Source organism: Vibrio sp. 10N.222.47.A9 (assembly GCF_963872585.1).
GTDB lineage: Bacteria > Pseudomonadota > Gammaproteobacteria > Enterobacterales > Vibrionaceae > Vibrio > Vibrio splendidus.
The window spans coordinates 57,672-115,342 of the sequence record NZ_CAWNBB010000054.1; the positions used below are offsets into that span (position 1 = coordinate 57,672).

Annotated in this window: 48 protein-coding genes (2 of these 48 cut by a window edge); 29 read left to right on the forward strand and 19 right to left on the reverse strand. The window is 44.1% G+C overall.

Annotated elements, in window-relative coordinates:
• Positions 1 to 1,128 carry the 3' portion of a maltodextrin glucosidase gene (gene malZ, locus AACT19_RS17530; protein WP_076647747.1) on the forward strand. 741 nt of this gene lie to the left of the window's left edge, so the window shows 1,128 of its 1,869 coding nt (coding positions 742–1,869); the start codon falls outside the window, past its left edge; the stop codon is at positions 1,126 to 1,128.
• A 189-nt stretch (positions 1,129 to 1,317) separates the two neighbouring features.
• A complete protein-coding gene (locus AACT19_RS17535) occupies positions 1,318 to 2,784 on the forward strand; it encodes a GGDEF domain-containing protein (RefSeq protein WP_076647750.1) in 1,467 nt (488 codons plus the stop codon).
• A gap of 41 nt (positions 2,785 to 2,825) precedes the next feature.
• On the opposite strand, the gene dusC is transcribed toward AACT19_RS17535, so the two are convergent.
• The gene (dusC, locus tag AACT19_RS17540; RefSeq protein ID WP_017084026.1) at positions 2,826 to 3,782 is read right to left on the reverse strand and encodes a tRNA dihydrouridine(16) synthase DusC; all 957 of its coding nucleotides are present in this window, start codon (positions 3,780 to 3,782) and stop codon (positions 2,826 to 2,828) included.
• A gap of 71 nt (positions 3,783 to 3,853) precedes the next feature.
• Positions 3,854 to 4,408 (reverse strand): prepilin-type N-terminal cleavage/methylation domain-containing protein, encoded by a 555-nt coding sequence (locus tag AACT19_RS17545; RefSeq protein WP_076647753.1) that lies wholly within the window; start codon positions 4,406 to 4,408, stop codon positions 3,854 to 3,856.
• Between the two features lie 211 nt (positions 4,409 to 4,619).
• On the opposite strand from AACT19_RS17545, the gene AACT19_RS17550 reads away from it, so the two are divergent.
• On the forward strand, positions 4,620 to 5,240 hold the full coding sequence (locus tag AACT19_RS17550; protein WP_017078113.1) for a YecA family protein: 621 nt from the start codon (positions 4,620 to 4,622) through the stop codon (positions 5,238 to 5,240).
• A gap of 123 nt (positions 5,241 to 5,363) precedes the next feature.
• Here AACT19_RS17550 and dsbB read toward each other — a convergent pair whose 3' ends face one another.
• The gene (gene dsbB / locus AACT19_RS17555; RefSeq protein ID WP_076647780.1) at positions 5,364 to 5,873 is read right to left on the reverse strand and encodes a disulfide bond formation protein DsbB; all 510 of its coding nucleotides are present in this window, start codon (positions 5,871 to 5,873) and stop codon (positions 5,364 to 5,366) included.
• Positions 5,874 to 6,019: 146 nt separating this feature from the next.
• Positions 6,020 to 7,612, reverse strand: coding sequence for a Na(+)/H(+) antiporter NhaB (gene nhaB, locus AACT19_RS17560; RefSeq protein ID WP_004734008.1), 1,593 nt, complete (start codon positions 7,610 to 7,612; stop codon positions 6,020 to 6,022).
• 639 nt (positions 7,613 to 8,251) lie between these two features.
• On the opposite strand from nhaB, the gene fadR reads away from it, so the two are divergent.
• Entirely contained in the window at positions 8,252 to 9,091 is an 840-nt protein-coding gene (gene fadR / locus AACT19_RS17565) for a fatty acid metabolism transcriptional regulator FadR (RefSeq protein ID WP_017078115.1), read from the forward strand.
• A gap of 142 nt (positions 9,092 to 9,233) precedes the next feature.
• On the opposite strand, the gene AACT19_RS17570 is transcribed toward fadR, so the two are convergent.
• Entirely contained in the window at positions 9,234 to 9,713 is a 480-nt protein-coding gene (locus AACT19_RS17570; protein WP_004734005.1) for a YehS family protein, read from the reverse strand.
• Between the two features lie 221 nt (positions 9,714 to 9,934).
• Positions 9,935 to 11,995, reverse strand: coding sequence for a methionine--tRNA ligase (gene metG / locus AACT19_RS17575; protein ID WP_017084023.1), 2,061 nt, complete (start codon positions 11,993 to 11,995; stop codon positions 9,935 to 9,937).
• 158 nt (positions 11,996 to 12,153) lie between these two features.
• Here metG and apbC point away from each other — a divergent pair, with 158 nt between their 5' ends.
• From apbC to AACT19_RS17590, 3 genes are all read left to right on the forward strand, one after another.
• Positions 12,154 to 13,230, forward strand: a complete 1,077-nt coding sequence (gene apbC, locus AACT19_RS17580) for an iron-sulfur cluster carrier protein ApbC (protein WP_076647756.1) — start codon at positions 12,154 to 12,156, stop codon at positions 13,228 to 13,230.
• Positions 13,231 to 13,488: 258 nt separating this feature from the next.
• Complete coding sequence (udk, locus tag AACT19_RS17585; RefSeq protein ID WP_004734002.1) at positions 13,489 to 14,130, forward strand: uridine kinase; 642 nt, start codon at positions 13,489 to 13,491, stop codon at positions 14,128 to 14,130.
• Between the two features lie 106 nt (positions 14,131 to 14,236).
• Positions 14,237 to 16,363, forward strand: a complete 2,127-nt coding sequence (locus AACT19_RS17590) for an AsmA family protein (protein WP_076647759.1) — start codon at positions 14,237 to 14,239, stop codon at positions 16,361 to 16,363.
• A 234-nt stretch (positions 16,364 to 16,597) separates the two neighbouring features.
• Here AACT19_RS17590 and cobO read toward each other — a convergent pair whose 3' ends face one another.
• Entirely contained in the window at positions 16,598 to 17,203 is a 606-nt protein-coding gene (gene cobO, locus AACT19_RS17595; protein WP_029224603.1) for a cob(I)yrinic acid a,c-diamide adenosyltransferase, read from the reverse strand.
• 84 nt (positions 17,204 to 17,287) lie between these two features.
• Between cobO and AACT19_RS17600 the strand changes: the two genes are divergently transcribed.
• Positions 17,288 to 17,737 (forward strand): low molecular weight protein-tyrosine-phosphatase, encoded by a 450-nt coding sequence (locus AACT19_RS17600; protein ID WP_076647762.1) that lies wholly within the window; start codon positions 17,288 to 17,290, stop codon positions 17,735 to 17,737.
• Between the two features lie 111 nt (positions 17,738 to 17,848).
• Here the strand turns inward: AACT19_RS17600 and AACT19_RS17605 are convergent, their stop codons facing one another.
• Both AACT19_RS17605 and rne read right to left on the reverse strand, forming a co-directional pair.
• Positions 17,849 to 19,396: a SulP family inorganic anion transporter gene (locus AACT19_RS17605; RefSeq protein WP_004733998.1), complete on the reverse strand. Its 1,548-nt coding sequence runs from the start codon at positions 19,394 to 19,396 to the stop codon at positions 17,849 to 17,851.
• A 258-nt stretch (positions 19,397 to 19,654) separates the two neighbouring features.
• Entirely contained in the window at positions 19,655 to 22,858 is a 3,204-nt protein-coding gene (gene rne / locus AACT19_RS17610; RefSeq protein WP_076647765.1) for a ribonuclease E, read from the reverse strand.
• 618 nt (positions 22,859 to 23,476) lie between these two features.
• Here rne and rluC point away from each other — a divergent pair.
• Positions 23,477 to 24,421 (forward strand): 23S rRNA pseudouridine(955/2504/2580) synthase RluC, encoded by a 945-nt coding sequence (gene rluC / locus AACT19_RS17615; protein WP_076647768.1) that lies wholly within the window; start codon positions 23,477 to 23,479, stop codon positions 24,419 to 24,421.
• Between the two features lie 303 nt (positions 24,422 to 24,724).
• Here rluC and AACT19_RS17620 read toward each other — a convergent pair whose 3' ends face one another.
• The gene (locus AACT19_RS17620; protein WP_004733995.1) at positions 24,725 to 25,306 is read right to left on the reverse strand and encodes a Maf family protein; all 582 of its coding nucleotides are present in this window, start codon (positions 25,304 to 25,306) and stop codon (positions 24,725 to 24,727) included.
• Between the two features lie 149 nt (positions 25,307 to 25,455).
• Here AACT19_RS17620 and yceD point away from each other — a divergent pair, with 149 nt between their 5' ends.
• The 15 genes from yceD (at position 25,456) to AACT19_RS17695 (ending at position 38,569) form a co-directional block, all read left to right on the forward strand.
• Entirely contained in the window at positions 25,456 to 25,983 is a 528-nt protein-coding gene (gene yceD / locus AACT19_RS17625; protein WP_004733994.1) for a 23S rRNA accumulation protein YceD, read from the forward strand.
• A 44-nt stretch (positions 25,984 to 26,027) separates the two neighbouring features.
• Positions 26,028 to 26,198 carry a 50S ribosomal protein L32 gene (gene rpmF / locus AACT19_RS17630; RefSeq protein WP_004737376.1) on the forward strand — a complete coding sequence of 57 codons (171 nt, stop codon included), beginning with the start codon at positions 26,028 to 26,030 and terminating at the stop codon, positions 26,196 to 26,198.
• A gap of 9 nt (positions 26,199 to 26,207) precedes the next feature.
• On the forward strand, positions 26,208 to 27,233 hold the full coding sequence (gene plsX / locus AACT19_RS17635; protein ID WP_017062152.1) for a phosphate acyltransferase PlsX: 1,026 nt from the start codon (positions 26,208 to 26,210) through the stop codon (positions 27,231 to 27,233).
• A gap of 5 nt (positions 27,234 to 27,238) precedes the next feature.
• On the forward strand, positions 27,239 to 28,189 hold the full coding sequence (locus AACT19_RS17640) for a beta-ketoacyl-ACP synthase III (protein WP_010437276.1): 951 nt from the start codon (positions 27,239 to 27,241) through the stop codon (positions 28,187 to 28,189).
• 80 nt (positions 28,190 to 28,269) lie between these two features.
• Positions 28,270 to 29,193, forward strand: coding sequence for an ACP S-malonyltransferase (gene fabD, locus AACT19_RS17645; RefSeq protein WP_017078125.1), 924 nt, complete (start codon positions 28,270 to 28,272; stop codon positions 29,191 to 29,193).
• Positions 29,194 to 29,218: 25 nt separating this feature from the next.
• On the forward strand, positions 29,219 to 29,953 hold the full coding sequence (fabG, locus tag AACT19_RS17650; RefSeq protein WP_010437280.1) for a 3-oxoacyl-ACP reductase FabG: 735 nt from the start codon (positions 29,219 to 29,221) through the stop codon (positions 29,951 to 29,953).
• A gap of 166 nt (positions 29,954 to 30,119) precedes the next feature.
• Positions 30,120 to 30,353, forward strand: coding sequence for an acyl carrier protein (gene acpP, locus AACT19_RS17655; protein WP_012603569.1), 234 nt, complete (start codon positions 30,120 to 30,122; stop codon positions 30,351 to 30,353).
• A 93-nt stretch (positions 30,354 to 30,446) separates the two neighbouring features.
• Positions 30,447 to 31,691, forward strand: a complete 1,245-nt coding sequence (fabF, locus tag AACT19_RS17660; protein WP_004736554.1) for a beta-ketoacyl-ACP synthase II — start codon at positions 30,447 to 30,449, stop codon at positions 31,689 to 31,691.
• A 104-nt stretch (positions 31,692 to 31,795) separates the two neighbouring features.
• Positions 31,796 to 32,674: an aminodeoxychorismate lyase gene (pabC, locus tag AACT19_RS17665; RefSeq protein WP_017093781.1), complete on the forward strand. Its 879-nt coding sequence runs from the start codon at positions 31,796 to 31,798 to the stop codon at positions 32,672 to 32,674.
• On the forward strand, positions 32,671 to 33,687 hold the full coding sequence (gene mltG, locus AACT19_RS17670) for an endolytic transglycosylase MltG (protein ID WP_017093782.1): 1,017 nt from the start codon (positions 32,671 to 32,673) through the stop codon (positions 33,685 to 33,687). Before pabC ends, mltG begins: the two co-directional genes overlap by 4 nt.
• Positions 33,688 to 33,697: 10 nt before the next feature.
• Positions 33,698 to 34,330, forward strand: a complete 633-nt coding sequence (tmk, locus tag AACT19_RS17675; RefSeq protein WP_017078129.1) for a dTMP kinase — start codon at positions 33,698 to 33,700, stop codon at positions 34,328 to 34,330.
• Between the two features lie 6 nt (positions 34,331 to 34,336).
• Positions 34,337 to 35,302 (forward strand): DNA polymerase III subunit delta', encoded by a 966-nt coding sequence (locus tag AACT19_RS17680; protein ID WP_054547258.1) that lies wholly within the window; start codon positions 34,337 to 34,339, stop codon positions 35,300 to 35,302.
• Positions 35,293 to 36,060 (forward strand): TatD family hydrolase, encoded by a 768-nt coding sequence (locus AACT19_RS17685; protein ID WP_017093784.1) that lies wholly within the window; start codon positions 35,293 to 35,295, stop codon positions 36,058 to 36,060. Before AACT19_RS17680 ends, AACT19_RS17685 begins: the two co-directional genes overlap by 10 nt.
• Before the next feature lie 444 nt (positions 36,061 to 36,504).
• Positions 36,505 to 37,935, forward strand: a complete 1,431-nt coding sequence (gene ptsG / locus AACT19_RS17690; RefSeq protein WP_004736562.1) for a PTS glucose transporter subunit IIBC — start codon at positions 36,505 to 36,507, stop codon at positions 37,933 to 37,935.
• A 229-nt stretch (positions 37,936 to 38,164) separates the two neighbouring features.
• The gene (locus AACT19_RS17695; RefSeq protein WP_004736563.1) at positions 38,165 to 38,569 is read left to right on the forward strand and encodes a hypothetical protein; all 405 of its coding nucleotides are present in this window, start codon (positions 38,165 to 38,167) and stop codon (positions 38,567 to 38,569) included.
• Positions 38,570 to 38,680: 111 nt separating this feature from the next.
• Here AACT19_RS17695 and AACT19_RS17700 read toward each other — a convergent pair whose 3' ends face one another.
• Complete coding sequence (locus tag AACT19_RS17700) at positions 38,681 to 39,274, reverse strand: hypothetical protein (protein ID WP_026012218.1); 594 nt, start codon at positions 39,272 to 39,274, stop codon at positions 38,681 to 38,683.
• A gap of 145 nt (positions 39,275 to 39,419) precedes the next feature.
• Between AACT19_RS17700 and cydH the strand changes: the two genes are divergently transcribed.
• Together cydH and AACT19_RS17710 are read left to right on the forward strand one after the other, a co-directional pair.
• Positions 39,420 to 39,509 (forward strand): cytochrome bd-I oxidase subunit CydH, encoded by a 90-nt coding sequence (cydH, locus tag AACT19_RS17705; protein ID WP_099165371.1) that lies wholly within the window; start codon positions 39,420 to 39,422, stop codon positions 39,507 to 39,509.
• 41 nt (positions 39,510 to 39,550) lie between these two features.
• A complete protein-coding gene (locus AACT19_RS17710) occupies positions 39,551 to 40,765 on the forward strand; it encodes a patatin-like phospholipase family protein (protein ID WP_017088593.1) in 1,215 nt (404 codons plus the stop codon).
• 180 nt (positions 40,766 to 40,945) lie between these two features.
• Here the strand turns inward: AACT19_RS17710 and pyk are convergent, their stop codons facing one another.
• On the reverse strand, positions 40,946 to 42,394 hold the full coding sequence (gene pyk / locus AACT19_RS17715) for a pyruvate kinase (RefSeq protein ID WP_004736568.1): 1,449 nt from the start codon (positions 42,392 to 42,394) through the stop codon (positions 40,946 to 40,948).
• Positions 42,395 to 42,713: 319 nt separating this feature from the next.
• Here pyk and mlc point away from each other — a divergent pair, with 319 nt between their 5' ends.
• Complete coding sequence (gene mlc, locus AACT19_RS17720) at positions 42,714 to 43,931, forward strand: sugar metabolism global transcriptional regulator Mlc (RefSeq protein ID WP_076647771.1); 1,218 nt, start codon at positions 42,714 to 42,716, stop codon at positions 43,929 to 43,931.
• A gap of 168 nt (positions 43,932 to 44,099) precedes the next feature.
• The gene (locus AACT19_RS17725) at positions 44,100 to 45,041 is read left to right on the forward strand and encodes a chemotaxis protein CheV (protein WP_004736572.1); all 942 of its coding nucleotides are present in this window, start codon (positions 44,100 to 44,102) and stop codon (positions 45,039 to 45,041) included.
• A gap of 348 nt (positions 45,042 to 45,389) precedes the next feature.
• On the opposite strand, the gene AACT19_RS17730 is transcribed toward AACT19_RS17725, so the two are convergent.
• The 4 genes from AACT19_RS17730 to AACT19_RS17745 form a co-directional block, all read right to left on the reverse strand.
• On the reverse strand, positions 45,390 to 48,482 hold the full coding sequence (locus AACT19_RS17730; RefSeq protein ID WP_076647774.1) for an error-prone DNA polymerase: 3,093 nt from the start codon (positions 48,480 to 48,482) through the stop codon (positions 45,390 to 45,392).
• Positions 48,483 to 48,622: 140 nt separating this feature from the next.
• Positions 48,623 to 50,110 carry a Y-family DNA polymerase gene (locus AACT19_RS17735; RefSeq protein ID WP_076647777.1) on the reverse strand — a complete coding sequence of 496 codons (1,488 nt, stop codon included), beginning with the start codon at positions 50,108 to 50,110 and terminating at the stop codon, positions 48,623 to 48,625.
• 3 nt (positions 50,111 to 50,113) lie between these two features.
• Positions 50,114 to 50,821 (reverse strand): translesion DNA synthesis-associated protein ImuA, encoded by a 708-nt coding sequence (imuA, locus tag AACT19_RS17740; protein WP_017085836.1) that lies wholly within the window; start codon positions 50,819 to 50,821, stop codon positions 50,114 to 50,116.
• Positions 50,822 to 50,976: 155 nt separating this feature from the next.
• Positions 50,977 to 51,717 (reverse strand): YciK family oxidoreductase, encoded by a 741-nt coding sequence (locus AACT19_RS17745; RefSeq protein ID WP_004736577.1) that lies wholly within the window; start codon positions 51,715 to 51,717, stop codon positions 50,977 to 50,979.
• 143 nt (positions 51,718 to 51,860) lie between these two features.
• On the opposite strand from AACT19_RS17745, the gene sohB reads away from it, so the two are divergent.
• Positions 51,861 to 52,922 carry a protease SohB gene (gene sohB, locus AACT19_RS17750; RefSeq protein WP_009849001.1) on the forward strand — a complete coding sequence of 354 codons (1,062 nt, stop codon included), beginning with the start codon at positions 51,861 to 51,863 and terminating at the stop codon, positions 52,920 to 52,922.
• A gap of 262 nt (positions 52,923 to 53,184) precedes the next feature.
• On the opposite strand, the gene AACT19_RS17755 is transcribed toward sohB, so the two are convergent.
• The 3 genes from AACT19_RS17755 to AACT19_RS17765 form a co-directional block, all read right to left on the reverse strand.
• Positions 53,185 to 54,747, reverse strand: coding sequence for a SpoVR family protein (locus AACT19_RS17755; RefSeq protein WP_004736579.1), 1,563 nt, complete (start codon positions 54,745 to 54,747; stop codon positions 53,185 to 53,187).
• A gap of 11 nt (positions 54,748 to 54,758) precedes the next feature.
• Positions 54,759 to 56,030, reverse strand: coding sequence for a YeaH/YhbH family protein (locus AACT19_RS17760; protein WP_017078142.1), 1,272 nt, complete (start codon positions 56,028 to 56,030; stop codon positions 54,759 to 54,761).
• A gap of 142 nt (positions 56,031 to 56,172) precedes the next feature.
• On the reverse strand, positions 56,173 to 57,671 hold the 3' portion of the coding sequence (locus tag AACT19_RS17765; RefSeq protein ID WP_004736581.1) for a PrkA family serine protein kinase. The gene runs 436 nt beyond the window's last position; the window shows 1,499 of its 1,935 coding nt (coding positions 437–1,935); the start codon falls outside the window, past its right edge — the gene reads right to left on this strand; its stop codon occupies positions 56,173 to 56,175.

A 57,671-nucleotide genomic window follows, 5' to 3' on the forward strand; every position in this document is an offset into this window, starting at 1 on the left:
GTATTTAATCACACTTCGGTTGAGCACCCTTGGTTTGATAAACTGAAAGCCACTGACTCCGGTGCATATGACAACCCAGGTTCGGCATTTCATGACTATTATTTTTTCGACCCCGAAAACACTCAGCAATATGTTAGTTGGAAAAATATTAGCTCACTTCCAGTCTTAAACTTCTCCAATGTTTCCGTGCGAGAACATATATTCCACTCACAAGACTCTGTGATTAAGCACTGGTTAAAAGCACCTTATAACATCGATGGCTGGCGCTTCGATGTGATTCATATGTTAGGTGAAGGGGAGGGAGCCTATAACAACGCACATTATGTGAAAGCATTCCGTGATTCAGCAAAAGCCGAGAACCCCGAAGCCTACATCTTGGGAGAGCACTTCTTCGAGGCCACATCATGGTTACAGGGAGAGCAAGAAGACGGGTCGATGAACTATTATGGATTTGCTCACCCAGTTCGTGCGCTATTGGCAAAGCAAGACATCGCGTACGAGCCGATTGATATTGATATGTTGGCTTTTTCTGATTGGTTAGCTGAAGCGAGAGCTAAAGTTCCTTGGTTGAATCAATTATCGCAGCTAAATCAACTGGACAGTCATGATACGGCTCGACTGCTAACGCTTCTAAATGGTAACCAAGCTAAGCAAAAACTGGCGCTGACGTTACTGTTTACCTATGTCGGAACTCCATGTTTGTATTATGGGACAGAAGTGGGCTTGGAAGGTGGTCAAGACCCAGACAATCGCAGATGCTTCCCGTGGGATAAAGAAGATACTTCGCATTGGTTCCCTTTCCATCAAGCGTTGATAAAATTGAGAACAGAACGCCGCAGCTTACAAAGTGGTGCTTACCTAGAGTTATATTGTGATGCAGAGACGTTAGTGTTTACTCGTTGCCTTAGGGGTGAAAAGACACTGGTTGTGCTCAACCTATCTCAAGATGAAAAAGTGCTGTCTTTACCTGTGTGGATGCTCGGACAAGAACAAGGGAAGTTGATTGACTTACAAGATGAGTTGGTTGACTTACAAGGTAAAGTGAAGGGCGAGCCAATTGTTAATGGTGTCGTTGATCTTGTGGTCACAGCGATGAAAGCTAAGATTTATGACGTGGTAAATCGTTGAATTTAAACTGACTAAGACAGTATCCGCTAACCCTGCTTAATGCAGGGTTAGTTTTTCAAAGGAGTCAATTGTTCAATGATACGGCCTGATTCATATCAACTTACACTCTTTTACCTCGAGGAAAATGTCCATTAATGTAATAATATTAATGGAGTAAATGAAAACAGCTGATCGCTAAGAGCACATTATATGAAAGTAAACAGGCACTTTAGCCTTACCTTTGTCTTCGGGTTTCCCGCAGTGATCGCCGCGATGCTACTTGGCCTAATAGGAAAGAACCACTTTGACGCGGTAGAAAAAGACATCAGCAGCGAATTCAACCGTATTGAAGACGTGTTCAAAGGAACCACTAAAGTTGTCACCGCCCTAGACTACAGTTTCTCAAATTACTACAAATCCGGTAATCCTCTTTTCCTCGACCACAACAAGCAAGTGGTTGATGGTCTTTGCCGTATTTGGCCTATCGATAGCCTGCTTCTTGCCGATGGCAAAACTACCGACATTCCTTCCGTTGATATTGATTACATGCTGGTCGGTGAAGAATCTTTGTGTACAGAAACCAGCGGTACCTATAAAAGTGCTTCCGAGAAAATAGCGCTAGCACCTATTCTTTCATTTCTCTCTCAACTTGATGAATTCCACAATGGTGTGCATTTTATTGATAAACGCGGATACGTTATTTCGTCACCGGAAGATTTTGCTAAAGGGTTAGGAAAGGAATTACTTTCGACCATCAAAAGCCGTCCATATTGGCAAAGAACCGCTAACAACCCAGATCTACTGACTTTATCTGGCCCTGCATATCGTTTTGATTCCCTTGACCGAATTATTAGTATGACGATTCCCGTGTTCCATCAAGGAGTGCACCAAGGGATGCTCTCAGTAGATATTGATGCTGACAGGTTACTCGCGAGCTCTAATGAGCACCTAGCGGGTCGGATCGATATTATTGATACGACTTTAGCTAACCCTATTGATACGGCCACGTTCTATCACGAGATTAAGCTAGAAGGGGTCGCGTCTCATCATGCGATGTACTACGAGTTGGATCTTGCTAGCGAAGTGGAGCACTTTTTCGTTTATGAAAAAGACAGCCTAATCGTCGCTATTATCGTGTACCTGTTCTCGGTTACGATTTTCTTTTATGTTAACTCCAATATTGAACGTGGTTACTTCAAAGAACTAGCAGCTAAAGACCCAATGACCGGGTTATTGAATCGACGAGGCTTAGAAGCGTTTTGGCGCAGCGTAGAGCACGATCAACTGTTTGCCTTAACGGTATTTGATATCGACGATTTTAAGTCAATTAATGATACTCATGGCCACGATAAAGGTGATGATGTGATTCGTTATATGTCACGTCAAATTAGTAACAGTGTTCGAAGTAGTGATGTGGCAGCACGGTTTGGCGGAGAAGAGTTTGTCGTTTATATGAAAGGCGATGATCGTGAGACGCTGATAAGGACACTAGAACGTGTAAAAAATGCGGTCTGCGCGAACTCGGCCGACATTGTTCCTAATGGATTTACGGTATCTGGCGGTGTTTGTATTGTTGAAACAGAGAAAAACAAGCTTAACTTTGAAGAGATATTTAAATACGCCGATGAAAAACTGTACGTGGCTAAGACGACGGGTAAAGACCGGATCGTATTTTAGCCACGCTATGAGGTTCAATATCGCGATAAGGGGGAACTAACTCAAACGGGTTGGTGGTATTCTTCTTGATAACGTTGAAGGCGCTCTACAATGGGTGGCGCTTTTTTGAAAGTACGAATTTCTTTAAATAGTTCGTTCGCTTCAGGGTAGCCTTTACTTAAATAGACAAACCATTGTTTCACTCTATTGGGGTAGTACATGCCTTTATCCCCTTTAATTTGAAACTCGGAATAGCGGAGTAAAAGTGCGATTACTTTGTCCCATGGCATTTTCTGGTGGTTGTGCTTAACAACGTTGCCAAGATTGGGAATATTAAAAGCGCCGCGGCAGACCATCAATGAATCAACACCTGTGGCTTCTATGCAATCTTGACCATCTTGGTAGTTCCAGATTTCCCCATTAGCAATCAACGGCAGAGAGGTTTTCTCTCTTATTTGATTGATGTAATCCCATTTGATTTCACTGGCTTTATAGCCGCCAACTTTGGTTCTTGCATGCACAGTGAGTTCGTCAGCTTTTGCTTGCTCGATAGCGTCGACAATTTCAAAGCACTCTTCCGGGTGCTCCCAACCCAATCGGATTTTTGCGGACACGGGAATGTGCGCAGGGACAGCTTCTCGACAGGCGTTCACCACTTGATAGATGAGTTCTGGCTCTTTTAGTAGTGAAGCCCCACCATTACTTTTGTTTACCGCTTTTGCTGGGCACCCAAAATTAAGATCAATGCCTTTAGCGCCTAAGTTTGCCGCTTGAAAAGCATTTTCGGCCATCCAGTTCGGGTGTTGCCCTAGAAGTTGCAGATGGATTGGCACACCTGCCATGGTTTGAGAGCCTTGATGCAGCTCTGGGCAAATACGGTGGAACACATGTGGAGGAAGAAGTTGATCAACGACGCGCACAAACTCTGTCACACAGAGATCGTAATCATTGATCTCTGTAAGAATCTCACGCATTAGGTGGTCTAGTACGCCCTCCATAGGGCCAAGTATTACTCGCATGCTGCTTTACCGAAACTGAGTGAACCGAAAAATTCGAGGCGTGATTGTACGGTTTGTTAGTTAGATTGTCACTAAGGAGCGGTGTTCGCCATTTCTCGGGTTACTCTCACTTCTCCGGTAATCGGTGAATAATAGAGAATGGGTAAACGTTCAGAAGTTGTAAAGCTCGGAGTGTAATAGTAATAGCACTCGGGTGTTCCTGTATACCAACTAACAATCGCTTCATCAGAAGGAAGGATAAAGCCAGTGTCATATTGAGAACGAGCGACTAAATCAGAATCAATTAAAGAGTTCCAAAGTGCCACACATTGGTTACCTTCTACTTGCGGATCTCCTGTAGGCGGTTGTTCTCGAACTGAGATTGGAAAACCGGTTTCTGATGGATATACATCACCTTCACCATAATTCACCACTTGATCAAAAGCAGGCTCACCATCGACAAGCCATTGCGAGTGGTACATATCGATGCTGTTTCTAAATGCTGAAAACGCACCTTGCGCTAACGCTTCATGAGCGTCTCGCTGAACACCAAGAAAACGAGGCGCCGCGGTTACCGCTAATACACCTAAAATAACGACCACCACAATAAGCTCGAGTAATGTAAAACCTTGGGACCTTGATTTCATGATGAATACGCCTATATGTAACTGAATATTTCAGTGAGCGTTTTACACCCAATATTCTGATTATCAAAGCGAAATAAGTGAAATATCGACGATATTTGAATAGCAATGGTTTGCGTATGGTTATTGGCGGGAAAACAGAGGAAAGTGGTTGGCGACATCTTGGGGAGTATGGCGTTATAATATCGAAAATGCCCCAATATTCAGAGCTTTCATGACATATCAATTATTAAGCCTACCGGAATCAATCACTGACATTACTCCACAGTTCATTGAAGGTTCAATCCTTGCTTCCAACTTAGCGACCAAACCACTCGATCCAGAAGAATGGCTAGCTATCGTTGCACCTGAAACAGGTAAAGAGCTTGTAACAATCGTGACGGAACAGATTAATCGCCAGCACAACCTGATTCAGCGTAGTGAATACTTACTGACAGACGTACTTGTTGATGGTGACTTTAACGAACAATTCGCGGATTTCGCTGAAGGCTTCATGATGGTTTGGCCAACAGTGGAAAAGCAGTGGCAAAGTGTGACTGTCGCGGATGGTACTCTGCGTATGCTGCAAGCACTCCTAACAACCTTGATGCTTGGGATTGATGAAGAACAAACTCAGCAACAAATGGTTGCGGCCGGGCTCGAAAATCCACCAGCGCTTGCCGATTTAATCGATCAGATAGATCTGATGATTTCAGAGGTTGCAATGGCGGCTGATGAGGCGATGCTGGGTAATAAGTCACAGAGTGTGAACCCATTTAAAGATATCGGTCGAAACGACCCTTGCCCTTGTGAAAGCGGCAAAAAGTTTAAACAATGCTGTGGCAAAAACAGCTAATCACGGCTTGTTGAGTAAATCAGCTTGAGTAACAGACTTTCTTTAAGTGATAAAAATCTTAAGCGATAAAAAAGTCGACCTTGTGGTCGACTTTTTTGTTGTTCTAATTTGGATGATCTAGTGTTAATAGTTTTTCGATTTTACAAATTGAGATATAACCACAAAACCGAAAGCAACCAAGTTACCCGCAAAGATAATCACTAGCCATTGAGGCATTGAAAGCTCTAAGAACTGCCATACCACCTTGCTACAGTCACCGTAAGCTTCAAACATCCACGGAGCCCATTGGTTTAAAGGTGCCCAGCTAGGGAAAGTAACGAATAAATCACAGGTTGCGAAAGGAGACGGATTAAACTGGTAATCGACGTGCTCTAAAGCCAACGTCAAACCTTTGTAGGCGCCAAATCCCCAACCAGCAAGGCCTAACCAACGTGATATCGGGTTATTTGGAGCAATAGCACCAATCATTGCAGCGACACCGATAGCAAGCATAGCAACGCGCTCATAGATACACATAACACAAGGGCCAAGCATCATCACGTGTTGAAAGAAGAGAGCGCATGCCTCAAAAAAGACAATAAAAGCCAGCAGTAAAAGCCAAGATAAACGTCCCTTAGAGAAGTCTTTGAGCATTGCAAAAAAGTTCACGAATTTAATCCCGTCTATAAAATAAAAAAGCTCTGAATACTCAGAGCTTTTTATCTTGGATAAGTTTCCTAATCAACTAATATTTTTGATTAGTTAGATACACTTATTGTGTTTCGCAACACAAAATCGGATTAGTGACCACCAGAGATAACTGGAGCGACAACCTCACCAGTACGCTGAATGATCCAGCCTGCATCGTAGAACCAAGCAGTCATCGGCTCAACAAAGAACACGATACCAGCAAGGCCAACAAGAGCCAGTACGATAGTATATGGCAAAGCCATGATGACCATGCGGCCGTAAGACAGTCTAATTAATGGGGCAAGTGCCGATGTTAATAAGAATAGGAATGCAGCTTGACCGTTTGGCGTAGCAACAGAAGGTAGGTTAGTACCTGTGTTGATAGCAACAGCAAGTAGGTCAAATTGGTCACGAGTGATGATGCCTTCAACCAGTGCAGTTTTCACTTCGTTGATGTAAACCGTACCTACGAACACGTTATCTGACACCATCGATAAGATACCGTTGGCCACATAGAATAGTGCGAGCTGTGCGCCTTTATCTTCAACGTGAAGTACTGCATCGATCACTGGCTTAAACAGTCCCTGGTCAATGATTACAGCAACGACAGCGAAAAAGACAGCAAGAAGTGCAGTAAATGGCAGTGCTTCTTCAAAGGCTTTACCCATTGAGTGTTCTTCGATAACGCCAGTAAACGCCGTTGCTAGGATGATAACTGAAAGACCAATCAAACCAACTTCAGCGACGTGAAGCGCAAGGCCTACGATAAGCCAAACTGCGATTGCACTTTGAACCCATAGTTTTGCTACGTCTTGTTTTGTACGGTTTGCGCGTTCTTTGTTGTCAAATTCAACTAAGATTTGGCGAACGTTATTTGGCAGTTCTGCACCGTAGCCAAATACTTTAAATTTCTCTACAAGTGCACAAGTGATAATGCCGCAGATGAATACAGGCAATGTTACTGGCAACATACGGATGATAAATTCACCGAATTCCCAGCCTGCTTGCTTAGCAATCACTAAGTTTTGCGGCTCGCCTACCATGGTCATTACACCACCGAGTGCAGTACCTACACCAGCGTGCATAAGTAGTGAACGTAGGAAAGCACGGTAGTTTTCTAAATCGTCACGTGTAAGCTCAGAGATCTCTTCATCATGAGTATGATCGTGCGCTGACGTTGTGCCCTTACCTGATGCAACCTTGTGATAGATAGAGTAGAAGCCAACCGCAACGCTAATAACAACGGCGATTACTGTTAGAGCATCTAAGAATGCTGACAAGAAAGCAGCTGCGATACAGAAAGCGACAGAGAGTAGGACTTTGGATTGAATGCCAAGCAGGATCTTCGTGAAAATGAACAAAAGAAGTTCTTTCATGAAATAGATGCCAGCAACCATGAATACTAATAAGAGTAAAACTGGAAGGTTTGCTTGTAGCTCATGATAAACCATTTCGGGTTTGGTCATGCCAATGGCGACCGCTTGAATTGCCAATAAACCACCCGGTTGAAGAGGGTAGCATTTTAGAGCCATAGCTAGAGTGAAAATAAACTCAACCACTAATAGCCAGCCCGCAACAAATGGGTCAACTAGGAAGAAAACAAACGGGTTGATGATTAAAAAGGAAATGATGGCAAGTTTATACCAATCAGGAGCCTTACCAAGGAAGTTCTTGATAAAAGCGTTTCCGAGAGACATCGGCATGTTAATACTCTTTTATGTTGATTATGAATAGATAAGCAATACAACATTTGAGAATCGAGCTATAGAGGTTGTTAAAAACTATAACTAACAGTGACTTAGAAAAACTACATTCCATGTAATGTTCTGTGGTCTTGCCAAGTCACTCCCTTAGAAACTCAAGCACTGCTAATTTTTGAGCGCAACTCTACTCTTAGATAACATTTAGTCAACAGGAAAACCCCTGTAGCCCTAAAAATACCTCTTTTTTGTTGAGAAACGCGATCAAAGTAGCGCAAGCATACCACTTAAAATGTGATAAAAACCGACTAGAATCAATATTTCAGCGAAATGATTGAAATTAACAGAATAACGACGGTTTATATATGATTATTACAACTTAATATTGCAAATTAATAACTTTGAAATTATGACCAATCTCATTGATTTTAAAGAAAATTTGTTGTGTTAATGGTTTGTTGAAATGGTGGTTTATCGTTGCTTGCTTTTCAAACCTAGGGTGCAAACGTGTGCTGAACTTTAGAGTTTTAACTCTACTGGTGTTTTGGAGGAGTAAAATTTTTGAGGGTGTTTCCGCTGGGTGTGAACTAGTGGTATGATGAGTAAACTAGAACAGAATAATTAAATTGGATTGAAGTGTAGATGGTCATTAAGGCTAAAAGCCCGGCAGGATTTGCAGAAAAGTATATCATTGAAAGTATTTGGAATGGCCGTTTCGCTCCAGGTTCTATCTTGCCCGCAGAGCGTGAGCTTTCTGAGCTGATTGGTGTTACACGTACTACGCTTCGTGAAGTACTTCAGCGTCTTGCTCGTGATGGTTGGTTGACAATCCAACACGGTAAGCCAACTAAAGTTAACCAGTTTATGGAAACGTCAGGTCTTCATATTCTTGATACATTAATGACGTTGGATGTTGATAACGCAAGCAAAATGGTAGAAGACTTACTTGCTGCACGCACCAATATCAGCCCTATTTTTATGCGCTATGCATTTAAAGCAAATAAAGAAGCTTCTGAGCGTACGATTACTAACGTGATTGAATCTTGTGAAGCTTTACTTGCGGCACCGACATGGGATGAATTCTTAGAGTCTTCCCCGTACGCTGACAAGATCAAACAATCAGTGAAAGAAGACGCAGAAAAAGATGAAGCGAAGCGTCAAACGATCTTAGTTGCTAAAACTTTTAACTTCTACGATTACATGCTTTTCCAACGTTTAGCATTCCATTCAGGTAACCAAATTTATGGTCTGATCTTCAACGGTGTTCGTAAATTGTACGACCGTGTTGGCAGCTACTACTTCTCTAACCCAGAAGCTCGTCGCTTAGCCATGGAGTTCTACAAAGACTTGTTTGTTATTTGTGAAAGTGGTGAGCGTGAAAACTTGCCACTTGTGATTCGTAACTACGGTATCGCAAGCGCTCAGATTTGGAACGAGATGAAAACAACGTTACCAACAAACTTTACTGAAGACGACAGCTAAGTCTTTTCATTAAAGTCCTGTTAGGTTGGTTTACTTATTAAGTAAACGACGTAAAGAAAACGAAAAAGCGGCGAGATAATCAAATTATCTCGCCGCTTTTTATTTATCGATAGTTGGTGAAAACTTATCAATAGGCAGTAACTTACCCTGCAAACTCTTCTGAGTCTGGACGGTTAGTAAATTGCACGCCATTTAGAAAATCGCAAAGTAGTTGGTCTTCACATACTTTGTAGTTCTTGTTCTCTGGCTTACGGAAGTAGGCACCAATTTCGTACTTACTTAGGCTGATGCCTACCACTTCTAATATATCTAACACATCTTCTGCTTTCATGTTCAACGCAATACGTAGCTTCATGAAAATCATGTTGTTAGTCAGAGCAACTTCAGGTTTAGGTTGAACACCTTCTTTTTTGCCACGCTTAAGGTTGATAAAACCATTTAGGAATACCGCTAACTCTTTATCTTTCATCGTAGAGCATGACTTGTCGTTGTCGTCTTTTAGCCAGTTGATCACTTGGTCATGAGCAACGGTCACATCAGCTTGCTCGATAGCTTTAATGATCTGTGCATTTTTAAGGTTTAGCGCGTGTTGAATACGACGCAAGATTTCGTTGTTAGTCACTGGGGATTCCTAAAAAGGGTTTGGAGAGTAAAGAGGTGTTGGTTAGCCCGTTATCGTCGACAAACCAATTTCTACTCTACATAGCATAGTTGACGGCGACTCTAACAGAGAACGCTTATTTTCGGTAGATATAAAAAATCCCCAATGCTGATTAACTCTTTCAAGTTAAAAATGCATTAGGGATTTCGCTATGAGTGTTTGTTATCTGACTGAAGCCAGAATTACATTACACGCATACCAGGTTGAGCACCTTCGTGTGGCTCAAGGATCCACAGGTCGCTGCCGCCAGGGCCCGCGGCTAAGATCATGCCTTCAGACATGCCAAACTTCATCTTACGAGGTTTTAGGTTTGCTACCATTACGGTTAGCTTGCCTTCTAGCTCTTCAGGTTTGTATGCTGACTTGATGCCAGAGAATACTTGGCGAGTTTCACCACCGATGTCCAGTTGGAACTTCAGTAGTTTGTTCGCTTTTGGTACTTCTTCACATGAGATAATACGAGCAATACGCATATCGACTGCTGCAAAGGCATCGAACTCAATCTCGTCTGCGATTGGCTCTTTGTCTAGCTCAGTTTGGCTTGCTTGCTCTTTTTCAGCTTCTGCTTTTTCTTTCGCAGCTGCTTCTGCGGCTGCATCTTCTTTAGAAGACTCGATCATTGCTTCCACTTTCTTCGGATCAATACGGCTAAACAGCGCTTTGAACTTAGTGATTTCATGATCAGTTAGCGGTGTAGCAATCGCTTCCCACGTTAGCTCTTCGTTTAGGAAAGCCTCAGTGCGCGCCGCAAGCTCTGGCATAACTGGTTTCAGGTAAGCCATTAGCACGCGGAATAGGTTAATACCGACAGAAGAAACTTCTTGAAGCTCTTTCTCTTTGCCTTCTTCTTTCGCAAGAACCCAAGGTGCTTTTTCGTCAATGTACTGGTTAGCTTTATCTGCTAGTGCAGTAATTTCACGGATAGCGCGGCTGAACTCACGAGTTTCATATAGCTGACCGATACGCTCAGCAGCAGCAACGAATTCGTTGTATAGCTCAGGTTCTGCAAATTCAGCAGCAAGTTTGCCTTCAAAACGTTTCGTGATGAAGCCAGCGTTACGAGACGCTAGGTTAACAATCTTGTTTACGACGTCAGCGTTTACACGTTGAGTGAAGTCTTCAAGGTTAAGGTCAAGGTCATCAATACGGCTGTTTAGTTTCGCAGCGTAGTAGTAGCGTAGACACTCAGGGTCTAGGTGGTTTAAGTAAGTGCTTGCTTTGATGAATGTGCCTTTCGACTTAGACATCTTCGCACCGTTCACCGTTACGTAGCCGTGTACGAATACGTTGTTTGGCTTACGGAAACCAGCGCCTTCTAGCATTGCAGGCCAGAATAGGCTGTGGAAGTAAACGATGTCTTTACCGATGAAGTGGTAAAGCTCAGTTGTGCTGTCTTTCTTCCAGTATTCGTCAAAGTTTAGATCGTCACGCTTGTCACATAGGTTCTTGAAAGAAGCCATGTAACCAACAGGAGCGTCTAGCCATACGTAGAAGAATTTGTTTTTCTCGCCTGGGATTTCGAAGCCGAAGTAAGGTGCATCACGTGAGATATCCCACTGTTGCAGACCAGACTCGAACCATTCCTGCATTTTGTTTGCAGTTTCATTCTGTAAAGAGCCAGAACGAGTCCACTCTTTAAGCATGCTTTCGAACTGAGGTAGGTCGAAGAAGAAGTGCTCAGAATCTTTCATTACTGGAGTTGCGCCAGAAACCGCTGATTTAGGGTTAATTAGCTCAGTTGGGCTGTATGTCTCACCACAGTTATCACAGTTATCACCATACTGGTCTTCTGACTTACACTTAGGGCAAGTACCTTTTACGAAGCGGTCTGGTAAGAACATCTCTTTCTCAGGATCGAAAAGCTGAGAAATAGTACGGCTAGAAATGAAGCCGTTCTTTTTAAGTTCTAGATAGATGTGAGAAGCCAGTTCACGGTTCTCTTCGCTATGTGTGCTGTGGTAGTTATCAAAGCTGATATCAAAGCCAGCGAAGTCTTTTTGGTGCTCTTCACTAACAGCAGCGATCATCTCTTCTGGCGTGATACCCATCTGTTGAGCTTTAAGCATAATTGGCGTGCCGTGAGCATCGTCAGCACAGATGAAGTTTACAGTGTTGCCACGTAGACGCTGGTATCGAACCCAGATATCAGCTTGGATATGCTCAAGCATATGGCCAAGGTGAATAGAGCCGTTAGCGTACGGAAGCGCACAAGTTACCAAAAGTTGTCTTGGATCAGTTGCCATACTTAATAATTCGCTTTTTTGATAGGTATAAATTTTGAGAGGTAATACTACTTTATAACGTGTGATACGCCAAGGTATCAGACAAAGGATTCCCCTAGTTTTTTAGGGGTTCAGTCTTCATCTCGTGGGTGATAGCATAAATAAAAAAAGGAGCCCCAATGCGTAACTTTACTTCTAAGCAAGATTTCTGTTCATGGTTGAATGAGTTCGAGTCACCAATCCTCATCCCAGAGTGGGCGCTACACCAAAATATTGTATCGGTTGATCCGCGTGGGTCATTTGTCATTACCTTGCCTTTTGCAGCTAATCAGCTCGCGGTTGAACTGGAACAGTGGATCCACTCCCAGATTGAACAACAGCTTGTCAACACTTTTCAGTTTGAAGTAAAAGTGAAGCCGTCTGCGCTAGAAACTACAGTCGCAACACCATTGAAAGGTGTTAAGAACATTATCGCCGTGACGTCGGCAAAGGGTGGGGTGGGTAAATCGACAACTTCAGTAAACCTTGCGCTTGCGTTATCTAAATCAGGTTCAAAAGTGGGCTTGTTGGATGCGGATATCTATGGTCCATCTGTGCCTATGATGCTCGGTCAGTTGGATGCCAAGCCAGAAGTACAGAACAACAAATGGATGATGCCAATCGAGGCGCATGGCATTTTCACACATTCTATTGGCTATCTTGTGTCGAAAGATGATGCTGCCATCTGGCGTGGCCCAATGGCAGCGAAGGCTTTAGGTCAGCTTGTTAACGAAACCGTATGGCCAGAGTTGGATTATCTTGTTATCGACATGCCACCGGGTACAGGTGATATTCAGTTAACTTTGTCGCAGCAGATCCCAGTAACGGGCGCGGTAGTCGTGACGACACCTCAAGATTTGGCTTTAGCCGATGCACGCAAAGGCGTGGCGATGTTCGATAAAGTGAGCGTGCCAGTTGCAGGCTTAGTGGAAAACATGAGCTACCATATTTGTAGTCACTGTGGCGAAAAAGAGCATATCTTCGGTGCTGGTGGCGCAGAAGCCATGTCGGAAGAGTTCTTCCTCGATATTTTGGCGCAAATTCCACTGCATATTGATGTACGAGAAGACATCGACGCGGGTTGCCCAACGGTTATACGTCGCCCGGACAGCGAACACACTCGTCATTACTTAGAATTGGCTGAAAATGTAGCTGCGAAAATGTTCTGGACGGGAAAAGCGAGACCGGAAGCGATCAACTTTTCTATGGTTGATTAGAGTAGATAAGTCTTAAGGCCGTATAAATAATGTTTGGGTGAGATAAATAGCTTTTGTATTTGGCTAAAGAGCCGTTGGGTTTGTGCAAATAGTTGTACGCCAGTTATTCTAAAGCAAACGATTGTATTCATTTAATGTATAGATAACATCAATTTGACTGCAATTAGCTAGAATGGCGACTAGAATCTATGTTGTTTAGCCCCTATAATCAGGCGGTTTATCTCTTCCCACCACCAAACCATATCGGGTGCAAAATTAATGTCTGATAATAATCAATGTGTCATCGTAGGTATCGCTGGCGCTTCAGCATCAGGAAAAAGTCTGATTGCTAGTACAATTTATAATGAGTTGCGCGAGAAAGTAGGCGACCATCAAATTGGTGTTATCACGGAAGATTGCTACTACAGCGACCAAAGCCACTTGAGTATGGAAGAGCGTGTTAAAACTAACTACGATCACCCAAATGCACTGGATCATGATCTATTATGTGAACACCTACAGCAGCTAATGAGTGGCAATGCGGTAGAAGTTCCTGAATACAGCTACACAGAACACACACGTACTTCTGAAACGACTACACTTACACCTAAGAAAGTGATCATTTTAGAAGGTATTCTGCTTCTAACAGACCCGCGTCTTCGTAAACTAATGCACGCAAGCGTGTTTATGGATACACCGTTAGATATTTGTCTACTACGCCGTGTTAAACGTGATGTAGAAGAACGTGGTCGTACAATGGACACGGTACTTAAGCAATATCAAGAAACAGTACGTCCAATGTTCATGCAGTTTATCGAGCCTTCAAAACAACATGCAGACATCATCGTTCCTCGTGGTGGTAAAAACCGTATTGCGATTGACGTGCTAAAAGCGCACATTGCGAAGTTGTTGAAGTCTTAATCGAATAAAAATTTGCCTAAGTGACTCACTTAGCTTTATTTTTTACCGAATCAGTGGCACTTTTATAGTGCCACTTTCTTTTGGAATCTAAGCAAGGAATATGCGGATGAAGAAACTACTCATTTTCATAGCTGTACCAGTGTTTGTTGTCGTTGCAGCAATTCTGGCACTAGTGCTGTTAGTGAACCCTAACCAATTTAAGCCATTAATTGTCGAACAAGCCCAAAAACACACAGGCCTAGAGCTCGTGATCGAGGGCGATATCAGCTGGCAATTCTTCCCATCTATTGGCTTCGAACTTGGTCAAACTGAATTACGTAACCCTGAAGGATTCACCCAACCAAACCTGTTTAAGGTTGATACCGTTGGCGTTGATGTTTCGGTTACCCCGCTATTTAGCAACCAACTAGAGATCGGCAACATTACTCTAGATGGAGCAGAATTCTATTTAGAAACGCTTAAAGATGGTCGTAAGAATATCGACGCGCTAACGCAAGCATCAGCTCCTCAAGAGTCTGAGCCTGTAGCCGACGCAAGTTCTGAATCAACACCTGCGCCTCAAGAGCAAAGTGCTACAGACGCATCTGGTTGGACGATCAACCTTGCAGGCGTCACTGTTTCAAATGCATTGTTTGAGATGGACGACAAGCAAGCAGGTTCATTCACTAAGCTATACGATGTGTCTTTGAACCTTTCTGAGTTTGCCGTTGATACATGGACAACCGCGACGTTTGCGGCTTCTGGTGAAAACAACCAACAGAAGTTCTCTGCAAACGGCAGTGCAGAATTCAAATTAGCGGAAGGCTTCGCAAGTTACGCACTGCGTAATATTGACCTAAACGCTAAGTTCAATGATCCAGCAACGTCGATTGAGTCAGCAAAGATTGGTTTGAATACGTTTGAGTTCGATAAGGTAAACCAACTGACTTACGCTGTAATCGGCAATGCGGCTGGCCTTGACCTTGATCTTAAAGGTGGCGGTGAACTTACGGTTGATAGCGCGATTTCAAAAGTAACATTGAACAAATTAACGTTAGACTCAACATTCAAAGGCGACACGCTTCCTCAGTCTCCAATGAAAGTGGATATGCTGTCTGATTTAAGCTTCGATCTTAATAAGAGCCACCTGAGCTTTGTGTTAGAGAAGCTACAAGCTAACGCTATTGCTTTAGACGGTAAAGCAGACGTAACCCTATCTGAAATACCAAAGGTTCGTTTCTCACTTCATAGCCCGAATATCGATTTGGACGAGTTCTTAGGCTTAGGCAATACAACAGAAACAGCGAGCACAGCTCCTTCTGGTTCTGCTGGTGGCTCAACGTCAAACTCTGGTAGTTCAGCTCCTGCTAAAGAAGTGGAACCTGATCTGTCGGCTCTGAAAACGTTAGACGTGAAAGGTGACATCACTATTGATAAGTTCAAGGCGAATAACGCGAAGATGCAGAATGTTAAAACGGCATTTTCGGTTAACCGTGGTATCGCAGAGCTAACCTCATTCACATCGAATCTTTACCAAGGTTCTATTTCTGCGACCGCTAAGCTAGACGCTCGTAAAACACCAGCGACTTACACTGCTAAGAAGAAAATTAGAGGTGTGAAGGTTCAACCGTTACTGGTTGATGTAGCGAACAACGACATGCTGGAAGGCACGGGTAATATCGATGTTAACGTTAAAGGTAAGAGCCTGACGCCAACAGGAATCAAGAAGAACCTAGTCGGTACTATCGTGATTAACTTTGAAGATGGTGCGGTGAATGGCATCAATGTTGCTCAACTGATTCGAGAAAACTACGCTAAGATCAAAGGCGAAAAAGTTGAAAGCAAAGATGAGGCTCAAAAGACGGACTTCAGCGCAATGAAAGCGACACTGAAAGTTGATAAGGGTTGGGTTTCAACGAACGACTTATCGGCACAGTCACCTCTGCTACGCGTGACAGGTCAAGGTAAAGCAAACTTCATTAATGAAACGGTCGACTTCCTTGTTCGTACATCGATTGTTGGTTCGCTGGAAGGTCAGGGCGGTAAGAACATTGATGACCTGAAAGATGTGACCATCCCAATTAAGGTGACAGGCCAATGGGCTGACCCGAAATTTGCGCTTGTTTTTGATGATGTGTTGAAGCAAAAAGCACAAAAAGAGATCGACCGTGGTGTGAATAAGCTAACGGATAAGATCAAAGACGAGAAGACCAAAGAAGCGGTTGACGGTTTGTTGAAAGGTTTCTTTAACTAAACCTTTTCTAACTCGCATATAAAAGAAGCGCCACTCCTGTTGCAGGAGTGGCGCTTTTGTTTGGGTGCTGATTATTATCCGGGCTTAGTAAGCCAAGAGATTCCCTATGAGACTCGTCCCTCGTTTTAGGGAATGACGATCGGTGCTCGTCCTTTATTTAGGGGAGTAACACTGAAGCGTCGTCATCCTCGAGAGGGAAGAATGACCGAGTCGGGGATCTCTAGTTGAATGCGATTACCAGTCAACGCCTTGAAGCGCTTTCACACCCGATTCGAAAGCGTGTTTCACGTTACGAACTTCAGATACCGTATCCGCCATCTCTGTAAGAGTACGGTGCGCGCCACGGCCAGTAATAATTACTGACTGCATTTTAGGACGGTTATTCAGAGCTTCTACCACTTCATCCAGTTCGATATAGCCATAGCTCACCATATAAGTCAGCTCATCAAACAGAATCACGTCAATGGACTCATCAGCCAACATACGCTGACATTCTTTCCAGATACGTTGTGCGGCTTCAATATCTTTTGTTTTGTCTTGGGTTTCCCATGTAAAGCCAGTCCCCATTACTTGGAATTCAACATCCAGCTTTTGGAGAACGTTTTTTTCGCCGTTGTCCCAAGTCCCTTTCACAAACTGAGCGACTGCACACTTCTTACCGTGACCGACGGCACGAGTTATGGTGCCAAAACCGGATGTTGATTTACCTTTACCGTTACCAGTGATAACCAATAACAGGCCTTTCACTTCTTGTGCTGCAGCCACTCGTGCATCAACTTGTTCTTTTACTTTCTGTTGTCTTGCTTTATGGCGTTGTTCTTTGTTGTCTTCGGTCGACATAACAAATCCTTTTAAGTTGTGATTGCACCTATCATAGCCTAACTTAACGATAGCAAAAACCATCGGAAGAACAGGTGATTACGGATGAAAAAGATACTCGTTGTTTGCATGGGGAATATTTGTCGTTCGCCAACAGGTGAAGCGGTGCTTAGAAAGAAAGCTCAACAGATGGATATTGATGTAACGGTCGACTCCGCGGGGACGATTGGCTTTCATCAAGGTAACCCACCAGATTCACGTTCTAAGTCAGCAGGTGAGAATCGTGGCTACAGCTTCAAAGGTATTACGTCTCGCAAGGTAGTGATGAATGATTTTGATGAGTTTGATTTAATACTAGCCGCAGATAAGGCGAATTTAGATGATTTAACGAATCAGTGCCCAGCCCACCTTCAATACAAACTTGCGCTATTCTTGAGCTTTGGAGAGTCACAATATCAAGAGATACCGGATCCTTATTATGGTGAGGGAAATGGCTTTGAGTTGGTGTTGGATTTAATCGAAGAGTCTAGCGAAGCGATACTGGGTTCAATGTAGCGTAGAGGCTGTGTTCTTGGTTGGGCGATAAAGTATCAAGGTTCATCGATATAAAAAAGGCCGACATCGAATGTCGGCCTTTCTAAATCTAACTTAAAGCTACAGCTAAGATTACTTAGACATTACTTTGTAGATTGGGTCTTCTGCAACGTTCGCTTCAACTAAGCTACCGGCTTTGTGCAGCATAGCAACACAGTCTTGGCTTAGGTGGCGAAGGTGAAGTGTCTTACCTAGTGCAGCGTAACGGTCAGCAATCGTGTCGATCGCTTCAATTGCAGAGTGGTCTGTCACGCGTGAGTTGGCGAAATCAACGATAACATCTTGTGGATCGTTGTATGCGTCAAACAATTCAAGGAAGTTAGCGGTTGAACCAAAGAAGATTGGGCCGTTAACTTTGTACTCTTTAGAGCCTTCAGCGTTAACTGATTTGTCTGCGTAGATGTGTTTAGCATGTTGCCATGCGAACATTAGTGCTGAAGCAACAACACCCACACCAACAGCGACCGCAAGGTCCGTTAGTACTGTTACCACGGTAACCAGAACGATAACGAAGAAATCTTGCTTAGGAACGCGACGCGCAAGTTTGAAGGTTGCCCATTCAAACGTACCGATAACAACCATGAACATTACGCCCACAAGTGCTGCTAGAGGAATCATTTCAATCAGTGCAGAACCAAACAGGATGAACATCAGTAGTGCGACTGCCGCTACGATACCTGAAAGACGACCACGACCGCCTGAGTTTACGTTGATCATCGATTGACCGATCATCGCACAACCACCCATCGCACCGAATACAGAACACGTTACGTTAGCCATACCTTGACCAACACATTCACGGTTAGATTGGCCACGAGTGTTTGTCATTTCGTCTAGTACCGTTAGTGTCAGTAGAGACTCGATCAGGCCGATAGCTGCAAGGATAATTGCGTATGGCAGGATGATCTGAAGTGTCTCGAAAGAAAACGGAACTGCAGGAATAGAGAACGTTGGTAGAGAGCCCGCTAGCGTAGCGGCTTCGTCACCAGACATAGTACGTAGGAAGTCAACAACAGTACGAGTTTCAAGATCAAGGCCTACAACCAAAGCCGTTACCGTTACAATAGCTACCAATGAAGAAGGTACTGCTGTAGTGAGTTTAGGTAGGAAGTGGATGATACCCATAGTGAGTGCGACTAGGCCTAACATCAGTGTCATTTGACCGCTTGGTAACCAAGTTAATGCACCCGTTACGTCTGGCGCTTTAAATTGACCAAGCTGAGCTAGGAAGATCACAATTGCCAAACCGTTCACGAAACCAATCATTACTGGGTGTGGAACGATACGGATAAATTTACCTAACTTGAATACACCCGCTGCAATTTGCAGAAGGCCAGCCAGCATAACGGCTGCGAATAGGTATTGAACGCCATGGGTTGCCACTAGGCTCACCATTACAACGGCCATTGCGCCAGTTGCACCAGAAATCATACCTGGACGACCACCGAAGACGGAAGTGATTAAACCTACGATGAATGCTGCGTAAAGACCAACCATTGGGTCAACGCCAGCAACAAAGGCGAATGCTACGGCTTCAGGTACCAGAGCTAGGGCTACTGTAAGACCTGAAAGCACGTCATTCTTTACAGAGTGCTTTGAAAATTGTGGGAATTCGAACATGTTTGCTCAGCTATGCTAAAAATGGATTTACCGACACGAGTGTATTGCGTAGCCAAACAGTGATGGAAAAGAGCGGCAATAGCGAAGTGTCGAAAAGATAAGTGCGCGAATGCTACCCAAAAATGTGACTAAGTTCAAGGTTGAACCTAACTTTGAGTAATATATCTGTTAATTTTTATTCGATTAGTAGATATGAAAAAGGCTGCTTTAATAAGCAGCCTTTGATTCTATTTACTTGTGATTATCTATCAGTAATCGCTAGTAGTTTGGCTTAGTCATACCTGCGCCAGCTTGGTTCGACGCTGCTTGACTACCTGCACCTTTCGGTACAAAACGCTCAGTGCGGAACGGAGCTGCAACAACTTCAATCTCTTTGATCTCTTGTGGACCAGGAGCTTTAGTCATTGGTGAGCCTGCTTGCTTCTTAGCAACCGTTGCTTTTGGTGCAGCTTGAGGAGCTTCTGTTTTTACAACAGGCGCTTCTTCAACTTTTGCACTTTCAGCTTTAGGTGCTTCAGCTTCAACAACTGGTGTTGTCTCTTCTACTGCAACAGCCGCTTCGACTTTCGTCGCTTCTACAATCACTGGAGCTTCAACTTTCTCAGTTTCAACAACCACTGGTGCTTCTTCAACGACTACAGGAGCTTCAGTTACCTGAGCTTCAGAGCGAGTTTCTTCAGCAACAACTGCGTCTTCACGAGAGATGATTACTTTACCCATAGCTAATTCAGGACAAGCAAAACCGCCAGCCATCACTACGTTGCTTTGAGGTGCATTCTCTTGAGCTGTATTTTGCTCTTGAGCTTGAACAGCAACTTGAGTTTCAGTAGCAACTTGAGCTTCAACAGCAACGTCCATTTCAGCCACTTCAGGTTTTGTCTGATTGTGGTGAGGTTTTGGAATGAAGCGAGGCATCACTTTACCCATAGCCATCTCAGGAGAAGCTACACCACCTTTACGTAGGCGGAATGGGTTAGGTCGACGATCACGACCGCGACGACGACGTTGACCACTTGCACGTAGGTGACGTGGAGAACGACGGTTACGACGTTGCTTCGGCTCTTCCTGTTCTGTTTGCTCAGCATTTACTTGAGTTGCTTCTACTTGTTCCACAACTTTTTGCTCTTGAGCTACAGCTTGTTCGTGATTTGCTGTTTGTGCCTTTTGCTCTTTTGAAGCGTTATCGGCATTGTTGTCAGCTTCTGCTTGAGCTTGCTGGTCTTTAACTCGAACTAGTTTGTTCAGCTTACGACGTTGACGACGCTCTTTAATTTTCACAGCTTTTGCTTCAGGCTTCGCCTTTGGCGCTTCTGGTTTATCAGCTTGAGCTTCTGCCGCTAGCTGTAGACCTTCTTCTGCTAATTTAGATGGTACTTGCTCTTCTTGTTGCTTCTGCTCATCACGTGGCTTATTGCGACGATCTTGCTTAGGCTTACGAGGCTGACGAGTTTGCTGTGGAGCTGCTTCTTTTTGCTCTTCAGGTTTCTCATCACGTACAGGTTTACGACGGCGTTTGTTGTCACGGTTTTCGTTGCGATTGTCGCCACGTTCATTACGTTGTTCGCTACGGTCACCACGCTCGTTACGTTGTTCGCCACGGTCACCACGTTGGTTACGACGGCGGTTGTCGTTACGATCACGGCGTTGACGGTTACCGTTGTTGCGATTGTTCTTAGGTTTTTCTTCTTGCTTCTCTTCTTCTTTCTTCTCTTCTTGAGTTGAAGAGCCAAATAAGAAGCTACCGATAGCTTTGAAGAAACGGCCAATTAGGCTAGGTTCTTGCGTTGCAGCTGGTTCAACTTTCTTCTCTTCAACAGCTTTAGGAGCTGGTGCAGGAGTAGGTGCTGACTGAGCTGGAGCCGCGAAACCTTTCAGAGCAGGCTCTTCGATCTTCTTAGGACGAAGAGTCTGTTCTACTGGTTCTTTGCTTTCTGCTTCTTTTAAAGCTTCTAGCTTGGTAGGCAGCAAGTAAGAGAGTAGATCGAACTCTTCACCTTCACGAACACGGATAACCTCAAAGTGTGGCGTTTCCATGTCAGAGTTAGGAACAACAGTGATCTTAACTTCTTGGTTCTTCTCGATGTGGTTTACTGAGCGACGTTTTTCGTTCAGAAGGTAAGAGGCGATTGGAACAGGCACAACAGCAAGTACTTGTGCTGTGTTGTCTTTCAGAGCTTCTTCTTCAATCAAACGTAGAACAGAAAGTGCTAGAGATTCGTTATCACGAACAACACCAGTACCTGTACAACGAGGACAAATGTGGTGGCTTGCTTCTGCTAGTGATGGGCTCAAACGTTGACGAGACATCTCTAGAAGACCAAAGCGAGAAATACGACCAATCTGAACACGTGCACGATCTAAACGAACGGCATCACGTAGACGGCTTTCAACTTCGCGTTGGTGGCGAACCGGAGTCATATCGATGAAGTCGATAACAACAAGACCACCTAGGTCACGTAGACGTAATTGACGTGCAATTTCATCGGCTGCTTCTAGGTTAGTGTTTAGCGCTGTTTCTTCAATATCGCTGCCCTTTGTTGCACGAGCAGAGTTGATATCGATAGAAGTTAGAGCTTCTGTTGGGTCGATCACGATAGAACCACCAGACGGAAGACGAACTTCACGTTGGAAAGCTGATTCGATCTGGCTTTCAATCTGGTAATGGCTAAATAGTGGCACTTCACCATCGTATTTCTTAACGCGATTCATGAAATCTGGGCGTATTAATTGAATGTGCGCTTGTGCACGTTCAAAAATAGTATTGCTGTCGATTAGAATCTCGCCAATATCACGACGTAGATAGTCACGAATCGCACGAACGATAACGTTACTTTCTTGGTGAATAAGGAAAGGAGCTGCATTTGAATCAGAAGCTTGCTTAATAGCGCCCCAGTGATTCAATAGAACGTTCAAGTCCCACTCTAGCTCTTCTGCACTTTTGCCAACACCTGCTGTACGCACGATTAAGCCCATGCCTTGAGGAAGCTCAAGAGTGCTTAATGCTGCTTTCAGTTGAGTGCGTTCATCACCTTCGATACGACGAGAAATACCGCCAGCACGAGGGTTATTAGGCATAAGAACTAAGTAACTACCAGCCAAAGAGATGAAAGTTGTCAGTGCAGCGCCTTTGCTACCACGTTCTTCTTTCTCAACTTGTACGATTACTTCTTGTCCTTCTCTTAGCACTTCTTTAATGCTAGGACGGCCTTGGTATGTATAACCTTCAGGGAAGTATTCGCGGGCAATTTCTTTAAGAGGGAGGAAACCGTGACGTTCTGCGCCGTAATCAACAAATGCCGCTTCTAGGCTTGGTTCAATACGGGTAATACGTCCTTTGTAGATATTCGCTTTCTTTGACTCGTGACCTGGACTTTCGATATCTAGATCGAACAGTCGCTGGCCATCAACCAAAGCGACACGCAACTCTTCTTTTTGAGTTGCGTTAATTAACATTCTTTTCATTTAGAAATTCTCATTGTCTTTTCTTATTTTCATCATTGGTCTTATCGCTTTATTCGTTTCTCATGGTGCCAGATCCCATGGCTTTATCGGTGCAGCCTCCCGGCTGGAGTAGGGATGCTCTGGGGCACGTCAGTCATCATAGGGAGTTAGCCTATGATCCGCGATGTGGCGGTGAATACTCAACATGAGTGTACGTGAGTAGAGCGATAAGGAACTCAGTTGACCGTGTCTTACGCCGATTGCAGCACTGTCTAATCTGAGTCATCTACTCATTTACTTGCTTATGAATGGTTAGCTGTTTAAATATTAGTCAATCCATTGATAGCAGCTGTGAACTATAGCAGTGGTCGGTAAACACAGCAATCTGCTTTGTCGTAATGCGGTAAAAAAAACAGTTTTTGTTTGGGTTTTGATAGCTCTAACTCACTGTCTATAAATAATTTATCAATTGATATTTTAATTTGCAGGAAGCTTGGTGCTTTTTTGTTCGAAGAATCAAAGAAATATAGAACTTCAATGACCTTTTAGGGATAGATCGGCAGGGATTATAGATAAATAAGTTCAGAATAGGGTTAAGAAAATCTCAATTATCAAAAGTGACAGTGATACAATGACCCAATGAGCGAAATTAGAACCCAAGTCCAATTTGTCGACATTGACGAAGATATGGCTGGTCAGCGTATTGATAACTTCTTACGCAACCAATTAAAAAACATCCCGAAAAGCATGATTTACCGAATCGTGCGTAAAGGCGAAGTCCGCGTAAACAAAAAACGCATCAAGGCTGAATACAAACTAAAAGCAGGTGATTTAGTTCGTATCCCGCCAGTCACTATTGAAGAGAAAACAGAAGAGAACGTGCCAAGCACGAAACTCAATAAGGTTTCTGAATTAGAACAGTGCATCATTTATGAAGATGATCACATGCTGATTCTGAATAAACCATCAGGCACTGCGGTTCATGGTGGTAGCGGGCTAAAGTTTGGCGCGATTGAGGCATTGCGTGCACTTCGCCCTGATGCTCGTTTTCTTGAATTAGTGCACCGTATCGATAGAGATACGTCTGGCATTTTGCTTGTTGCTAAGAAGCGCTCTGCGCTAAGACACCTTCAAGCACAGTTCCGTGAAAAAACGGTTCAAAAATACTACTTCGCTTTAGTGATGGGCGAATGGAAGAACAGCTGTAAAGTGGTTAATGCCCCTTTATTGAAAAATGAAGTAAACAGCATTGTTCGCGTTAACCCGAATGGTAAGGCTTCTGAAACTCGTTTTAAGGTTTTGGAAAAATTCCAAGATGCGACGTTAGTTCAGGCAAGCCCAATTACCGGCCGTACGCACCAAATTCGTGTGCATGCTCAATACACTGGCCACCCAATTGCTTGGGATGACCGTTACGGTGATCGTCGTTTCGATGCTTATACGGGTAAAGTAGGATTGAATCGTCTGTTCTTACATGCAGCCAATATCAAGTTTACCCACCCGGGTAGCGAAGAGAAGGTGGATATCTCGGCGCCAATGGAAAAAAGGCTAGAGAGAGCACTCACTGGTTTACGTAAGCTTTAAGAAGATACTAGATACTAGATACTAGATACTAGATACTAGATACTAGATACTAGATACTAAAGGGTTAGCTGTTTCTAGCCTTACCTATCTACTAACAAAAAAGGTTGACGAAATTCGTCAACCTTTTTTGTTTTCATCTGTTGTAGAAGATCCCCAACTCGCTCGTTCCTCGCTCTTGAGGATGACGACTTTTTAAAGTCAGGTTCTACATCATGAGCTGATTGGATAATGTAGCTATCTTCGTCCTTCCCTAGACTGACGAAGGAAGGAGTAGGGAATCTCTAGCAAAAGAGAGGGTATCCGTTATAGTACGCTCATTCCTTGCGCTTCTAACATATCAACCAGATCGATCAGAGGTAAACCGATCAAGGTATTCGGGTCTTTACCTTCCATCCGTTTAAATAGCGCGATACCTAACCCTTCACACATAAAGCTGCCCGCGCAGTAATAAGGCTGTTCTTTCTCAACGTAAGAAATGATCTGCTGCTGTGTTAAATCACGGAAATGCACGATGAAGGTATCTAAGCGAGTGTCGGCTTTATTGGTTTCACTATTCCATACGGTTATCCCAGTATAGAAAGTGATGCTTTTGCCGCTTTGGCGAGATAGCTGCTCAATCGCTTTTTCACGAGTGTGTGGTTTACCAATGATTTCTCCATCAATCACACACACTTGATCGGAACCAATCACTAGGCTTGGTTGTTCGGTAGTACAAGACTTGGCTTTTGTCTCGGCAAGACGCATCACTAACTGTTGAGGTGTCTCTTCTGGAAGTGGTGTTTCATCGCAGTCAGGCTTCGCTGTGACAAAGTCTAACTGTAGTTTTTTGAGGATCTCTTGCCTAAATGGAGATGTAGAAGCTAAAACTAGTTGGTAATTTCTCATTTTAATTTACAATTCGTGTAAGCATTTAGTTCAGGATAACGTAACTTATCCTGCTATTCATAATGCTCTGAACAGGAAAGGTAGGAAAGTACATTTTTTTTGCCATTTCCTTTGACTAAACACGATTTGGAAGATAAGATTCGCGCCCTATGCAAAAGGAAAAAATACCGCGTACAGTTGATCCGGCAAGAACGGCTCAAAAACGACTCGATATGGATGGTATCATTCAAGTCAGTCTTTTAAAGCGTTTAACCGAAACAACTGAAGGCGTAAAACGTGACGCGCAAGTCTCAATGTCATTTGGGCTTGATGAACAACGATTAGTCGTTATCTCTGGTAAAGCTAACGTCGAAGTCGATTTAGAGTGTCAACGTTGTAATGAGGTTTTCGCACATGAGTGCGATGTCCAATTTACTTATACTCCTGTTTACAGCGAGAAAAGTGAAGAGGAAGCACCGGAAGAGTACGATTTGGTAGATCTGAACGAGTACGGTGAGTTAGACCTGATTCAATTAGTTGAAGACGAGTTCATCCTTGGATTGCCACAAATAGCAATGCACGACGATGCGAAATGTAGCGTTAACTCAAATAACTTGGTGTTTGGTGAACTTCCTGAAGAAATTGAGGAAGATAAAAAGCCGAATCCATTTGATGTTTTAAAAAACTTAAAGAAGTAACTTATTAGTAAGTATCTTTAAGAATTTACATAGGAGTAGGGTCAATGGCCGTACAAAAGAGCAAGAAATCACGTTCAATGCGTGGCATGCGTCGTTCACACGATGCGCTAACTACAGCTGCACTTTCTGTAGACGCAACTTCAGGTGAAACTCACCTACGTCACAACGTGACTGCCGAAGGTTTCTACCGCGGCAAAAAGGTTATCAACAAGTAAGGTTGACCTTTGCAAAATCTAACCGTTGCGCTTGATGCAATGGGCGGGGACTTCGGTCCTCGTGTAACAGTGCCTGCCGCCGTGCAGGCACTGTCGTATTTCCCAGAGCTAAAAGTCATTCTCATAGGTGATCGAAATGCGATCACATCTCAATTATCTTCATTAGGTCGAATGCCTGATTCTCGTTTGAGTATCCAGCATTGTGATCGAGTCATTTCCAATTCTGAAAAACCTTCACTAGCCTTGCGTAATAGCCAGGGTAGTTCTATGCGTGCTGCTATCGATTTGGTTGCCGAATCACAGGCTGATGCTTGTGTGAGCGGTGGTAACACTGGCGCACTGATGGCGTTATCTCGTTTCAGACTCAAACTCCTTCCCGGTATTGATAGGCCTGCATTGGTTTCAGCTTTGCCTACTGCTTCTGGCAACCGTACATGGATGCTTGATTTAGGAGCGAACGTTTCTAGTGACGCAGATTCACTGTTTCAGTTTGCTGTAATGGGCAGTGCATTAGCGGAACAACATTTAGGTCGCGCTCCACGTGTCGCTATCTTGAATATCGGTGCCGAAGAAATCAAAGGCAATGACCTTGTGAAACGATGCGCGGAAATGTTGTCTAATACTCAGTCTGTGAACTTCATAGGCTATATTGAAGGTAATCAATTACTTCAAGATGCTGCTGATGTCGTCGTATGTGATGGTTTTGTGGGCAATGTCTGCTTAAAAACGTGCGAAGGTACGGCTCAGCTCTTTATTGATAAGCTAAAAACGCGCATGATGGCTTCAACAATAAAGGGTTGGATCGCCAGAATGTTGTTTTCTGAGCTATTTACTGAATTAAAAACCTTGAACCCCGACCAGTATAACGGCGCAAGTTTGTTAGGATTGCGCGGCATTGTCATTAAAAGTCATGGAAGTGCTGATGTGTCTGCAGTCGTCAACGCGATTGGTGAAGCAGTACACGAGGTCAAACGACAAGTCCCCAGCCGCATTAGCGATCGTTTGGAAGCGGTTTTACTCGAGAGGCATTATTAGTCTTCATGTATAGCAAAATTTTAGGTACTGGCAGCTACTTGCCATCTCAGGTGCGTACTAACGCAGACTTAGAGAAAATGGTAGAGACTAGCGATGAGTGGATCGTTGCTAGAACAGGTATTAAAGAGCGTCGTATTTCAGCGGAAAACGAAACCGTTGCGGATATGGCGTTTTACGCTGCTGAGAATGCCATTGAGATGGCAGGTATCGACAAAGAAGATATTGATTTAATCATCGTTGCGACAACCAGCAGTAGCCATACATTCCCGTCTTCGGCATGTCAGGTACAAGGTAAGCTTGGTATCAAAGGCTGCCCTGCGTTTGATTTAGCTGCGGCGTGTTCTGGCTTTGTCTATGCACTGTCTGTTGCTGATCAACATATCAAGACTGGTATGTGTAAAAACGTTTTGGTAATCGGTGCGGATGCACTGTCAAAAACCTGTGATCCGACTGACCGCTCTACTATCATCTTATTTGGTGATGCTGCAGGCGCGGTGGTTGTAGGCGCAAGCGAAGAGCCAGGTATTTTGTCTACCCACATTTACTCTGATGGTAAATATGGTGAGCTTCTAAGCTTAGAAGTTCCAGAGCGTGGCGGTGATGCAGACAAATGGCTGCACATGGCGGGCAACGAAGTATTTAAAGTGGCGGTAACTCAGCTTTCTAAGCTAGTTAAAGACACATTAGCGGCGAACAATATGGATAAGTCAGAGCTTGATTGGTTAGTTCCACACCAAGCGAATTACCGTATTATCTCGGCAACCGCTAAAAAGCTGACGATGTCGCTTGATCAAGTTGTGATTACTCTTGATAAGCACGGCAATACGTCGGCAGCTACCGTACCAACGGCCCTTGATGAGGCTGTTCGCGACGGGCGAATTAAACGTGGTCAAACGCTTCTACTCGAAGCATTTGGCGGCGGCTTCACTTGGGGTTCTGCGTTAGTTAAATTCTAACCCCAAGCGATAATCAACAAACAAGGCACATAACTTATGTGCCTTATTCAATTTTTTGCTTTGCTTAAAGGAAAATTACAATGAGCAAATTTGCTATCGTATTCCCAGGCCAAGGCTCTCAAGCTATCGGTATGCTTGCTGACCTAGGCGAACAGTATGATGTTGTTAAAAAGACATTTGCTGAAGCTTCAGAAGCACTTGGTTACGATCTATGGGCATTGGTTCAAGATGGTCCAGTAGAAAATCTAAATGAAACTTTCCGTACTCAACCGGCTCTACTCACTGCGTCTGTTGCAATCTGGCGCGTATGGCAAGAGCTTGGTCTAGAGCAACCTGCAAACCTAGCAGGCCACAGCCTAGGCGAATACTCTGCACTCGTGTGTGCGGGTGTTATCGACTTTAAAGAAGCGATCAAGCTGGTTGAGCTACGTGGTCAACTGATGCAAGAAGCGGTTCCTGCGGGTGTTGGTGCAATGTACGCAATCATCGGTCTAGATGATGAAGCGATTGCTAAAGCGTGTGAAGAAGCGGCACAAGACGAAGTTGTGTCTCCAGTTAACTTCAATTCACCAGGCCAAGTTGTTATCGCGGGTAACAAAGCAGCAGTAGAGCGTGCTGGTGCACTATGTAAAGAAGCAGGCGCTAAACGTGCTCTTCCTTTACCTGTATCTGTGCCGTCTCACTGTGCCCTTATGAAGCCTGCAGCAGACAAGCTAGCGGTTGCTCTAGAAGCTCTAGAGTTCAACACACCGGCACTGCCTGTTATCAATAACGTCGATGTTATTGCTGAAACAGACCCTGCAAAAATCAAAAGCGCACTTGTTCGTCAGCTATACAGCCCAGTTCGTTGGACTGAAGGTGTACAAGCGATGAATGAGCAAGGCGTTGAAAAGCTACTAGAATTAGGCCCAGGTAAGGTTCTTACTGGTCTAACAAAACGTATTGTTAAAACTATGACAGCTGCTGCAGTTAATGACACTGCATCACTAGACGCTGCTAAGTAAATAACCAATTAATAGAGAAGTTATGATGAATTTAGAAGGCAAAGTTGCACTAGTTACAGGCGCAAGCCGTGGCATCGGTCGTGCAATCGCTGAGCTTTTAGTTGAGCGTGGTGCTAAAGTTATCGGTACTGCTACGTCTGAAGGCGGCGCTGCTGCAATCAGCGAGTACCTTGGTGAGAATGGTAAGGGTCTTGCTCTTAATGTCACTGATGTTGACTCAATTGCTGCTACACTGAAAACCATCAACGATGAATTCGGTGCGATTGACATTCTGGTTAACAACGCAGGTATCACTCGTGATAACCTTCTCATGCGTATGAAAGACGATGAATGGAATGACATCATTGATACTAACCTAACGCCTATCTTCCGCATGTCTAAAGCTGTATTGCGTGGCATGATGAAGAAGCGTCAAGGCCGTATCGTAAACGTTGGTTCTGTAGTAGGTACTATGGGTAACGCTGGTCAAGCTAACTACGCAGCAGCAAAAGCTGGTGTGATTGGTTTCACTAAATCAATGGCTCGTGAAGTTGCGTCTCGTGGTATTACAGTGAACACTGTAGCGCCAGGTTTCATCGAAACAGACATGACTAAAGCGCTAAATGATGACCAACGTGCAGCAACTTTGGCGAATGTACCAGCAGGTCGACTAGGTGACCCTCGCGAAATCGCTGAAGCTGTGGTATTTTTGGCGTCACCTGCGGCAGCTTATATCACAGGTGAAACACTTCACGTCAATGGCGGTATGTACATGGTGTAAATTATGTGCAACATTTGTGCATGATTTAAGTCAAGATCATACGTAATTTCGGTTAAAATCGTGAAAATTGTGGTTTGACCAGAAAAGTTGACCTTGCAACTTTCAATAGATTGAATAAACTACGGAAAACATCGCATAAAGCGAACTCTGTAAAGGAAAAGAAAAAATGAGCAACCTCGAAGAACGCGTAAAGAAAATCATTGTTGAACAGCTAGGTGTAGACGAAGCTGAAGTTAAAAACGAAGCTTCTTTCGTTGATGACCTAGGTGCAGATTCTCTAGACACAGTTGAGCTAGTAATGGCTCTAGAAGAAGAATTCGACACTGAAATCCCAGATGACGAAGCTGAGAAAATTACTACTGTTCAAGCTGCTATCGATTACGTAACTAGCGCTCAGTAATAATCTCTCCCAGGCGGTCACCTTGACCGCCTGTGTTTTATCTAACTCATCTATCCTCATCTTAAATCACCTCAATCCCCGGAGTGTAATATCGTGTCCAAGCGTCGTGTAGTTGTCACTGGCATGGGTATGTTGTCGCCGGTAGGCAACACTGTAGAATCTTCTTGGAAAGCCCTGCTAGCTGGTCAAAGTGGTATCGTTAATATCGATCATTTTGATGCAACCAATTTCTCAACTCGTTTTGCAGGTCTAGTTAAAGACTTTAACTGCGAAGAGTATATGACTAAAAAAGATGCTCGTAAGATGGACTTGTTCATCCAGTACGGCGTCGCAGCAGGTATTCAAGCTTTAGATGATTCAGCCCTAACTATTACTGAAGAAAACGCTCCTCGTGTAGGCGTTGCTATCGGTTCTGGTATTGGTGGTCTTGGTTTGATCGAAGCCGGTCACAAGGCTCTAACTGAAAAAGGCCCTCGTAAAATCAGCCCGTTCTTCGTACCGTCGACGATCGTGAATATGATTGCGGGTCACATGTCTATCATGCGTGGCCTACGCGGTCCAAACATCGCGATCTCTACAGCATGTACGACTGGCCTACATAACATTGGCCACGCGGCTCGTATGATTGCATACGGCGATGCTGACGCAATGCTAGCGGGTGGTGCTGAAAAAGCATCTACACCACTAGGTATGGGCGGTTTTGGTGCGGCTAAAGCATTGTCTACTCGTAACGATGAGCCTCAAAAAGCTTCTCGTCCATGGGACAAAGGCCGTGACGGCTTCGTTCTTGGTGACGGTGCAGGCATGATGGTTCTTGAAGAGTATGAACATGCTAAAGCTCGTGGCGCTAAGATTTACTGTGAGCTAGTTGGCTTCGGTATGTCGGGTGACGCTTACCACATGACATCTCCAAGTGAAGATGGCTCTGGTGGTGCACTAGCAATGGAAGCGGCTATGCGTGATGCTGGCATTACTGGTGAACAAATCGGTTATGTTAATGCACACGGTACTTCGACTCCTGCAGGCGACGTAGCGGAAGTTAAGGGCATCAAGCGTGCTCTTGGCGAAGCAGGCAGCAAGCAAGTCTTGGTTTCTTCTACGAAATCAATGACAGGCCACCTTCTAGGTGCTGCAGGTTCTGCTGAAGCGATCATCACAGCGATGTCTCTAATTGATCAAATTGTTCCACCAACAATCAATTTGGATGATCCTGAAGAAGGCTTAGATATTGACTTAGTACCCCACACTGCGCGTAAAGTTAGCGGTATGGAATATGCTGCATGTAACTCATTCGGTTTCGGTGGTACAAACGGCTGTTTGATCTTCAAAAAGATTTAATCATCTTATTAAAGATGTAAACATTCGTAGATAGTCATAATTAGACTTGTTTTTAAACGGCTTGATGCTTTAGCATTGAGCCGTTTCTTTTTATGGGGAAAAACATGTTTTGGGTTGATGGAGAAAGCCAGCAAACTGTCGATATCTTGGATCGTTCGTTTCAGTACGGGGATGGTTGTTTTACCACCATGCTTGTCCAAGAGGGTCAGGTTCAGCATTTTTATGATCATCAATGTCGTGTCGACGAATGCCTTAAAGCGTTACGTATACCAACACTTGATTGGGATGTTGTTAGCCTTTGGATCGATAATGCACTTCAACATATCCAAGATAACGATCTTCATGGAACAAAGAGCCTTTATGGTTCAAAGATCCTCTATGATACAAACAAGCCTCATAATCAAAAAGCTGGGATAAAGCTACACGTTAGCCGTGGGGTCGGCGGTCGTGGCTACAGTACCAAGAATATCGCCAAGCCAACGATAACCATCAGTACATTTGATTTCCCTAGTCATTATTCAGCGTGGCAAGATTCTGGTGTAGAACTCGGTATCTGCCAACAAGCACTAGGTTTGAGCCCATTGCTCGCAGGCCATAAGCACAATAATCGTCTTGAGCAGATCTTGATGAAAGATGAAATGGATCAGGCCGATGAAGTTGATGGTGTAGTTCTTGATATCTCGGGCAATGTGATTGAAACCACCATGGCTAATCTGTTTTGGCGCAAAGGTCAGATGATATATACACCTCAACTCACGCAAAGTGGTGTGGCGGGGGTTATGCGTAAGCAAGTGTTAACCGCGCTGAATCAAGCTGAACTTTCCGTTACAATTAGTGACTACTGCTTATCTCAACTCATGCAAGCTGATGAGATTTTCATGACCAACTCCATCTTAGGGGTTGCCCCAGTTACCCGTATTAGTGATACCCAATTCAACATTGGAACCGTTACTCGTAGCCTTCAAGGACAACTAAACTCGTGATCAAAAAGTTATTTATTTTTATTACCTTGTGCTTTATCGCAGCCGCTGCTGCTGGTTTTTATGTTTACAACCAAGCGCAAGATAACCTGAAACAAGTTATTCAATTAGAAAAACCGCAGGTGGTTACCGTTGCTTCAGGTAGCAGCTTTAACCGTGTTCTAGCACAGTTGATTAACGAGGGGCTTTTTGAGGCTTCTCCTTACGAGAAATTAATTCGTAAGTTACATCCTGAGCTTGTAGACGTAAAAGCGGGTACATTCCTGCTTGAACCCGGTTTAACTCTAGAGCAGGCGCTACAAGTGCTTGTAGAAGGTAAGGAGCACCAATTTACTATTACGTTTGTAGAAGGCAGTCGTTTTGACGAATGGCTTGTTCAGCTACAAGAAAGCGAATTCATCCAGCAGACGTTGGATGGTGTCTCTGAACAAGAGATCGCTGTAAAGTTGGGTATCGAAAATGAAAAGCTAGAAGGCCTTTTCTTAGCGGAAACATACCACTACACCTACGGCACAACGGATTTAGATTTGTTGAAACGTGCCCACCGAGATCTAATGAACGTGGTCAATGATGAGTGGGAAAATAGAGCCGATAAACTGCCGCTTAAATCGCCATATGAAGCGCTAATTCTTGCGTCTATCATTGAGAAAGAGACTGCAGTAGCGTCAGAGCGTGAACGCGTGTCTTCTGTGTTCGTTAATCGCTTGAACAAGCGTATGCGTCTGCAAACTGACCCAACGGTTATCTACGGCATGGGCGACAGTTACAAAGGCAATATACGTAAGAAAGACTTACGTACTCCAACGCCATACAACACTTATACAATGAGTGGTTTACCACCGACGCCTATTGCAATGGCGGGCAAAGCGTCTATCAATGCTGCGCTGAATCCAGAGAAGAGCAACTACCTGTATTTCGTTGCGAGTGGAACAGGCGGTCACGTATTTTCAAAGAGTTTGACTGAGCATAACCGTGCAGTACGAGCTTACTTAAAGCAATTAAGAAAAAACAAATAAAGAAATAATTATGAATCAGTCGAAATTTATCGTAGTTGAAGGCCTTGAAGGTGCTGGCAAAAGTACAGCAATCAATGCCATCGTTGAGACATTAAAAGCATCGGGTGTTGAAGATATCGTCAATACTCGTGAGCCGGGTGGCACTGTCTTAGCTGAAAAGATGCGTTCATTGGTTAAAGAAGAGCACGAAGGTGAGAAGCTTCAAGATATGACGGAACTATTGCTGATGTACGCGGCACGTGTTCAATTAGTAGAAAACGTCATCAAGCCCGCATTAGACAGCGGTCAATGGGTATTGGGTGATCGCCATGATATGTCTTCTCAAGCTTATCAAGGTGGTGGTCGTCAGATAGCACGTACTACGATGGAATCACTGAAAGCAACCACGCTAGGCGGCTTTAAGCCAGATCTAACGCTATATTTGGACCTAGACCCTAGAGTAGGACTAGAGCGTGCCAGAGGCCGTGGTGAGCTTGATAGAATTGAAAAAATGGACATCTCATTTTTCGATCGTACGCGTGAGCGTTACTTAGAAATTGCAGGGCAAGACGATTCTGTACTCGTGATTAATGCGCAGCAAGAAATTGAGCAAGTAGCCGCTGATATTAAAGTCGCGCTCAGTGCTTGGCTCAATAAACAGTAGGTAGTCATGGCTGAAGTGTATTCTTGGCTCACACCGGTATGGAGTGAGTGGAAAAAAAGTCTCGATGCAGAGCGTTTTCCTAACTCTGTGATTGTTAATGCACCGGAAGGGCTCGGCGTTGATGCGCTGATTAGCCAACTTACCGATGCATTGATGTGTACTAATTACGAAAGCGAGTCGTGTGGATTTTGCCACAGTTGTGAATTGATGAAGTCGGGGAGTCATCCGGATTTCCATGTGATTGAACCTGAGAAAGAAGGTAAATCGATTACCGTTGACCAAGTACGTGCGAGTAACCGCTGGGCTCAACAATCGTCCCAGTTAGGTGGTTTGCGCGTTATCTTGCTTAACCCTGCAGAGGCGATGAACGAATCGGCGTCGAACGCATTGCTGAAAACTCTAGAAGAGCCATCAAGTAAGTGCATCTTCATTCTTTCTACTCGTAACAGTAATCGCTTAATGCCAACTATTATTAGCCGCTGTCAGCAATTCAATGTGGTTAGCCCACAGTTGGATACTGGATCGACTTGGCTAGATGGGGAGGTAGGTAAAGCGGTTCCGCAGTATATTCTAGCGCTCAATGACAACGCGCCTTTGAAAGCGAAAGCCATGTTTGAGCAAGGCGGTGTTGAAGCCTCAACAAAAGTGCTCGATGGCTTTGTCAATGTAATCAAAGGCACTCAACCTGACATGCTGAAGTTTTCCACAGAGCTTAGTAAAGATCCTTTGGTTCAACTAGGCTGGCTATGGCACTTACTGTCTGACGTGCAAAAGCTGCATTTTGGTTTGGCGAATCAGGCGATGACTCCGAGTGCGAAAGCTTTGGTTGAGGTAATGTCTTATCAAAGTGCTTACGCAGCATCGAATAAACTGTTGATATTGATTGAGCAGTTAAAGCAACACCCCGGGCTCAATACGGAGCTACTCATAATGAACTGGCTGATTGCCACTTGCGAGGAAACATGTTCGTAGATTCCCACTGTCATTTGGACAAACTGGATTACCAAGATTTACACACCAGTGTAGAAGACGTGGTTAATAAGGCGAAGGCAGCAAACGTAGACCAACTGCTTTCTGTCGGTGTGACATTAGACTCGTTTGAAAATATGCTTGAGATGATCTCGCCGTTCGATAACGTTAAAGCTTCTTGTGGCGTTCACCCTCTCGATGTAGAGAGCGATTTCTGTCTAGAAAGAATGCGTGAGTATGCGAGCAATCCAAAGGTTGTGGCGATAGGTGAGACAGGCTTAGATTATCACTACCAGCCAGAGACGGCAGAACTACAACAGCTCAGGTTCAAGCAGCACGTTGAGTTGGCTGTTGAGCTTAATAAACCTTTGATCATCCACACGCGTAACGCGCGTGAAGATACGTTAGCTATTTTACGCGATGGTGGAGCAGAGAAGTGCGGTGGTGTGATTCATTGCTTTACTGAAGATCAAGCGTTCGCCGAAGCGGCAATGGAATTAGGTTTTTATATCTCGATCTCAGGTATTGTGACCTTTAAACAAGCCACAGAACTTAAAGATGTTGTGAAAAACCTACCGCTAGATAGGTTGCTGATCGAGACGGATTCGCCATACTTGGCTCCGATTCCATATCGAGGTAAACAGAATCAGCCTGCATATGTGGTCGAAGTGGCGGCTTATATCGCGCAGTTGAAAGGGCTGTCAATGAAAGAGGTTGCTGAACAAACAACCAAAAATTACCGAAAACTTTTTTTGCGATAAAAAACTAACTAAACAAATAAAAGGGAGCGAAAGCTCCCTTTTTGTGTTTTTGATCACCAAAAGTACGTTTTTTTTTAATGTTTACTAATTATGTTGAACTTGGGAGCACTATTTACACTATTTGTAATTTTGTTACTAAAAATAACATTAGCTCCTATTTTATTTACCCAGTAAAATAATACACCCATCAAAAAATATATTTATATTTCAATGATTTAATGTCTTGTAAAGCATTGCATTTCTAGATTTGACATGTGATCCAAGACGTGTTTTGAAACTAAATTTCGTAAGTGACTAGAAAGTTAGTTCCGCATCAATATATATTTAGCGGCAGAAAATATAATGCAATACATGGTTACATTTTCACTGGGTGCTAACATATAGGCTACGGGGGTGTGCCGTTAGAACCCATATAATTATTTTATCTTTATCAGGAGCATAAACATGTTTAAGAACCTTTTTGCTAACCTGCAGAAAGTTGGTAAGTCTCTGATGCTACCAGTATCAGTTTTACCAGTTGCGGGTATTTTGCTAGGTGTCGGTGCAGCAGACCTTCCTTTCATTCCAGAAATTGTTTCAAACTTAATGGAACAAGCGGGTGGTTCAGTATTCGGTCAAATGGCACTACTGTTCGCAGTAGGTGTAGCACTTGGCTTTACTAATAACGACGGTGTAGCTGGTCTAGCTGCTATCGTTGGTTACGGCATCATGACTGCTACACTTGGCGTAATGGCTGGTGTAATGGGCGTTGATAAAATCGATACTGGTGTACTAGGTGGTATCCTAGTCGGTGGTGTTGCTGCTTGGGCATTCAACCGTTTCTTCCGTATTCAACTACCAGAGTACCTAGGCTTCTTCGCTGGTAAGCGTGCCGTGCCAATCATCACAGGTTTCTCTGCGATTGGTCTAGCAATCCTACTATCTGTAGTATGGCCACCAGTTGGCGGCGCTATCTCTGCGTTCTCTGATTGGGCTGCTCACCAAAACCCACAAGTGGCGTTTGGTATCTACGGTATCGTTGAGCGTTCTCTAATTCCATTTGGTCTTCACCACGTTTGGAACGTACCTTTCTTCTTTGAAGCTGGTACTTGTGTAAACGCTGCTGGCGAAACTCAAAACGGTGTTCTGACTTGTTACCTAGTTGCTGATGACGCATCTCGTGCAGCGGGCAATGGCTTCGGTCAGCTAGCTGGTGGTTACATGTTCAAGATGTTCGGTCTACCTGCTGCTGCAATCGCAATTGCACACTCAGCTAAGCCTGAAAACCGCGCTAAAGTGATGGGCATCATGGCTTCTGCTGCGTTGACTTCATTCCTAACGGGTATCACTGAACCAATCGAATTCTCATTCCTATTCGTTGCTCCAGTACTGTACGCAATCCACGCTCTACTAGCTGGTTCTGCATACGTTCTTGCGAACACTCTAGGTTTTGTACACGGTACATCTTTCTCACACGGTCTAATCGACTTCCTAGTTCTATCTGGCAACGCGTCTAAGATGGGCCTAATGGTTGTATGTGGTATTGGTTACGCTGCAATTTACTACATTGTATTCCGCACTGTGATTAAAGCACTTGACCTTAAAACTCCAGGTCGCGAAGACGAGTCAGAAGACGACATCGTTGCAACTGGTACAGAGCTTGCTGGTGAGTTAGTTGCTGCATTCGGTGGCAAAGCGAACATCACTGGTCTTGACGCTTGTATTACTCGTCTACGTGTTGCAGTAGCTGATACAGAAGCTGTTGACCAAGACAAACTGAAGAAACTAGGCGCAGCTGGTGTTGTTGTAGTTGCTGGTGGCGTACAAGCTATCTTCGGTACTAAGTCTGACAACCTTAAGACAGACATGGATGAGTGGATTCGTAACAACGGTTAATTCACTGATTCAATAAATTGAAAGGAGGCCGAAAGGCCTCCTTTTTTGTTTTCTGCAACATAAAGACCTTTCTACGTTTCATCTTTTCTAAATCAGTGAATTACCACTTAACTCGATGTGTTGTTACTCGTTCTTGATCGTTTAATGGCTGCGATCTTTAACCAAGTGATGACATCTTTAGCTATGATTCAAGTAACCTACCGTTTTTTCAAAACAGTCTGAGAATATTATGAAACATCGTTACTTGATCGGCCTTATGTGTTGCAGCGGAGCCTCGTTTGCTCACGCTTCTGAAGCTCCAGATTTAGAAGTTGGACTAGCCATCGACCAAGACCTGAGTGTCGTTGTGGAATTTGATCAGAAATACCGTGCTACGATTGGCAATGACGGCGCTGCATTTGACTATATTTTTAAGCGTGGTCAGTTTGAAACTGAAGCGCCTTTAAGTTGGTATGTTGGTGCAGGTGCTTGGGCTGAATGGAATGACGACTTTGGTTTGCGTTTGCCGCTAGGCGTGAAAGTGAATTTCTATGAAGGTTGGAATGCTTACGCACAAGTTCACCCTGAGCTCGACATGTACAAAGGTGTTGAGTTACAAGTAGGCGGCGCACTAGGTGTGACCTACAAGTTCTAAGTTGAACTGAAAACCGTTTTTATAATGAAAAAGCCAGCATCAAGCTGGTTTTTTCATTTCCTTAGAATACTTCTAGTCTAAAGACTTATTGATCCAATATGGGGACTCAACCTAGAAGGTAAAACTCAATCCAACATTGGCTTGGAATTGGTTCATCCAGTCAGTATCAAAGCGGATGATGCAGTCTTGGCCATTGCTCGGTACGTTACAAACACCGGAGGTGTCGTTGTCGACCACAGTACCTAGCCAACGTACTTGTGTATTTAACGCTAAGCGGTCACTGAATTTGTACTCTAAGCCACCAAAGATAGAAGTTGAGAACCCATATTTATCTTTCGCCCAATCTACATCAACGTAAGAAGCACCAAGACCTAACCCTAGATAGCCTGACAACGCAGATGAAGCAGGGTAGTAGATACTACTTTGAAAGTGCAGGTATTGAATTGAGGAGCTTAGATTGAGCGTTTCTAACTCAGAGCTCTGATTGGAATAGAAAAAGCCGATACGACCTTTCTCAAGCGGAGTTTCAATGGCGAAGGTGAAGTTTTCTGAACCTTCCATATCATAAGTATTACCATCCTGGTCTTCGACGCTACCACCACCTGTATAACCAATCATCGGAGTGATAATAATTTCCGGTGCTGCATACAAGTTTGAAGCGGAAATGAGCGCAACAAGCGCAATCATATTTGCTTTGTTATTCATGAGTATATCCTTATCCATACACTTACTAATTGTGATGGTTACATCAATATTGTGCGACTAATTTCGACGATTCTTGAAGATACTTCACACACCTGATAATACTTAAATAGAGACTCGACAAATTAATAATAAGCCAGAGGTGCTTATGGACCATAATCTGAAAAATGCGCTACAAATAACAGTAGTAATCTACACCATCATTCTTTCGTTTGGCTTTATTGCGATTGGTAGCTAATACCATCTATTGCGAGGCTGAGTTTTTATACTCAGGGAATAATGAATAGTGGGATTATAACCAATATTGATTCGGCAATAGACTTAGATTACTACGCTAAGTTTATTGCTGGAAAAACAGCACTGGTTGCCCAAGGCGGCGGACAGCGAAGTATTTTTACGGCTGGTGTGCTGGACGCATTTCTTCTTTCTAATTTTGACCCTTTCGACGAATTCTTTGGCACCTCAGCGGGTGCGCTTAATTTGTGTGCCTATCTGTGCCGTGATAAAGGGCTAGGTCGTTCTTTCGTTCTCGATTTAACGACGGCTCCAGAATTCTTCAATCTTTTCTCTTATATACGAAAGCGACAGAACTTAGGTTTAGAGTGGGCCTTAGAACAGATCATGGCTTACCCATACAAGCTTGATCTTGATTTGGGACGACAAACCTTAGGTGATCGCCATTTCTCTGCGGCAGTAACGGATTCTAAAGATTTACGAGACCATTATTTTCCTCTGATGGGAGAAGACTGGTACAAAGTGATGATTGCGACCTGTGCCATCCCTCGTCTGTACAATGATGAAATCTTCATTGGTGACAGTGCTTATGTTGACGGTGGCGTGTCTGCGTCTATTCCTGTGCAAGAAGCATGGCGTAGGCAAGCTCGATCGATAGTCGTGATACGTACTGAGCCTGTATTGGAAGAGGGAGCCGAGCTATCCAAGGAGATTCAAGGTAAACATGCCTTAATGAAAGCACCTAAGCCTATATCGGCTGAGGAGTTGGAATGGTTCCGTGAGTCGTTTGATAGTGTGCAAGATCATTGGCAACAAAAAGTAGAACAATGGAAAACCGATTGGACGTCATTCTTTCAGCAGCAAATTCTCCGTTCAAAGGAGCAAAAGCGCGATAGAGGGCACCTTGATCTGCTCAATGGTGGACGATGGCTATTTGGTGCTGATGATATTTATCGTTTAAGTCATTTGATTGGCGATAAGTTTGATTCTGGCTTAGCTGACATGTTGATGGTTCATTATCAGACCTACTCATTAACTCAGAACTTTTTGAACTCTCCACCGGACGATGCGTTTGTTGTTCAAATTGCACCCAGCAAACCGCTTAAGTCGAGCTCTTTGATGAGTGACAAGGAAGATTTGCTGTACGATTACGACTTAGGTTTAGAGGCGGGTTACCGATTTGTAGAAACCTATACTTCAACGGAAAACGCTCGCAGCTCACATATGCCACAGTTGGCGACTTGCGCTGCTGATAAGTAATATTCGAAATTGCTAAATAATATTCGAAATTTATAAGTAATACTCGAATTTGAAAGTTAGTACGTAATGAGCTAACAAGGTTCTGAAGTGAAAAAGGGTTACTGAACTTAGTTCAATAACCCTTTTTTGATCTTGGCTGGGTCGCTGATCAACGAACTGACCTAATCAAACACTAACTGATTAAGTGACAGGCAAGATTCTCATGCAGTTGGTTGAGCCCGCCACGTCCATAATGTCGCCTTGAGTGACGATCACGAGATCGCCAAACTTAAGATGCTCTTTCTCTTTTAGGCAAGTGAGCGTAGATAGGGCAATGTCAAAGCTATCCTCGGCTTCTGTCTCGAAGTAGATAGGTGTCACACCGCGGTACAAGGTGCAGCGATTAAGTGTTCCTTCGTTACGAGACAGCGCGTAGATAGGCATATCTGCACTTAGACGAGACATCATCAATGCAGTACGGCCTGACTCGGTGAGAGTGACTACGCCCTTAATGCCTTCCATATGGTTTGCAGAGTAGATGGTTGCCATTGAGACAGTTTCTTCAGCGGTGACAAAAGTACGGTCAATACGGTAATTAGATTGGTTATTAATGCCCGCCATTTTCTCTGCGCCAATACAAACTTCTGCCATCGATTTTACGGTTTCAACCGGGTAATCACCGGCAGCGGTTTCACCTGAAAGCATGACCGCATCTGTTCCATCAAGTACCGCATTGGCAACGTCCATCACTTCGGCACGGGTTGGCATTGGTGCCGAGATCATTGATTCCATCATCTGAGTTGCGGTGATGACGGTTCTGTTAAGCGCTCTAGCACGGCGTATAAGCTGTTTTTGTACTCCGACCAATTCAGGGTCGCCAATCTCTACTCCGAGGTCACCACGAGCCACCATGACCACATCTGAGGCCATTATGATGTCATCCATGTTCTCAACAGTGGCAACGGTCTCTGCTCGCTCTACTTTTGCTACAAGGTGAGCTTCTAAGCCCGCTTCACGTGCAAGCTGACGAGCGTAGTGCATGTCTGCGCCGTTGCGAGGGAAAGACACTGCGAGGTAATCCACTTTGATTTGGGCTGCGGTGACGATGTCGCGCTTATCTTTTTCTGTTAGCGCTTCTGCGGAAAGGCCACCGCCTTTTTTATTGATGCCTTTGTTATTTGACAGTGGGCCGCCAATGATCACTTCTGTATGAACGCGACAGCCTTCGACTTCGGTCACTTTCAGCTGAACACGACCATCGTCGAGTAACAGGATGTCGTTAGCTGAAACGTCGTTAGGTAGTTCTTTATAATCAAGACCAACCGCTTGTTGGTTGCCTGCACCTAAACCTAGGCTACTGTCGAGAGTGAATTTGTCACCCACAGCAAGTTGGATTTTGCCATCTTTGAATGTCGATACTCGAATCTTGGGGCCTTGTAAGTCACCGAGAATAGCGATTTGAGTGCCAAGTCTTTTTGCAATTGCTCTGACGTTTTCTGCGCGTTGTATATGGTCGTCGCTGGTGCCGTGAGAGAAGTTCATGCGGACGACATTGGCACCGGCTTTGATGATCTCTTCAAGCACGTTACCTTTATCAGTAGAAGGGCCTAGCGTTGTGACGATTTTCGTTTTTCTTAATTCGGCTGTCATGAATACTCCTAGAGTGAGGCCAAGTAATCTTTTAAAAGACTGAATTAAGTATATGCATTAATTGATTATTTATTGGGAGCTAGGGAGATATTTCATTATTTGTCTCTAATTATTGAATTCAGGGCTCAATAACGATGTTTTATTCTGAAAATTAAGTCTCAATTTATCGATTTTGGTGTTAATTTTCCTCGAACTATTTGACTCGATACACAAAGATTCATGTATATACGTGATACTGGTCACGGCGATATACCAAGTGACTTCACAATTACTTCGCAAAGTAAAAAAATTAACTCGTTGATGATTTCTGGAGCGTAAAATGTACATGGCTCAACCGGGCCATATTGATCATATCAAACAGGTCAATGCTGGTCGTGTATATAAACTAATTGACCTTAAAGGTCCTATTTCTCGTATCGATCTGTCCAAGCAAAGTGAGTTGGCTCCGGCGAGTATTACTAAAATTACCCGTGAACTCATTGAAGCTCACCTTATTCACGAAACGACGGTTCAAGAAGCCACGACTCGTGGGCGTCCTGCTGTCGGTCTGCAAACCAATAACGAAGGTTGGCAGTTTCTGTCGATGCGTCTTGGTCGCGGATACTTGACGATCGCGCTCCATGAATTGGGCGGCGACGTGCTTATCGATACCAAGATTGATATTCATGAACGTGACCAAGATGATGTGCTTGCGCGTCTTCTACATGAAATTGATGAATTTTTCCAAACCTATGCTGAGCAACTCGATAGGGTAACAAGCATTGCGGTTACGCTACCGGGTCTTGTGAATTCTGAGCAAGGTATTGTGTTGCAGATGCCGCACTACAACGTTAAAAATTTAGCGTTGGGTCCTGAGATTTACAAAGAAACGGGTCTACCTGTCTTTATTGCCAATGATACCCGAGCTTGGGCATTAGCAGAGAAGCTGTTTGGCCACTCACAAGATAACGATAATTCAGTTCTTATCTCGATTCACCATGGTGTAGGTGCCGGGATCATCCTTGACGGCCGAGTGTTGCAAGGTCGCCACGGTAATATCGGTGAACTTGGGCATATCCAGATCGATAAGCAGGGCAAACTTTGTCATTGTGGTAACCGAGGCTGCTTAGAAACAGTCGCGAGTTCTCAGGCGATCCGTGATCAAGTGAAAGAGCGACTGGCTAATGGTGAAGCATCGTCATTAACTGTGTTTGAAGATATCACTATTGAACAGATCTGTGCTGCCGCTGCTGATGGCGATCCATTGGCTGTTGAAGTTATTGAACAGCTAGGTCGTTACTTAGGTGCCGCGATAGCGATTGTGATTAACCTTTTTAACCCTGAGAAAATCTTGGTGGGTGGTGTTATCAATCAGGCTAAAAGCGTGTTGTACCCTGCGATTCAAAAGTGTATCGAAGAGCAGAGTTTATCGGTTTACCATCAAGATTTAGAGCTGGTGGAATCTCGATTCTATAAACAAGCAACCATGCCTGGTGCTGCGCTTGTTAAACAAGCCTTATATGATGGCCAACTGTTAATGAAAGTTGTTGAAGGTTAACTCCTTATATTCGTCTTTTAGCCTCACCCGAAACCTTTCCATGTACTTAAGCTTTGTATAACATCATTTGTTGTACTTAGTTTAAGCATTCTGTGCATTGGCGCTTTGCTTTAACCTATTGAAGTAGGCTATTGTAGCCACAGTTATTATTTGTCACTAAGGTGTTGTATGTCTGGCGTTTTAAATTCGGTTGATCAGAGAACCAAACTGGTCGGTGAAAACCGTCTGGAGCTCTTGTTATTCAGCTTAAACAGTCGTCAACTTTTTGCGATTAACGTATTTAAAGTGAAAGAAGTCCTAAAAGTGCCAGTACTCACTCGCTTGCCGGGCTCTCACCACCATATTACGGGTGTTGCGTCTCTACGTGGTGAATCGGTGCCTGTTATCGATTTGCGCAGCGCGATTGGCTTCCCACCGTCACGAGATGAGACTCAAGAAAATAACTTGATCATCACGGAATACAATCGAACTGTACAAGGTTTCTTAGTTGGACAAGTGCGTAATATCGTGAATACGACGTGGACTGAAATTCAGCCGCCTCCAAAGACAACGGGTCGTGCCAATTACCTGACGGCTATCACGCATATTCAAGAAGAAGAGCAGCACAAGATCGTTGAGATTATTGATGTTGAAAAGGTACTCGCTGAAATCATCGATTATGATGTTTCGATTTCTGACGGTGTATTAGATGAGCAACTTGCCAATGAAATGGTTGGACGCAATGTACTTATCGTTGATGACTCTTCAACCGCGCGTAACCAGATTAAAGGTACCTTATCGCAACTGGGTTTGAACATTATTGAATGTTGTGATGGTTTAGAAGCACTGACCTTACTTAAGGGCTGGTGTGATGAAGGTAAAGACATCAATCAAGAAATATTGTTGATGATCACCGATGCCGAAATGCCTGAAATGGACGGCTATAAACTGACGCATGAAGTGCGTACGGATCCAAGAATGCATGACCTGTTCATCACGCTAAATACTTCATTAAGTGGAAGTTTTAATGAAGCTATGGTTGAGAAAGTAGGGTGTAATCGCTTTATTTCTAAGTTCCAACCGGACCTTCTGGTTGAAGTGACTCAAGAGCGAATGCGTCAGATTTTATAATTAAGACTGCTGTACGGTTATTTTAAGTGACCTTATGGAAAACGTTTGCTAATATTCATGCAGCATATTTTTCTTAACGAAATATGCTCAACTACTAGCGTAACTTTTCACACACAATCTAAGGTAGTTCCTCTTAATGATATGGTTGACTTCTAAAGTCGTAATGACTTTGAGCTTATTACTGTATAGGGAATTTAAGAAAAGACGTACGGAAGCTGAAGTTGAGTCATAACTCAACAAATTGAATTGAAGGGAAGCTGATGCTTCCCTTTTTCGTTTCTTTCCTTTTTCGTTTCTCCGTCTATCGTTTATTAGTCAATGAACGATAGAAAAACAGTTGATACATCGCTAATGAAAATCCCGAGACTTGGTGTTCAAGCCAACAATCTCCTCGGTAATATCGATGAGCTTACCCGCGATAACATGCACGACTTCCCCTTCTTTTTCTAATATCCCTTGTACCTTTAAAGCCTTGGCTGTGAGATAAGCTTGTTGTTGGGCGCGCGCGGTGGCTCCCCAGACCACAACATTAATATTGCCTGTGTTATCTTCCAATGTGACAAAGGTGACCCCAGCTGCGGTGCCTGGTGATTGCTTACCCGTGACTAATCCGACAACGGTGACCATGGATTTGTGTCTTTGTTGTATTAAGTCCTTCATGTGTGTGAATCGACCTAATCGATTGGCTTCTTCGAGCACAGTGATTGGGTGTTTGTTTAATGAAATCCCGACACTGGTGAAATCTTCGAGTAGATCTTGCATCTCACTGGGTTGATGCAATGAGAGCTCGCCATTATCATCTTCTGCATAGTCATCGACTTGGTTAAACAAAGGTAGATCAGAGGCTGAGTCCATCATTGCCCAGCGAGTCTGGAAGCGGTCTCCCGAGACGTTATGTAGCGCATTGGCCGATGCCAGTAGCTCGATATCTTTCTTATTCATCGATAACTGTTTCACCTGGCTAGGGTGGCGATAACCGGATTGTGGACGATTGGCGAGCACGCTTTGAATCCCATGTTCGCTGAATCCTTTGATTTGTCGCAGCCCTAAGCGAATCGCTAAACCATTCTGATGTTCAACGACTATGTGGTTGTCTTGTGAGGCGTTCACACATACTGGAAGAACCTCCACATTGTGCCGTTGTGCGTCTTGTACCAACTGTGAGGGGCTATAAAAACCCATAGGCTGACTATTCAGTAAAGATGCGTAGAAACATTCTGGGTAGTAACATTTCAACCAAGCTGAGCAATACGCTAATACTGCAAATGAAGCCGAGTGGCTTTCAGGAAAGCCGTACTCGCCAAAGCCGCATATCTGTTTAAAGATCTGTTCGGCAAATTCTGTCTCATAGCCACGTTTTTGCATGCCCTCGATAAGCTTGTTTTTAAACTTAAAGACGTTGCCATTTTTTTTCCAAGCGGCCATCGCGCGTCTGAGCTGATCCGCTTCACCACCTGTGAACCCTGCAGCGACCATCGCGAGTTTAATCACTTGCTCTTGAAAGATAGGTACACCCAAGGTGCGCGACAGTACCGATTCCACATCTTTAGATGGATAGCTGATTGGCTCAATACCATCTCGGCGTTTTAGAAACGGATGCACCATATCGCCTTGAATAGGCCCTGGGCGTACGATAGCGATTTGAATCACCAAGTCGTAATAAGTCCTCGGTTTAAGCCTTGGTAGCATGCTCATTTGCGCTCGTGACTCAATTTGGAAGATACCGACCGTGTCTGCCCGTTGAATCATGCCGTAAACCTGAGGATCGTCTTTGAGGCGGGTGATCTCTGCGATCGTTAGCGAGCGACCATGAATGCGTTTGATTAGGTCGAAACATTTACGAATCGCAGAGAGCATACCCAGAGCAAGCACATCGACTTTAAGCAGTCCCAAGGTTTCTAGATCATCCTTATCCCATTGAATTATGGTTCGTTCGTGCATTGCGGCATTCTCGACAGGAACCAGTTCATACAAAGGCCCAGAAGAGATCACAAAGCCACCGACGTGTTGAGATAAGTGACGTGGAAAACCGATGATTTCATTGACCAAATGGATAAACTGCTGACCTTTTAAAGAGTCAGGTTGTAGTCCTAATTGAGTTAATTGTGCCTGCCACCCTAGGCTTTTGTCCCTACGGTTGGTGTTCTTGATGAAGTAGTCGAGCTGGGTTTCTTGTAGCCCTAATGCTTTACCGACATCTCTTACCGCACTTTTAAAGCGATAAGAAATGACCGTTGCGGCAAGCGCAGCGCGTTCTCTACCGTATTTTTGATAGATGTATTGGATGACTTCTTCACGTCGTTCGTGCTCAAAATCGACATCAATATCAGGCGGCTCATCGCGCTCTTTACTGATGAAGCGCTCAAATAACACCGAGATCTGTCTTGGATCGACAGAGGTGATTTCTAAGCAGTAACAGACTACGGAATTGGCCGCTGAACCTCGACCTTGGTAAAGAATGCCTTGGCTTTTGGCAAACATGACGATGTCATGAATGGTGAGAAAGAAGAAAGGGTAGTCGAGATCATCAATCAATCCGAGTTCTTTATCTATGATTTGTTGAATGTTGCTAGGCACACCTTGTGGGAAGCGAGCTTGTTTCCCTCTCTCGACCAACATGCGCAGATAACTCATGGGTGTCTCACCTTGAGGAATCAGTTCACTGGGATATTCGTAGCGCAAACTGTTTAACTCAAATTCGCACAGTTCTGAGATTCGGTTGCTCTCTTCTAGCCACTCCGCTTTGAAAATACGTGAGAGCTTATTGATGCTTCGTAAACAGCGCTCGGCATTGGCCAGTAAGTGACTACCCACTTCAGTAATGGGTTTTTGGTACTTGATCGCAGTGAGTGAGTGCTGCAAGGGTAAGCGGTTAGCATTGTGCATCAATACACCGCCGCAAGCCGTTATCGGCAGGTGATGATGTTGTGACAGCTCGACACAGTAATCGATGTACTGCTGGTCGGTTTGTTTTAGGTGTCGTTGTAAGCCGATCCACAACCGACCTGAATGATGCTGGGAGAGCCATTGCCCCCAGTGTGCGTCTTCATTTTTCTGTTGAGGGAGCCAAAGAATAAAACAATGCTTAGCCGACATGATATCCCACTCAGAGAGCTGATAATGTCCCTTGCTGCTACGGCGTCTCGCGTTGGTAATAATACGGCACAGTTCGGCGTAGGCTTGTCTGTTTGGGCATATCAAGATCACTTGGCACTCTTCATTTAACCAAAACATACTTCCGACAATTTGCTTGAGCGACAGTTTATGTTGCTTGATTGCAGAGTGAACCTTAACGATGCCCGCCACTGAGCACTCATCAGTGACAGCGAGTGCTCTGTAACGTAAGAAGTCGGCCTGTAAAACAAGCTCTTCTGCGTGTGAAGCTCCCTCAAGGAAGGAGTAATTACTTTGGCAAAATAGCTCTGAGTATTGCTGAGACATAACGTAATATCACTTAACCATTGCGAGTGAACATGATTGAAAAGGGATGTTGAAATTGAACAAGTGGAACGGACGAGCTAACGAAGTTTCTTACTGACTTTTTACAGACTAGCTTTCTTACTGACTTACTTTCCTACAAGCTAGCTAAATAAGCCGTGCAAAAACCACTGTTTATCTGGCGTTCTAAAGATCCATAGCCACCGACCGTTTTCGCTGTGAGCAATAAAGTAGTCACGAATGATTTTCTCGCCATCCCACCAGCCAGACACAATACGCTCAGGGCCTTGAGATAAGGTGACGCTTTCGGTTAAGGCTTCGGGCTCTGACAATAGAATACTGGGCCTGAGTCGCTGTTGGCTGATGTTGGAAGCTGTCATAGTTTGTTGCGCGATACCTTGGGAAATTTGTCCCTTTTTTACCGTATGCCCCAGTGTCGGTAGTGAATATTGGTTGGCCTTCTCTGGTCTTGGGTCATGCTGTATTTTGGGAGTCTGAATACAAGCTTGTCCTAACTTGGCTTGAAGTAGTGAGAGCAAATCTAACGCGGCAAGTGTTCCTGTATTGCCATCAAAAAGATCACGGTAGGCCATTTGCGGTTCTCCATGACGAATTACGGAAAGGGTCAGCCCCTGAACCGGTGCCGTGATCTTCAGTGATTCTAAGGTTAGATGAGTCAGGTTCGCCCACTTTGCAGCAAGGTAATCGCCTTGTGCTGAATAGAAAGAGACAGGGTGGTCGTCTTTATCTCTCAGATGCAAAGTCAGCGTTAACTCGAAAGCAACTCGGTCGCGTAGCTTCAAAAAACACTCGAGTTGATTTAATAATTTCAGTAACGGCTTTTCGATAAACAGGATGTTTTCAATATCAAACAATAGCTCGAGATATTGCTGAAAATTCTCCGGTGGATGGTAGAAATCAATCGGGTGCTTGAACTGGCCGTTAAGGCGACCGACATAGTTCACCAAATCGATATCAAAGCGACGTGCGACATCTTGCAAAGGCAGTTTCAATAGGTCATCCACTAAGTTAATGCCGACACGGTTCAGACGTTCCACTTGCTTAGTTGGCAACTCACTAGAACTCAATGCTTGTTGATTGACCCATGCTTTCATTTGCTCAACATTATTAGTGACTTGGTTGATGGATTGCTTACCCAAAAGGATCGCAGAAAGTGGCGAGTAACCTGTCGCGAAGCTGAACTGGATATTGAGCGTTTCTAAGTGGCTTTTGAGCTCATGCCAGTAGTTATCTAGCCCATCGTAAAGTGACAGCATATTAGATGCTTTAATCAACAAACCATTCGGTGGTAGTAAAGCCATGTCAGAAGTGACCAAATACGCCCATTGAGCGATCTCTTTGAGCTTACTTTTTTCTAGCTCAATACTGTAAGGGTGGACGTGTAAGTTATGGCAAAGCGCCGCCGCAGACCCTAGCCCCATACCAAGTGAAATTCCCGATTGCAGCGCAGCTTGGTTAGCTTGCAGCACACGGTGATCTTTTTCATCCACGATGATAATAGGTTGCTCGTGTGACTCTTCATTAGAGTGAACTTTCTCGGAGTTAGATAGCTCAGAATTGAACAAGGTATCCAACTGCAGAGATGGAAAGTGCAGATAAAGCCACAACATACGCTAGCCTTGTTTCGCAATAGGAAAAGCCAGCACGGTGTTATTTGATAAAGCACTATGTGAACTGTCTTGAAGGGTGATTTTTTCAGTGAGTAACGGCCAATTTTGGCTCATGTCTAGAATAAAGCTGCCATACGACCAACTGCCTTTCCTTTTTGTGACCTCAACCTTTAACCCTTGGGCGTGAGAAGATAGCTTCATGCTTAGAGAAACGGGTAGGGATAACTGATTATGGCTGGTGGCCTTAAAGTGAAATTGCAGACACTTACCGGTTTCGCTTGCTGCTTGCAGGCGCTTGGTTTGGTGTATTTCTAGATCGGCTCCCCATAGCAATACCGAGTGACAGGCGCCGCTTTTAAGGCACTGCTCTGCTGCCCACAATGCATCGAGATCGCGCTGAGGTTGGATAACGAGGATGTTCTCTAGTTCAATACCTTGGCTGCTAAAAAACTCGGCACAGATCTTCCCCGGTGGGTTAATGAAGATGGCCAATTTTTGTGAGTTTTGTTGAGCTAAACAAGGTGTAAGCAGGCGAAGTTCACCGATCCCTTGTTGCGATTCAACCTCAATAACACCATGCGTCGGAAAGCCACCATCAAGCTGTTTATCCAGTTGAGGATAGCCTGTTGAAGTAGTACTTCCTTGCGCTGTTGATTGTAACCCTGTCCAGATTAGCTGGCGGTCTTGTAAGTTTTTTATTAGTTCATGCATAATTAAATACCTGTATATTTATACAGTATATTTAACAATGGAAAAGATGCAAAGAAAAATGACGAAAATCAGATGAATTAAATATTAGATGGTTGATTTAGATACAAAAAAAGCCGCTATGGAAGCGACTTTTTACTATTGATTAATGATATCAGTTACTTAGGTTGAGCATCGATACATTGGCCATTAATGTCTGTCACACTTGGGTTCATTAAGTGTAGATACAGCGGGATGATGTCGAGTGGAGTTTTCAGCTTGTTCGCATCTTCACCTGGGTACGCTTTTGCACGCATGCGTGTTTGAGTGCCGCCAGGGTTGATCGCGTTTACACGGATGTTGGTGTCTTCAAGCTCGTCCGCTAGGATTTGCATCATGCCTTCAGTCGCAAACTTAGAAATCGCGTAAGTGCCCCAGAATGCACGGCCAGAGTGACCAACTGTAGAAGAGGTGAATACGATACGACCGGCTTCAGCTTTTTTAATGACAGGCAGCAATGCTTGAGTCATTAGAAATTCAGCTTTAACGTTGATTTGCATAACGCCATCAAACGTCTCTTCATCGATTTGATCAAATGGACTTAACGTGCCAAGCACACCTGCGTTATGCAGTAGGCCGTCTAAACGACCGAACTGTGATTCAATGGTTTCAGCCATATCAATGTAGTTCTGCTTTGTTGCTCCTTTGAGGTCTAGCGGAATGATCGCAGCCTGAGGGTAACCAGCACTTTCGATTTCATCGTAAATGAATTCAAGGTTTTTAACATTGCGGCCTAACAGAATGACAGTTGCACCATGTTGAGCGAAGCTTAGTGCGGCTTGGCGACCAATGCCAGCACCGGCACCTGTAACCAAAATTACTTTATCTTTGAGGGCATCTGTAGAGATTGGGTAATCCACTGTGCTTATCCTTCTTTCTTTTATTATGTTCGTCATTCCATTGGTGTTTAATCACACAGATAAACGCAGGAATGATGAGAAATTCTTGGTAATCGTGACAAGATGGTTACAATACACTAATTCATACATTAGGGGATATGACATTGGAATTTTTGTTGGACTACGGCTTGTTTTTAGCCAAGATTGCGACCGTTGTAATCGCCATCATTGCAATTTTAGTGATTGCTAAATCGGTGGGTGGAAAATCAAGCGCGATTAAAGGTGAGCTGGAAATCACGAACCTATCTGAGCACCATAAACAGACGATTGAACAATTAGAGCACCATCTACACGATGATGCTTTCATCAAAGCCCGTGATAAAGCAGAAAAGAAAGCGGAAAAAGAAAAAGTAAAATCACGTGGCAAAGAAGTGAAAAAAGCAGCGAAAGAGGGTGAGCTTGATAGCAAGCGTGAACCACACCTATTCGTTCTCGATTTTAATGGCAGCATTGATGCGAAAGAAGTGGCTTCGCTACGTGAAGAGGTAACGGCGGTGTTGGCTGTGGCTCGTGAAGGTGATGAAGTATTGCTTAAGCTTGAGTCTGGCGGTGGCATGGTTCACGGCTATGGTTTGGCGTCTTCTCAACTCGATCGTATCAAAGCAGCAGGCCTGCCTCTGACTATCTCGGTAGACAAAGTAGCCGCGAGTGGTGGTTACATGATGGCATGTATCGCAGACAAAATTGTATCTGCACCTTTTGCTATTGTTGGCTCTATTGGTGTTATTGCTCAACTGCCAAACTTCAATAAACTGCTTAAAAAGCATGATATTGAGTTCGAACAGCTAACGGCGGGTGAGTACAAACGCACACTTACTATGTTTGGTGAGAACAGCGATAAAGCACGCGAGAAGTTTAAAGAAGAGCTCGAAGAGACACATGGCCTATTCAAAGACTTCATCCGTGACCATCGTCCAGCACTCGATCTTGAAAAAGTAGCAACGGGTGAACACTGGTTTGGTACACAAGCACATGAGCTTGGGCTGGTGGATGAGATCAGCACTTCTGATGATTTAGTCGTAGCGGCATGTAAGGACAAAACGGTTCTAGCGATTCACTACGTACAGAAGAAAAAGCTGTCAGACAAACTAGCGGGCGTGGCAGGTAAATCTGCAGACAGCGTGCTGATGAAGCTGATTGAACGCGGCCAAAAGCCGATTGTTTAAGCTTATTTAGCTTTAGCTTTAGCTTTAGCTTTAGCTTTAGCTTTAGCTTTAGCTCTAGTATCTAGTATCTAGTATCTAGTATCTAGTATCTAGTATCTAGGTTTAGTGCCTTGCGTCTATTGAAGACGTTTGAGCCTTAAAAAGAAAGCGCATAAGTCATCAGACTTATGCGCTTTTTTATTGCTCCACTTCCGAGCGGGTGACCACCATGTTGTAGGGGGAGCGGAGTTTTATACCAAGCACTTACTTACTGTGATTGATATTAAATCTTGGCTCCATAATCATTGCGTTTTGGACAAGTCGTCAGAATCTCTCTATGACCCGTATCTTTGAGCTCTTCCAAAATCACATCAAAGCCCCATAAGCGATAGAGATGTTTCATCACTTCGTCGTAGCCTTTATCAAGCGGTATACGGCCGTGAGGCACATACTGTAGTGTCATCGAGCGATCACCACGAACATCGACGTTAAACACCTGAATATTCGGCTCAAGGTTACTTAGGTTGTATTGCGCCGCAAGCTTTTCACGAATCAAGCGATAGCCTGGGTCATCGTGAATAGCACTTATCTCAATGGTGTTTTTGCGGTCGTCGTCGAGCACAGAAAATAGTTTAAAGTCTCGAATGATCTTTGGTGAAAGGTATTGGCTGATGAAGCTTTCATCTTTGAAATTGTGCATGGCAAAGTGCACCGCTTCTAACCAATCACTTCCGGCTAACTCAGGGAACCACTCTTTGTCTTCATCGGTTGGTTCTTCACAGATGCGTCGGATGTCTCTAAACATCGCAAAGCCAAGCGCATAAGGGTTTATCCCGCTGAAATAAGGGCTGTTGTAGGCGGGCTGTGCGACCACGCTGGTGTGGCTGTGTAGGAATTCTAAGATGAACTTGTCACTCACCAAACCTTCGTCGTAAAGGTGGTTAAGAATGGTGTAGTGCCAGAAGGTTGCCCAGCCTTCGTTCATTACTTGAGTTTGCTTTTGAGGGTAGAAGTATTGGCTCACCTTGCGAACAATGCGAACACACTCACGCTGCCAAGGTTCAAGTAGTGGTGCGTTCTTCTCGATAAAGTAGAGAATGTTTTCTTGAGGTTCGCTAGGAAAGCGGATTTTGGTCTCTTTTTCCTTGTCTTGATTTTTAGGCACAGTTCTCCACAGCTCATTGACTTGAGATTGCAGATACGCTTCACGTTCTTCTTGCCTTGCTGTCTCTTCAGCTATGGAAATCTTCTCGGGGCGTTTGTATCTGTCTACGCCGTAATTCATGAGGGCATGACAAGAGTCGAGAAGTTGTTCGACTTCGGCAACACCGTATTTTTCTTCACAATCGGTAATGTATTTTTTAGCGAATAATAGGTAGTCGATGATGGAACTGGCATCGGTCCAGGTTTGGAATAGGTAGTTGCCCTTAAAGAAAGAGTTATGGCCGTAACAAGCATGAGCCATTACGAGCGCCTGCATCGTGACCGTGTTCTCTTCCATCAGATATGCGATACAAGGATCTGAATTGATCACGATTTCGTACGCTAATCCCATCTGACCATGCTTGTAGTTTTGCTCGGTTTGAATGAATTTTTTGCCAAATGACCAGTGATTGTAATTGATCGGCATACCGATGCTCGAGTAAGCATCCATCATCTGCTCAGAAGTAATCACTTCAATTTGGTTCTGGTAAGTGTCTAAACGGTAATGCTGCGCCACACGTTTGATTTCTACGTGATATTGTTCCAAGAGGTTGAATGTCCAATCTGGACCATCAGGCAGCATCTTGTCGTTTCTCTTCTGTGTCGCTTTGTCTTTTTCTGCAACGTTTGATTTCGCTGTCATGGCAAGCCCCCTTACGCTGTCTCTTTCTGGAACAGTTCTCTAAACACAGGAAAAATATCATCCACCGTTTTAATATTTTTCATGGCGAAGTTGTCAAAGCTACTCTCGAGTTTTTCGTATTCGTGCCAAAGTGTTTGATGAGAGCGGCGTGTTATTTCGATGTAAGAGTAATATTGGCAAGTTGGCAGAAGTGTATTGACTAATAGCTCCTTACAACGAGGAGAGTCATCAGCCCAGTTATCGCCATCAGAGGCTTGTGCTGCATAGATGTTCCACTCATTTGCAGGATAGCGGTCTGCGACAATTTCCTTCATCAGTTTCAGTGCACTGGAAACGATGGTGCCACCGGTTTCTTGTGAGTAGAAAAACTCATGTTCGTCGACTTCTTTAGCCTGAGTATGGTGACGAATAAACACAACATCGACGTTTTCGTAGGTGCGGTTTAGGAACAGATACAGAAGGACATAAAAGCGCTTCGCAATGTCTTTCGTGGCTTGATCCATTGAGCCAGATACATCCATTAGGCAGAACATTACGGCTTGGCTAGATGGAATAGGGCGCTTCTCGTAGTTTTTAAAACGCAGGTCGAACGTGTCAATAAATGGCACGCTTTCAATTTTTTTACGTAACTCGGCAATCTCTTCTTTTAAACGACTTTCTTCAAAGGGTTGTGCTGGTTCCGTCATTTTAACTTGGTCAAGCTGCTCCATCAGTAGGTTAAGCTCGCGCTTTTTACCTGCTGTCATCGCGGTTCGTCGAGCCAGAGATTGCTGCAGTGAACGAACGATAGCGATGTTGGAAGGAATCCCCGCGCTTTGATAGCCAGAGCGATGTGTCTTCCATTCGGTGATTTTGTTGACCTGATTTTTCTCTAGATTAGGTAGAGCTAAATCTTCAAAGAGAATATCAAGATACTCATCTTTTGAAATTTGGAAGGTAAATTCATCTTGGCCTTCGCCATCAGGGCTTGCGTCGCCTTGGCCTGCGCCACCACCTTGACCGCCACCTTTAGGGCGTTCGATTTTATCGCCAGTGATGAACTGATCATTACCTGGGTGAACGCGCTCTCTTACGCCGCCTTGACCTTGGTGAAAGCTTGGCTCTTTGATGTCTTTATGGGGAATAGTGACGTCTTCACCGGTTTCTGTATTGGTGATTGAGCGTCGGTTAACTGCATCGGCCACAGATTCTTTGATTTGCTCTTTATGGCGTCGTAAGAAACGCTGTCTATTCACAGCACTCTTATTTTTGCCATTGAGCCTCCGATCGATAAATTGTGCCATAAGAACTCCCTCTCAGCTGATGTCGCGATCCTACTTTTTATAGGTTTTAAGAGTTATTGGTTTATTAGAGCTATTCGTTTACTAGGGTATAAAGTTATTGGTTTGTACGAGCTGCTCAGTTGAGCAGCTCAATACAGTTTGGTTATGAGGATTTACGAACTCTTAGGTACCACTCAGATAGCAGTCTCACTTGTTTCTCGGTGTAGCCTTTTTCCATCATACGAGCAACGAAGTCATCATGTTTTTTCTGATCATCCGTTGAGGTCTTAGCATTGAACGAAATAACAGGAAGCAGCTCTTCTGTGTTAGAGAACATTTTCTTCTCAATTACAGTGCGCAGTTTCTCGTAGCTTGTCCAAACTGGGTTTTGACCGTTATTGTTGGCTTTGGCACGAAGCACAAAGTTCACAATCTCATTTCGGAAGTCTTTAGGATTACTGATACCGGCTGTTTTCTCGATTTTCTCAAGTTCACCATTCAGAGAAGCACGGTCAAATAGCTGGCCTGTTTCTGGATCGCGGTACTCTTGGTCTTGAATCCAGAAGTCTGCGTAGGTGACATAGCGGTCGAAGATATTCTGACCGTACTCAGAGTAAGACTCTAGGTAAGCGGTTTGAATTTCTTTACCGATGAACTCTACGTAGCGTGGCACTAGGTATCCTTTCAAAAACTCTAGATACTTCTCGGCGGTCTCTTGAGGGAATTGCTCACGTTCGATTTGCTGTTCAATCACATAGAACAGGTGCACTGGGTTTGCGGCTACTTCGGCTTGGTCGAAGTTAAACACACGAGACAGGATCTTAAAGGCGAAACGCGTTGATAGCCCAGACATGCCTTCGTCAACACCCGCATAATCTCGGTACTCTTGGTAGCTCTTCGCTTTTGGATCGGTGTCTTTTAGAGTTTCACCATCGTAAACCCGCATTTTTGAGAACAGAGAAGAGTTTTCTGGCTCTTTCAGTCTCGATAGGATGCTGAATTGCGATAGCAGATCGAGTGTGCTTGGCGAACAAGGGGCTTTGGACAGCTCACTGTGCTCAAGCAGTTTTTGGTAGATCTTAACTTCTTCAGAGACGCGCAGACAGTAAGGGACTTTTACAATGTACACACGGTCGAGGAAGGCTTCGTTGTTTTTGTTGTTACGGAAGGTCTGCCACTCAGATTCATTAGAGTGAGCCAGAATCATACCGTCAAATGGCAGTGCAGAAAGCCCTTCGGTACCGTTGAAGTTACCTTCTTGTGTTGCCGTTAGGAGTGGGTGCAAGACTTTGATTGGCGCCTTGAACATCTCCACGAATTCCATCACACCTTGGTTGGCTTTACACAGCGCACCAGAGTAACTGTAGGCATCAGGGTCATCTTGAGAGAAGTGTTCAAGTTTACGAATATCGACTTTACCAACCAGAGACGAAATATCTTGGTTGTTTTCATCACCAGGCTCTGTCTTCGCGATCGCAACTTGGTCGAGAATCGAAGGGCGTAGTTTGATGACTTTAAATCTAGAGATATCACCACCGAAATCATGGAGGCGTTTCGCTGCCCAAGGAGACATGATAGAGCGTATGTAACGTTTCTCTATTCCGTACTCTTGTTTCAAAAGGTCGCCATCTTCGTTTACGTCGAATAGACAGAAGGGGTGAT

Excerpts from the sequence above, each read along its gene's own strand:
- pabC (WP_017093781.1), top strand. The coding sequence starts at position 31,796 with ATGTTTTGGGTTGATGGAGAAAGCCAGCAAACTGTCGATATCTTGGAT.
- AACT19_RS17640 (WP_010437276.1), top strand. The coding sequence starts at position 27,239 with ATGTATAGCAAAATTTTAGGTACTGGCAGCTACTTGCCATCTCAGGTG.
- mlc (WP_076647771.1), top strand. The coding sequence starts at position 42,714 with ATGTACATGGCTCAACCGGGCCATATTGATCATATCAAACAGGTCAAT.
- AACT19_RS17700 (WP_026012218.1), bottom strand. The coding sequence starts at position 39,274 with ATGAATAACAAAGCAAATATGATTGCGCTTGTTGCGCTCATTTCCGCT.
- fadR (WP_017078115.1), top strand. The coding sequence starts at position 8,252 with ATGGTCATTAAGGCTAAAAGCCCGGCAGGATTTGCAGAAAAGTATATC.
- cydH (WP_099165371.1), top strand. The coding sequence starts at position 39,420 with ATGGACCATAATCTGAAAAATGCGCTACAAATAACAGTAGTAATCTAC.
- AACT19_RS17600 (WP_076647762.1), top strand. The coding sequence starts at position 17,288 with ATGAAAAAGATACTCGTTGTTTGCATGGGGAATATTTGTCGTTCGCCA.
- yceD (WP_004733994.1), top strand. The coding sequence starts at position 25,456 with ATGCAAAAGGAAAAAATACCGCGTACAGTTGATCCGGCAAGAACGGCT.
- udk (WP_004734002.1), top strand. The coding sequence starts at position 13,489 with ATGTCTGATAATAATCAATGTGTCATCGTAGGTATCGCTGGCGCTTCA.
- tmk (WP_017078129.1), top strand. The coding sequence starts at position 33,698 with ATGAATCAGTCGAAATTTATCGTAGTTGAAGGCCTTGAAGGTGCTGGC.
- ptsG (WP_004736562.1), top strand. The coding sequence starts at position 36,505 with ATGTTTAAGAACCTTTTTGCTAACCTGCAGAAAGTTGGTAAGTCTCTG.
- AACT19_RS17685 (WP_017093784.1), top strand. The coding sequence starts at position 35,293 with ATGTTCGTAGATTCCCACTGTCATTTGGACAAACTGGATTACCAAGAT.
- cobO (WP_029224603.1), bottom strand. The coding sequence starts at position 17,203 with ATGTCGACCGAAGACAACAAAGAACAACGCCATAAAGCAAGACAACAG.
- AACT19_RS17735 (WP_076647777.1), bottom strand. The coding sequence starts at position 50,110 with ATGTTGTGGCTTTATCTGCACTTTCCATCTCTGCAGTTGGATACCTTG.
- AACT19_RS17755 (WP_004736579.1), bottom strand. The coding sequence starts at position 54,747 with ATGACAGCGAAATCAAACGTTGCAGAAAAAGACAAAGCGACACAGAAG.
- nhaB (WP_004734008.1), bottom strand. The coding sequence starts at position 7,612 with ATGCCGATGTCTCTCGGAAACGCTTTTATCAAGAACTTCCTTGGTAAG.
- AACT19_RS17730 (WP_076647774.1), bottom strand. The coding sequence starts at position 48,482 with ATGTCTCAGCAATACTCAGAGCTATTTTGCCAAAGTAATTACTCCTTC.
- AACT19_RS17535 (WP_076647750.1), top strand. The coding sequence starts at position 1,318 with ATGAAAGTAAACAGGCACTTTAGCCTTACCTTTGTCTTCGGGTTTCCC.
- fabG (WP_010437280.1), top strand. The coding sequence starts at position 29,219 with ATGAATTTAGAAGGCAAAGTTGCACTAGTTACAGGCGCAAGCCGTGGC.
- AACT19_RS17550 (WP_017078113.1), top strand. The coding sequence starts at position 4,620 with ATGACATATCAATTATTAAGCCTACCGGAATCAATCACTGACATTACT.
- AACT19_RS17605 (WP_004733998.1), bottom strand. The coding sequence starts at position 19,396 with ATGTTCGAATTCCCACAATTTTCAAAGCACTCTGTAAAGAATGACGTG.
- rpmF (WP_004737376.1), top strand. The coding sequence starts at position 26,028 with ATGGCCGTACAAAAGAGCAAGAAATCACGTTCAATGCGTGGCATGCGT.
- rluC (WP_076647768.1), top strand. The coding sequence starts at position 23,477 with ATGAGCGAAATTAGAACCCAAGTCCAATTTGTCGACATTGACGAAGAT.
- AACT19_RS17590 (WP_076647759.1), top strand. The coding sequence starts at position 14,237 with ATGAAGAAACTACTCATTTTCATAGCTGTACCAGTGTTTGTTGTCGTT.
- AACT19_RS17725 (WP_004736572.1), top strand. The coding sequence starts at position 44,100 with ATGTCTGGCGTTTTAAATTCGGTTGATCAGAGAACCAAACTGGTCGGT.
- imuA (WP_017085836.1), bottom strand. The coding sequence starts at position 50,821 with ATGCATGAACTAATAAAAAACTTACAAGACCGCCAGCTAATCTGGACA.
- AACT19_RS17545 (WP_076647753.1), bottom strand. The coding sequence starts at position 4,408 with ATGAAATCAAGGTCCCAAGGTTTTACATTACTCGAGCTTATTGTGGTG.
- metG (WP_017084023.1), bottom strand. The coding sequence starts at position 11,995 with ATGGCAACTGATCCAAGACAACTTTTGGTAACTTGTGCGCTTCCGTAC.
- dsbB (WP_076647780.1), bottom strand. The coding sequence starts at position 5,873 with ATGCTCAAAGACTTCTCTAAGGGACGTTTATCTTGGCTTTTACTGCTG.
- fabD (WP_017078125.1), top strand. The coding sequence starts at position 28,270 with ATGAGCAAATTTGCTATCGTATTCCCAGGCCAAGGCTCTCAAGCTATC.
- rne (WP_076647765.1), bottom strand. The coding sequence starts at position 22,858 with ATGAAAAGAATGTTAATTAACGCAACTCAAAAAGAAGAGTTGCGTGTC.
- AACT19_RS17760 (WP_017078142.1), bottom strand. The coding sequence starts at position 56,030 with ATGGCACAATTTATCGATCGGAGGCTCAATGGCAAAAATAAGAGTGCT.
- AACT19_RS17695 (WP_004736563.1), top strand. The coding sequence starts at position 38,165 with ATGAAACATCGTTACTTGATCGGCCTTATGTGTTGCAGCGGAGCCTCG.
- dusC (WP_017084026.1), bottom strand. The coding sequence starts at position 3,782 with ATGCGAGTAATACTTGGCCCTATGGAGGGCGTACTAGACCACCTAATG.
- pyk (WP_004736568.1), bottom strand. The coding sequence starts at position 42,394 with ATGACAGCCGAATTAAGAAAAACGAAAATCGTCACAACGCTAGGCCCT.
- apbC (WP_076647756.1), top strand. The coding sequence starts at position 12,154 with ATGCGTAACTTTACTTCTAAGCAAGATTTCTGTTCATGGTTGAATGAG.
- AACT19_RS17710 (WP_017088593.1), top strand. The coding sequence starts at position 39,551 with ATGAATAGTGGGATTATAACCAATATTGATTCGGCAATAGACTTAGAT.
- AACT19_RS17680 (WP_054547258.1), top strand. The coding sequence starts at position 34,337 with ATGGCTGAAGTGTATTCTTGGCTCACACCGGTATGGAGTGAGTGGAAA.
- AACT19_RS17620 (WP_004733995.1), bottom strand. The coding sequence starts at position 25,306 with ATGAGAAATTACCAACTAGTTTTAGCTTCTACATCTCCATTTAGGCAA.
- acpP (WP_012603569.1), top strand. The coding sequence starts at position 30,120 with ATGAGCAACCTCGAAGAACGCGTAAAGAAAATCATTGTTGAACAGCTA.